Below are 57671 nucleotides of genomic sequence, written 5' to 3' on the forward strand. Positions count from 1 at the left end.
AGCATCTGCTTTTGGTGGCTTAGGTTTTGACCTAAGTCCTACTATAGCCAAAGCAAATCAGCTAAAGATAAACTGGGCTAAAGAGAGCACATCTATTTGTTGTTATTGTGCAGTTGGTTGTGGTCTTATTGTCCACACAGCCAGAGATGGTTCTGGAAGAATTATTAATGTAGAAGGTGATCCAGATCATCCTATTAATGAAGGAGCACTCTGTGCCAAAGGTGCAGCAATCTATCAACTTGCTGAAAACAAAAATCGCATTTTAAAGCCTCTTTATCGCGCTCCTGGGAGTGATAAGTGGGAGGAAAAATCCTGGGATTGGATGTTGGATAGAATTGCTAAAAAGATAAAGGAAGTTAGGGATAAAACTTTTTTAAGGCGTAATGCAAAAGGACAAGAAGTAAATCGTTGTGAAGGTTTAGCCTCTGTAGGTTCTGCAGCAATGGACAATGAAGAGTGCTGGATCTATCAAGCCATGCTTCGGAGCTTAGGCTTAGTTGCTATAGAACACCAGGCGCGCATCTGACACAGCGCTACAGTAGCGGCTCTGGCAGAGTCGTTTGGACGTGGCGCTATGACAAATCATTGGATAGATATTAAAAATAGTGATTGTATTTTAATTATGGGTTCTAATGCGGCAGAAAACCACCCCATTTCTTTTAAATGGGTAACCAAGGCTAAAGAAAAAGGAGCCAAACTTATTCATATTGATCCTCGTTTTACTAGAACCTCTGCCAAAGCAGACATCTATGCTCCTATCCGTTCTGGAACAGACATAGCCTTCTTAGGTGGTCTTATAAAATACATATTAGACCATAAACTTTACTTTAAAGAATATGTGGTCAACTACACTAATGCCTCTTTTATTGTAAATAAGAAATTTGGATTTAAAGACGGTGTTTTTACTGGCTTTGATCCCAAAACTCATAAATATGACAAGTCTTATTGGAAATTTGAACTAGATAAAAATGGTAATCCCAAAAAAGATCCTTCTCTATCCCATAAACGATGTGTATTCCAACTCCTAAAAAAATACTATCAACGTTATACGCTAGAAAAAGTAGCAGAAGCAACAGGAATGCCCAAAGATGCAATCCTAAAAATCTACAAAACCTATGCAGCAACAGGTAAACCAGATAAGTCTGGAACAATCATGTACGCTATGGGCTGGACTCAACATACTGTTGGAGTACAAAATATCAGGGCAATGGCTATCATTCAACTGCTATTGGGAAATATTGGAGTAGCAGGTGGTGGAGTCAACGCCCTACGAGGCGAATCTAATGTTCAAGGGTCTACAGACCACTGTTTACTTTATCATATTTTACCCGGCTATTTAAAAACCCCAAAAGCATCTCAACCCACTCTTAAGGACTACAACAAAAAATATACTCCTGTAGCGCATGACCCCAAAAGTGCCAATTGGTGGCAAAACTACCCTAAGTATTCTGCTAGTCTTATCAAATCTATGTATATGGAAGACGATCCCAACAAAGCCTATAAATGGCTTCCTAAGTTAGATGATGGACAAAATGAATCTTTTCTAGTCATCTTTGACGAAATGCTCAGAGGAAAGTACAAAGGATTTTTTGCTTGGGGACAAAATCCAGCTGTTGGCTTAGCCAACTCTAATAAAGCAAGGGAAGCCTTAAGTAAATTAGATTGGATGGTAGTAGTTAATATCTTTGATAATGAGACAGCCTCTTTTTGGAAAGGCCCAGGAGTTGATCCTTATCAGGTAAAAACAGAAGTATTTTTCTTACCTTGTGCAGTTTCTGTAGAAAAAGAAGGTAGCATCACGAATTCTGGTAGATGGATGCAATGGAGATATAGAGCGGCTAAACCATTGGGAGACTCTAGACCAGATGGCGATATTATCTGTGACTTGTTTAAACGAATAAAACAATTATATCAAAACGAAGGAGGAGTGTATCCAGATCCAGTAGTCAAGCTAAGTTCTGAAAAATGGGTAAATGAAAAAGGAGAGTATGATCCTCATAAAGTTGCCAAAATAATTAATGGTTACTTTCTCAAAGATGTTAAAGTAAAAGGAAAAACATTTAAAGCAGGTACTCTTGTACCTAGCTTTGCCTATTTACAAGCAGATGGCTCTACTTGTTCTGGAAACTGGCTCTATTGCGGATCTTATACAGAAAAAGGAAATATGGCCGCAAGACGCGATAAAACTCAAAGCAAAGAACAAGCTAAAATTGGCCTCTTTCCAAAGTGGTCTTGGTGTTGGCCAGTAAACAGAAGAATTCTGTATAATAGAGCGTCTGTGGATCTTAGAGGCAAGCCTTATGCCCCTCAAAAACCTGTCATTATTTGGAATGGTTCAAAATGGATAGGCGATGTTCCTGATGGTGGTTGGAAACCTGGCACAAAATACGCCTTTATTATGCGCAAATATGGTCATGGACAAATATTTGGGCCAGGTAGAGCAGATGGACCATTCCCTGAGTACTATGAGCCATTGGAAAGCCCTGTCAAACAGCATCCATTTTCAAAACAACTGCATAATCCGTTGGCCCTCACTTTTAAGTCAAAACTTGAAAAACTTTCCTTTAACAATCCAAAATACCCAATTGTATGTACAACCTATAGGGTTACTGAACACTGGCAAACAGGAGTTATGACTAGATGGCAACCCTGGCTTTTAGAAACAGAACCTCAACTATTTGTAGAAATGAATCCTGAACTGGCTAAAGAAAAAGGTATTAAAAATGGCGAATTAGTTATTGTAGAAAATGAGCGAGGTAGGCTCAAAGCAGTGGCCATAGTTACCTCCAGATTGAGACCATTTAAAATTATGGGCAAGATAGTTCATCAAGTAGGTCTACCTTGGCATTATGGTTGGGTACATCCTAAAAACGGAGGTGATGCTGCAAATTTACTCACCCCTTCTGTAGGTGACCCTAACACTGGTATACCTGAAACCAAGGCCTTTATGGTCAATGTTCGTAAAATTTAAGGAGGTAACTTATGGAAGGAAAAGCATTTTTCATAGATTTAACTAGATGTACGGCGTGTAGAGGATGCCAAATAGCATGTAAAGAATGGCATAAACTACCTGCAGAAGAAACTAAAAACTGGGGATCTCACCAAAACCCCAAAGATTTATCCTATATTACTTATAAACTGGTACGGATGAAAGAAGTAGTAGATAAAAAAGGTCATATTCAAAATTGGCTCTTCTTCCCTGAACAATGCAGGCATTGTTTAGAGCCACCATGCAAAATGGCAGCTGATGACTATGACCCAGAAGCAATTATTCATGATCCTCTAACAGGAGCAGTAATTTTTACTGAAAAGACCAAAAACTTGCCATTCAATGAAATAAGAGAGGCGTGTCCTTATAATATCCCAAGACAAGATCCTAAAACCAAGATTATTGCTAAATGTGATATGTGTATAGATAGAGTTCAAAATGGACTTTTACCTATTTGCGTTAAGACTTGTCCTACAGGAGCGATGAATTTTGGGGATAGAAAAGAAATGGTTGCCTTGGCTAAAAAAAGACTGGCTAAAGCAAAGAAAATCTATCCACATGCTTCGTTGGGAGACCTAGGAGATGTCCGTGTAATTTATTTATTCCAAGAAAAACCTAACAACTACTATGAATTTGCAGTGGCAAGTTTAGACAAAAACAAATACTTAAGCCGTAAAGAACTGCTGGCAAAAGCATTTGCCCCTCTCAAACATATTCAGACTGGTTAAGACCCTCCTCATCCAAGGCACTGGGAATATTCCCAGTGCCTTCTACTTTAAATAAAACATAATGCCCTTGCGAATAATCATAACTGAAATTGCAGCCAAAAGTAAGCTAGCCAACTTTGAAATAGTTCTTGCTCCATTCTTACCTAAAAATTTATAAACACTTCTTGCAAACCAAAAAACAATTCCTACTAATCCAATATTGATAGTAACTGCTATTGCAGTAGGCCAAAAACCATGTTCATTCATCAATAAAAGAGATGTCGTCATAACAGCAGGTCCTGCAATAATAGGGACCCCTAATGGGACCGGGCCAATATCAGAAGGATCAACTTTTCTCCTTTTCTTTTCCACAGAAACCAAATCTACCACTGACATAATTAAAAGCAAGATACCGCCTGAAACCATAAAATCAGCAACACTTAGTCCCAAAAGACGTAAAACATAAGTGCCTCCTAAAAGAAATAAAATTGCTACTACTAAAGCCGTTAAAACAGATTGAATGGCAACCTGCCTTAACTTCTCTAAAGAAAGCTCTTGAGTAAGGGCCATAAACAAAGGCAAAATACCTAAAGGATCCACAGCAATAAAAAGAGGAACAAAACTTAACCAAAAATTTTCCACTAATCCCTCCTTTAACTTACTTTAATGGTTAATAAAAAGTACTGAAAAATAAAATAAAAAAACTATTGACAGTTGATCAATAGAGCCTTATTTCGCTTCTCCATCAATTTTTTCTTTTAGGAGAAAACCATGAAAGAAGTAACAAAATTCTTAGCCCATCAAAAACTAAATTTTAAAGATAAATACTTTAGCATGCCCATTTCTTTTACCTTAAAAGAGGTAGGATGCATACTTTTCGATTTCTTTTTTGTCCAGGTAAAAAAAACCAGAATGATGTTCACCTATTATCCACCAATGCCCAAACGCTAAAGCATTAAGGACTGCCCTTGTCTGGTCATAAATATATGTAGTCCTTTGGATTTGCCCAAAAGTTGAAAAGAGCGCTCTAATTTTAAAAGCTCATCATCTTTTCTATTTTGAGAATGGTGAAAAAGACCCAAAGACTTTACTTTAGCGTTAAAAGCGAATTCTAAAACTGCTTCCATACGAGAGTGCCCCCACCCTTTTGTCCGTTTATATTCTTGTGAAAGATATTCTGCATCATGGATTAACAAATCAGCAGAAAAACAAAACTCTAAATACTCTTCATAGCTTTTTGAATTAACATGGTTAAACTCTAACTCATTATCTGTTAAATAAACAAAGGTCTTGCCATTATATTTAAATTTATACCCTAATCCAGAATCAGGATGTGAAATGGGTATGGCCTCTATTTCTAAATCTTCTTTTTTAAAAGGGAAATCCACAGGTCTAGATATAAATCTACTTTCCACTTCTTGTTTTTCCACAGGAAAATAAGGTTTTCTAAAAAGATCTAAAATATACTCTACAACATCTCCTTGAACCTGAAAATTATAAAAGATTTCTAAAGTAGCCCCTTCATATATAGGACGGAAAAAAGGTAATCCTAAAATATGATCCCAATGAACATGTGTAAATAAAAAATTAAAATTTTTCTTTTCTTGTATAGATGCCATATTCCCAAGTTCTCTAATTCCAGTTCCAGCATCTATGATAAACTCTGTCTGAGGAGTTTTAATCTGAATACAAGGAGTATTTCCACCAAATTCTACATATTCTCTTCCACTTACTGGAATCCCTCCTCTACATCCCCATAACACTATCTCCATCTATTCCCCCCACTACAATAAAATTATATCTAAATTTTAAAATTCGATATTTTAAATAAAGATGTACTTCAAAAGTAAAGTTTAGATATAACTTGCTTTGTCTAAAAGTTTTCATTAGTTTTAAATATAATTTAACGTCAAGCTAAAAGGATGATAGGTTTTATGAAAAAATCTAACACTATCTATTTTTTATTTATTTTCTTTTTAACTTATTCTCTAGGGGTGGTTTTGAGGTTATGGGAACTCCCCCTTTGGAATGCTCCTCATTTACATGTAAGTGGAGAACCTATCATGGCCACCCATGATGCCTATGCCTGGCTTGCTGGAGCAATAGGGACAGGAAACCATTATAATGCTCCCATGTCCACTATTTTATCCCTTTTGCACAATATAACAGGAATAAATGTAGCTACAATTAATTTTTGGCTTCCTGTTATTGTAGCTCCTTTAGTTTGTTTACCTATTATTTTTATTTGTCAATTGTTTGGAATAATAGAAGCAAGCCTAGTAGCTGGAACGATTGCTTCTTTAGGTACAGGATATTTTTTACGCACCAGAATGGGTTATGGAGATACAGACATTTTAACTATTTTCCTTCCACTCGCTTATTGTGCTGGCCTTATTTATTGGCTAAAACCATTTATAAATAATTGGAGAAGAAAAGATTATGAATTTACCCTTATTCTCAAACAACATCTTTTAAAAGGTTCTATCTTCACTGGTTTTATCCTTTTATTTTATAACTGGTTTTATCCTAATGCCTACCCTATAGTAATGTATACTTATATTTTTACTATATTTCTCAGCTTTCTGCTCACCCCTAAAAAAATTTTCATCAACCTTTTACCTGGCTTTATTATTATCCTAATCATTGGATTTGGGGAGTTAATAGGCCTACTTCTAGCATCTATTTTTGTTTACCTTACTTACACAGAAACCAATAACAATAAAAAAACTCTATTCAATCTTGTATTTTTAAGCTGTGCCTTGGGTTTACTATTTTATCATAAACACTGGGGAGCTATCTTAAGCCTTATTGATCCTATATTAAATTATGCTAAAATATTTCCTTTTCTTGAAGTAAAAAAATATTCTATTAAATTACCTCAAGTATTAGCTAGTATAAGAGAAGCTCAAAATGTTTCTCTTACAATGCTTATTCAGAGAGTAGGCCAAAATCCTTACATTTTTTTCCCAGGGCTTATCGGCTTTGTCTTAGCTTGTACCCGTTTTCCCCTCTTACTTATTTTCTTACCCCAATTAGGACTATCTATACTGTCTTTTAAACTAGGCAATCGATTTACCATGTATGGTCCGCCAATTATTGGCTTAGGGCTTAGTTTAGGGTTAACTTTTATATTAGAAAAAATAAAGATAAAACCTCTTATCTTATATCTTTTGCTTACATGCTTTGTTATTTATCCTACAATAAATCTTGTTAAAATTTTAAAACCAACTCCTGTTTTACCTCAAGTATACGCTAAATCATTCCTCGAGATAGATAAAATTGCTAACCCCAAGGCTCAACTTTGGCAGTGGTGGGACTATGGCTATGCTGCCCAATATTATGCTAAAAGAAAAAGTTTTGGAGATGGGGGAAGACATAACGGTCCGTATCTTTACCCTCTGGCTTTAGCCCACACTACTTCATCTCCTCTTCAAGCAGCCCAAATTATCAAATTCACAGCCCAAGACCAGCAGGAACAAATTACAGAAATGCAACAAAATGGGACTAATCCGTCAAACCCAGGAGCAAAAATTTTATACTGGCCAATAGACCCTGTACGCAAACTCAATCTAATGGGAGCCACCAAGGCACAAACTTTTATTGATAGTTTAAAAGAAAAGACGTTAAACTTTTCTGCTAACATTCCAGAACAATACTTTGTGCTCTCATGGGAAAACCTTAATTTAAGTTATTGGATAAGCTATTTTGGCAACTGGAACCTAATTACAGGCCAAGGAGTACATGGAGGATTTAAACGTTTAAAAGGAAAAATCGATTTAAACCTCTCTAAAGGACTTGTTTCTTTTTCTGGTAAAACTCTTCCTATGATCAAACTTTTAATAATAAAAAAAGATGGTACTAGCATAGAAAAATCATGGTTACATTCTAAAGGATTATATATTATATATAATGAATATTTACCTCAAGTAATTGCTATGGATAAAACTATTTATAATTCTATGATGGTACAAATGCTTTTAAACAATCCCAATAAATTTAAACCACATTTTACATTAGTATTAGATAAATTCCCGTGGGTAAGGGTGTACAAAGTTAACTAATATTAATTATATGAGGCATATTATGCAAGAATTCAAACTAAACTTGTCTCCTGAAGAAAAAAAATATCTTAAAGAAATTGCAAAGCTAAGCATTTTAGAAAAATTTAGCAACAAAAAAACAAATTATCCTAAACCATGCACTGACCAATTAGAAAAACACTTTGGAGCCTTTGTTACCTTGAAAAAAAATGGAAACTTACGAGGATGTATCGGGCAAATTATTGGACAAAAGCCCCTCTGGAAAACCATTATTGAAATGGCCAAAGCTGCTGCTTTTGAAGATCCAAGATTTCCACCTCTTCAACCTTCAGAAATAAACGACATCGAGATAGAAATTTCTATTCTAAGTCCTTTTAAAAAAATTAAAAATATCCAAGAAATCAATCCTGGCCAGCATGGCCTTTTTATTCAAAAAGGATACTATTCTGGCTTACTTTTACCCCAAGTAGCAACAGAATGGAATTGGGATAAAAAAACTTTCTTAGAACATACCTGCCTAAAGGCAGGCCTAAATCCTGACTGCTATAAAGACCCAGATACTGATATTTACGTGTTTGAAGCTGTAGTCTTTTAAACTTTTAAATTTAAAAATATTACCTAGTCAAAAGCCTTAAACAGTCTTATCTTAATATAAATCTTAAAAATGTGTAGAGATTTTAAATGATTAGAATTACAGAAATTTTAGATAAAGCAAAACAATATTTGCCTAACAAAGATATTGCCTTAATCCAAAAAGCATATGTATTCTCAGCTGCTGCGCATGCAGGCCAGATTAGATTAAGCGGCGAACCTTATCTTTCTCATCCATTAGAAGTAGCCAATATTTTAACAGATCTTTATTTAGATGGCGCAACAATTGCTGCAGGACTTCTTCATGATACTGTTGAAGATACTCAAACAACCATTGAAGAAATAAGAGAACAATTTGGAAAGCAAGTGGCCAAAATTGTAAATGGCGTCACTAAAATAAGTAAAATTAACTTTACTTCCAAAGAGGAGGCCCAAGCTGAAAACATTAGAAAAATGATTTTGGCCATGGCAGATGACATTAGAGTAGTCTTGGTAAAATTAGCTGATAGACTACACAACATGAGAACTTTAGAGCATCAAAAAGAAATCAAACAAAGATTAATTGCCCAAGAAACTTTAGAAATATATGCTCCATTAGCAAATAGATTAGGATTATATCGTATAAAAGTAGAATTAGAAGACCTAAGCTTGCGCTACAGTAAGCCTGATATTTATTTTCAAATTAAAGAAGGAATAAAAAACCTTCAAATAACAGGCACTCAATACATAGAAAAGGTATCAGACATATTACAAAATTTACTCAACCAAAATAAAATTCAAGGAAAAGTAAGTGGCAGGATTAAGCATATATACAGCATTTATCATAAAATGGAAACCCAAAATTTATCTTTAGAACAAGTCTATGATATTATTGCCTTTAGAATTATAGTTAAAAGTGTTAAAGAATGTTATTCTGTATTAGGTCTTGTACACTCTCTTTGGAAACCTGTTCCTGGTCGCTTTAAAGATTATATCTCTATGCCAAAGGCTAATATGTATCAAAGCTTACATACTACTGTAATTGGACCTGATGAGGAACGCATAGAGATACAAATAAGAACAGAGGAAATGCATAGGATTGCTGAATATGGTGTAGCTGCTCACTGGAAATACAAAGAAGATGGGACCAAATTAAATGAAAAGGATGTGGAAAAGTTCTCTTGGCTTCGTCAGATATTGGATTGGCAAAAAGAATTAAAAGATCCTAGAGAATTTATGGCTTCTCTACGTTTCGATCTTTTTCAAGACGAAGTTTATGTATTTACTCCAGCAGGGGAAATCAAAGAACTTCCAGAAGGAGCTACTCCAGTAGATTTTGCTTATCTTATTCATTCTCAGGTAGGGGATCACTGTGCAGGTGCAAAAGTAAATGGCAAGCTCGTTCCTTTGAATACAAAACTTAAAAATGGCGATGTCGTGGAAATTATAACCGATCCACACAGGCATCCTAGCCGAGATTGGCTAAAATTTGTTAAAACCGCAAAAGCTCGCACAAGGATAAAACACTGGATTAGAAATGAAGAAAGAGAAACCAGCATTGCCTTAGGGAAAGAGGTCTTAGAAAAAGAAGCGCGCAAGTTAGGATTAAACCTACAAACTCTTATTAAAGAAGAGAAATTACTTGAAGTAGCCCAAGAATTTTCTTTTAAAACTGAAGATGACCTATTTTCTGCCGTAGGTTATGCTAAAATAAGGCCTCGTCAAATTCTAAACCGTTTCTTACCTAAAAAAGATACTCTAGTAGAAAAGAAAGATAAAAAAGAAATCACCTCAGAACAAAAAAAACCTGGTGTACGGATAAAAGGAGTAGGAGATGTTTTAATCCGTTTTGCTAGATGCTGTAATCCTGTTCCTGGAGATCCGATTATTGGTTATATCAGCAGGGGCAAAGGCGTAACTATTCATACCTTAGACTGTCCTAATGTTAAAGATATGGAACCTGAACGAAAAATAGATGTTTTTTGGGATATTCCTGAAGCTCCTAGCACTTTTCCTGTAAAAATAAAAATAATTTGTGTTAATAAAAGAGGAATGTTAGCTAAAATTAGCCATACTCTTTTTAAAGAAAATATAGATATTGATTCTGGACAGTTTCGTTCCAATGTAGATGGAAAAACTGAACTTATCTTTACAATCTTGGTAGAAACAAGCTCCCATCTCTATAAAGCTATTGCAGCATTACAAAAGATCCCTGGCGTACAAGAAGTATTAAGAGTAACCATGGGTAAAAATTAGAAAAGAGGGACAAGGTTGTCCCTCTCTATCTACTTGCTATCTTTTAAAAATCTAAGCAGAAACCAACTCTATCTCAAAGACTAAATCTTCTCCAGCCAAAGGATGATTGGCATCAATGGTCAATGCATCTTCTTTTACCTCTACAATAAAAGCAGGAAACTCTTGTCCCTCTGGGCTGCGAAGCAAAATCTGTTGCCCTACTTCACGTGGTATATCTTCAGGTACTGTTTCTAAAGGAATATCTATAATCATATCCTCGCGTTTTGGCCCATAAGCTTGTTCACAAGGAATAGTTATTGTCTTTTTTTCTCCCACTTCCATCTCAGCAACAGCTTCTTCAAAACCAGGTATTACCTGTTTTTGACCAATAGTAAACGTAAGAGGTTCTCTCCCCTCAGAACTATCAAACACTGTGCCGTCTGCCAATTTGCCTGTGTAGTGTACACTTACTTGTGTACCTTCTGCGATCTTACTCATAAAAACTCCTAATTTTTTAGTTAATTTAATCTGAGCGCATTTATTTGCGTCTCTCTCCCTGCCTATTTTTGTTCACTTGAACTCTAGAAACAACCTTTTCAAAATAAATTTGATTATATTCTAAATACACAGGCCGCTTCCGAGCCAAGTTCATTTTCATTACCAGTAAGTTTAATTTTTGTAATTGTCGATATTTTTCTTCTCCTTCTTCTAACCCAGAAATTAACTCTAAAGTGTTTTGAACTTCTCTACCTTGTTCTATCTCAGGCGGCAAATAACCACTATTTTTCAAAATTTTATAGGCAATTTTTAAATCTTCTGGGACATTTGGCTCATCATCTAAATCAAGAGGTTGCCCTTTCCCTTGAATATCATCAAATACCCCCTTTTTCATTGCCTCTTTTATCTTTTCCTCTGCTATTTGAGCTAAAATGTCCATCTCTATTTTTGTTGTACTAACAAACTAAAAACAAAAAATCACCTTCAACTTTTCTCAATTTTACATTAAAATTTAATTAACCCAAGTTTATGACTTCGCTAACTTGTTAATATTACAACTTTTCTACAAAGCACGTTCTGAACCAGTTTATGCACAGCCCAAAAGCGAACTTTAGGCGTGTCCCACTCTTTGTACAGCAGGAAAGAAACCGTGCCTTCTAGAAACTCCAAAAGTTGAGCTCTTTAACCTTTTATCACAATCAAAGGCCGTAATCTAGCTACCTTTGTAGACAAACCTAAATTGTGAGTCACTTCCACTACCCTAGATACATCTTTATATGCAGAAGGAGCCTCTTCAGCAAGTCCCTTATAAGAATGTCCTCTTACTACAATTCCTGCTTTATTTAACTTAGAAATCAAATTTTTTCCTGAATAAGTCTTTTTGGCCTGATTTCTACTCATTACTCTTCCAGCGCCATGACAAGTAGAACCAAAGGAAAGCTTATCACTATTATCGCCCCCTGCTAAAATATAAGAAAACGTTCCCATACTTCCACCAATTAAAACTGGTTGACCTGCCTTTTGATATTTAAAAGGAATAAATTTATTTCTTGGCCCAAAAGATCGTGTAGCTCCTTTACGATGTACATAAAGTTCTTTTAATTTCCCTTTTACTTCATACACTTCTTTTCTACAAGTATTATGCGAGACATCATAAAGTAGCGCTAAAAAAATACCTTTAAAAAATTTATTAAAAGCACTTCTAACTAAATGAGTAATAATTTGTCTATTAGCTAAAGCACAATTAATTGCTGCCTGCATTGCGCTAAAATAACGCCTGCCTAATTCTGATTTGATGGGAGCATAAGCTAAATTTTTATCAGGTAATGATAGCTTTCTTTTTTGAGTATATTTTACCATCTCTTGCATATATTCTGTTGCTACTTGATGGCCTAACCCTCTAGATCCACAATGAATACTTACTACAATTTGATTTAAACTAAGCCCAAAAATCTTTGCCTTTTCTAAATCAAAAATCTCTTCTACTACTTGAACTTCTAAGTAATGATTCCCAGCCCCAAGAGTTCCCATTTCATATTTTTGACGTTCTTTAGCTTTTTTAGAGACAAAATCTGGATTTGCTTCTTTGGCCACTCCATCATCCTCAATAAATTGCAAGTCTATTTCTTCTCCAAAACCTTGCTCTATTGCCCATCTTGCCCCACCTACAAGCATTTTATCCACTTCTTTAAAAGATAACTTGATATCACCTTTAGAGCCTACCCCAGCAGGAACACGTTGAAACAACTCATCAGCCAAATCTTCTTGAATAGGTAATATATCTCTTAAACTTAAAGGCGTTAGAAGCGTTCTCACTCCACAAGCAATATCAAACCCTACACCCCCAGCGGAAATAACTCCTTCCTCAGCATCAAAAGCAGCCACGCCTCCTATAGGAAAACCATACCCCGAATGGGTATCAGGCATAGCACATACAGGCGAAATTACTCCTGGAAGTTCAGCAATATTAAGAAGTTGTTGGAATACGGTTGACTCTAAAGCATCCAACAGTTTTTTATCTAAAAAAAGCCTAATATTTACTTTGTTAGAAGATTTTAACTCAAAAATATTATTTTCTATTTCTTTTATCTGCATAAAAACTACTTATTATAAAAATTTCTTCATAGATAACTGATAGTGTTTATAAAATAAAATTAATTGTTAGAAGATCTTCTTCTTCGCTCCTCCTGGATGAAATTAAAGAAAAAAACTAAAAAAATAGCTAAAAATAAAGAACTGACAGCACTAACTAAAATAATCAATTTAGATTTTGGTTTAAAGGGTTTAATTGGCAACAGCGGAGCATCTATAACAAAAAATTGTCTTTCCAATGCATCTTGAGCTTTTAATTCTGCAATTTGTTTTTCTAAATTAAAATAAGTTAACATTCGTTCTGAAATAAAAGAATCGTTACTATTGATTTTTTTTATTTTACTAGTCCATTCATCTATGATCTTTTTAATATTTTTTGCTTCCTGTTCAAGTACCTCTATTTGTCTTTGACTCTCACTGATATAATCTTTGCTAAAATAATCCTTCATTACTGTAAGAACTCTTTTTAGCATCAATTGTGCATCTCTTGGATCCATAGAGTCAAACTCTACCCTAAGCAATCCTGTTTTTCTATCTTTACTCACTATAAAAGATAATTTATTTTCTGCAACAGCTTGTTCGACTGTAGGAGGAGTGTTTGTTTTCCAGCTTTTCTTTTGGGAATCCCATAATTCAGGATATAGGCTAGGAAGTAAATTATATTTAGATATTAAGCTTATTTTTAGCTTATTCGAACGTAAATACTGTTCTACAGCAGGAGACGCTCTAAGAGTAAACTCTGATTTATACTTTTTGGGCAAAATAAATAAAGAAATTATTGCTGCTAATAAAGTACAAAGCAAGGTAAAAACAATTATAAAGCGCTTATATTTTAATAAAACAGAGAATAAATCAAATAAGTCTATTTCATCTTCACTATCTACCACTCCAGTTGGATAAACTGGCACATAAACAATTTTTTTATCATCATATTCTTGAGAACACCCCATATATCCATCCTCCTATTTTTTAGGTAATGGGGCGCTGCCCATAATGTACTTTAAATCTTCGTCAGTAAAATATAAACCTGCTCCAGCAAAAAAAGACCTGTCATCTGATTTAGCAAAATCATCCATACCCGCGGTAAGATAAAAATTTCTTAATAGATATAAATTAGCACCTGCCTTTAAATGAGCCGGATCTTTATCATCAAAATCAAAAGCTTCAAAAAACAGTTTTACTCTATCATCCCACAAATAGTAATCCAAGCCAAGACCTCCAGTAGACTCAATAATCCCTCCTCGTAAAACTAGATCATGAAAACGCTTAGCAATCTGTAAAGAAAATTTAAGCCCATCTTCTTCAGTCTCAGTTTTATGTTCCTCATAAGTATGCCATGTCCCACCATCTGTACGATATTTACGATATGTAGAAGTCTCTTCAGTTCTACCCTTTGGATCATCTACAATAGACAATAAGTAATATTTATCTGGTGATGGCTGAAGCTTTAAACTAACATATGACTTTATATCTCGACTTCTAGTCAAATATTCTGAATGGACATCAATAGAAGTTTTAAATTTATCTTGTTTACTCAAATATTTATTTAACCCCTCTAAAGTTTTGTCTAAATTTTTTGCTGTAGTATCCTCATTTATAAGTTTACCTAAAGTCCCCTTGCCTTCTTCAATATTTTTAGCCACTGTTTTTAAAGAAGCTAAAGTTTGTTTTAAATCATCTCCCATTTCCTTATCTGTAAGAAGTTTTGCAACCACTCCTTCTCCTGTATTAGCTTTTGCTAGAAGCACATTCATTTTAGCCATAGCTTCTTTTAATTCTCTTGTTGCTACATCAAAATTATCTACTATTTTATCTAACTGTGATTTATTATTACCGCTTAACTCTTTTAAATCCCTAGAAAACTCTCTAAAATTCTTTACAATAGCATTAATATTTTCCATATTTGTTTTAACCATTTTATTTAAACTAACCGCCATTTCTCTTAAATTTACAATTAAAAGTTTTAAATCTCTTTCCCCTTCTGGCCCGCCCAACACATTAGAAACACTTCTTGCCACTCTGCCAATATCATCTGCAATTTGTCCCACTTTTTGCATAAGTTCTCCCAGATCAGCTCCAGAATTAGAACGCGCAATAACTCCTCCCCTATTTAAAGAAGGATAAGTCGGACTTCCACTCCTTAACTCTATAAATTTATCTCCTAAAACACCCCTTGTCTTAATAAATGCCTCTGCATCTGCATAAACTTTGACATCTGGACGAAGGGCTAAAATTACTTTAGCTCTATTATTATCTAAAACAATATCTTTTACTAAACCCACTTCTATTCCTGCAATCTCTACTGGGGCATTTTTTTTAAGCCCTGTAACATTGTCAAAATATACCTCTATGGTATACATATCAGAAGATACAAATTTACCTTTGCTTACTCTTGTAGTCATGTAGGCAAGAGCTATTAAAGAAATTAAAACAAAAATTCCTACCTTTATCTCCAATGAATAATTTTGCATTTTCTAATCTCTCCCAATAAAAATCAAAGCGACAAAATACATATAAAGTACAATAATAAACTAAACTACTCTAATAGGACCTTTTGCCCTTCCATGAATAAATTGCTGTACTACAGGATCATCCCAATGTTTTATTTCATCAGGGGTACCTGTGGCAATAATCTTTCCTTCATAAAGCATAAAAATAAAATCTGCTGTAGCCATAGTAGCAGGGATATCATGACTTATTACTACACAGGTGGCTCCAAATTCTTCTTTTGTCCGAACAATAAGCTCATTTATTGCTGCAGACATAACAGGATCTAATCCAGAGGTAGGTTCATCAAAAAGAACAATCTGCGGATCTAAAGCCAATGCTCTTGCTAAACCTACCCGTTTACGCATTCCTCCAGACAACTCTGAAGGCATTTTATATCCCATTCCTTTGAGCCCTACTTGAGCCAATTTCTCCTCAACTATTTCCATTATTTCTTTATGCTTCTTTTTTGTATGTTCTTTTAAAGGAAAAGCTACATTTTCTGCTACAGTAAGAGAATCAAATAAAGCAGCCTCTTGGAAAAGCATTCCAAATTTTTGTCTTACTGTAGCAAGCTCTCGTTCTGAAAGGGGAACAATATCTTGACCATCTATAATCACCTGCCCCTTATCTGGTTTTAGTAACCCTATAATATGTTTTAATAAAACACTTTTTCCACCACCGCTCTTGCCGATAATAACATTAACATTATCTTTATGTAAATTAAGATTCAGCCCTCTTAATACCTTTTGAGGCCCAAAACTCTTATGTACATCTTTTAAAACTATAATATCCATTTTCTTTGCACTTAAATTTTATATTTTTAAAATCAAAACATCAAAGCAGTTAATACATAATCAAACATTAAAATTAAAACAGAACCCAATACGACTGCTTGTGTAGTAGCTTTACCAACCCCTTCTGCACCACCTCTTGTATAAAATCCTTTATAACATCCCACCAAAGTAAAAATAAGTCCAAAACAAGCAGCCTTAATAAGGCCATTATACAAATCCTCAAAATCTACATATTCATAAATTTTATTTAAAAACAATCCACTATTAATACCCAACAATTTGACACCAACTAAATAGCCTCCAATGACTCCAACAAAATCACTTATCACAGTAAGCAAAGGAAGCATTATTATCCCAGCCACAATCCTAGGAACTACTAAATATTGCACAGGGCTTATAGCCATTACAGTAAGAGCATCTATCTGTTCTGTAACTCTCATGGTGCCTATCTCAGCTGCAATAGCTGAACCTGCTCTTCCTGTTACCATTAAAGCGGTAATAACAGGCCCTAATTCTCTAGTCATAGATAAAGCAACAGTAGCTCCAACTAAGCTTTCTGCTGAAAACATACGGAAAGCATAATATGTCTGTAAGGCCAAAACCATACCAGTAAAAAGGCCTGTTAATAAAACCACAAATAAAGAATTTACTCCAACAAATTCCATTTGTTTAATAAATAATCGAAATCTAAATGGTGGGCGAAACAACCAAATAAAACTCTGCAATAATAGCAAAAGCATTCTGCCCATCTCGCCAAGCATATTAAGTACGCTACGGCCCACCCAAGCAATCATTCTCAGCATAAATCTATTCCTAAAATTATATTTAGCTCTCTTTATTTAACTGTAAAAGTATATACCCCATCCCACTCTTTAGGAGGATTTGCCAACAAATAATTTAAACGGTTTATATACACATCAAGCAAATTATCTTCTGAAAAATTATTTTTTAATTTTTCTATAATTTCCTTAGCCTTGTTAAAATTTCCTTTATAATATAAGTCTAAAAATTTCAAATAGTCTTCCTTATAAGTACTAAAAAACATACTTTTTTCTTTAGTCAAAACTTCATAGATTCTAACTGGTTTAACTTTTCCTTTTACCCGTACCATATCTATTTCCCTTGTATTTATCTTATCTTTTACTAAATTATAAGTGGATTCTGAAATTAAAATATTCGTACCATAGTACTTATTTAATCCCTCTAATCTAGAGGCTAAATTCACATTATCTCCCATTACAGTATAATCAAATCTATCTAATGATCCCATATTCCCCGCTACCATCTCTCCTGTATTTATCCCTATACCTATATTTAAAGATATATCTTTTTCATCTTTCCACCGTTTATTTAATTCTTTTAAACGATTTAGCATCTTCAATGCCGCTTTACATGCAGCCAATGCATGGTCAGGATAATATAAGGGAGTTCCAAAAATTGCCATAATCGCATCGCCAATATATTTATCTAAAAGTCCTTTTTCTGTTAAAACTATAGCTGTCATTTCTGTTAAATATTCATTTAACAAAGATACAAGTTCTTCTGGAGAAAGCTTCTCTGAAAGGGAAGTAAATCCTCTAATATCAGAGAACAGAACACTAAGTTCTCTCTTTTCTCCACCTAAACGTAAACTATCTGGAGATTTAACTACCTGATCCACTACCTTTGGATCTAAATACTTACTAAATGCTTGTCTAAGTTGCCGCTTTTGCTTATCTGCAAACAAAATTCTATAAGTAATAAGTCCAAGATAAGTTATAAGCAAACTAAGCAAAGGATATACTAAATTTAAGACATATAATTTTTTAACTAAAAAATAATAATTTACTGTCCAATAACTAAAAAAAACTCCAGCAACTACTAGCAAACTATAAAAAGGATTTAAAAAAAGAATAGCTACAGTTGCCAATATCCATAAAATCAAAATACTAAATAAATCAAATAAAGAAGCAAAAGAAGGTCGTGTTAAATAATCTCCCTTAAGAAGATTGTCCAAAGCAGTAGCTTGAATCTCAACGCCTGGGTAAGCTACTCCAAAAGGAGTTACTCTAAGATCATACACGCCAGGAGCAGTAACCCCAACTATAACATATTTCTGGTTTAAATTTTTAAAACTGATTTTGTTTTCCAAAACTTTCCAAGCAGGTATATGGGAAATAGACTTTTCTCTTCCTCTAAAATTTAAATATAAAAAACACCTTTCATCTGTAGAAACAAACTTATCTTTTATCTTAACGCCCAATACTCCTGCCTTACCCACATAAATAAAACTTCCTCTTGCATCATCTGCCCTATACATTGCCACAGCTAATGGCTGAAAAAAATTTTTATTATATTTAATTGTTAATGGATAACGCCTAAAAGTACCATCATCATCTGGAATTACATTAAAATAAGCTTCTTTTCCTGCTCCTTTTAAAATCAAAGGGATATTATGACGCACCTTTAAGGCTTTTGGAATAAATAACTTTGCCTTACTATCTTGAAAATAACGAATTCCACTATACTTAAAAGCCTTATCTAAATTTTGAAATTTTTCATCTTTAGTAGAAAAATTAAAATAATATCCCAAAATATGTTTGGATTTACATTTAGCAAATGTAGTGGCTAAATGTAAATCGGGGAGATTAGCCAATATCCTTTGTTTCAAAAAAGCAAACAACTCTTTATCTAATTTTTTACTTTGCTTTAACTTTTTAGTTAAATAAATCAATTCTCCTTGAACTCTATTTTTTTCAGGTTCAAAAAAACTAATATCATAACCAACCACTTTAGGCTGAAAAGAATCTATTTTTTGCACTAACTTAGCCATAATATTTCTTGACCATGGCCATCTTCCAATCTTTTCCAAACTCTTTTCATCAATTGCCACAATTACTACTTTGCCAGATGATTCTATTTTCCCTCTTACTTGCATTTCTAAATCAAAAATCTTTAAATCCAAAAAATGTAAGAAAGAAGGATTTAAAAAATAAAGAAAAAATGAAAACAACAAGAATATAATGCTCAAAATTAAAAAAAACTTATTTTTTCTTAACATATTTCCTCGCAATTAAACCTGTTAGAAAGCTAAAGCTCTCTTAAAATTATTACCCTCCTCTTTCATATTTCACACCTTTTTATCAATTATTCTTCTACTTCTGGTTCGGCTTCAAATTGAGATTCAAACCATATAGAGTCTTTATTTTTTACAGGAAGCTGAATTGCTTGAATCTTCTGTAAAAAATTAAATAATTCAAATAAAAAGTCTTCCCCTCCCTCCCATTCTTTGGCAAAATAATTAACAATTTTTCCATTTCTCAATTCCATTCTGACTACTGCCCTGCCAGGTACATTAATATCTTCTCTCTCCCATAAACCATTTAAAATAGATTTAATTAAAGAAAGCAATGCTTGTAATTCTTTATCTTGTAAAGGTATCTTAGTGGTTTTTTCTATTCCTGGAGGTAATTTAGAAACTCCATCTAATCCTAAACCAAGATTTTGCTCTAACTGTTCTCTTAATATCTGCATCTTTAAACGATAATTATAAAGCTCTAGCTCCATAACTTTTTGTTTAGGGCGCACAATATCAATTATTTTTGCAAGTTCTTTAGAATTTGTAGTAAGTAAAATTAAATGAAAACATATAGATAGCAATATTGCTAATAAAAAATGCCAGTTAATCTTTTCGTCCATTTTTTTGCTCCCACCATGAGGAATCTTTAATCTGAAACCACCAATCTGTATGATCTGTTTTTATAATCTGTGTAGCTAATATCTTTGCTTCTTTGCTCCGAAGACGTTTTACTGCACAATCAATCCACTTTTTTGCATATTGATTTCCCAAATCCAACTCTTCTTTTAAATTTAAAATAAGGTCAAGCTGATCTGCATCGTGAGCAAGTATTGCTTCTACAGACAAAACATTTTCAAGATCATCAAAAAGCTCTAATATTTCTTGGGAGAAGTGAATACCTGACAAAGCATCTGCTAAAGCATCTCTAGATCTTGCCTGGTTATATATCTTATTAACATAATTAAAATCCCCACATCTTGCCTCTGAGAAGTCATGAAATAAGCACATTATTGCGGTTTTATAAGCATCTGCCCCTACGATTTTGGCCAAGGAAAAGCCTATAATTGCGGTCCTAAAAGAATGTTCGGCCACATTTTCTTTACCTGTACCTAAAAACTGATATCCACTACGTGGTGTTTTTTTTAACATGCCAGCTTCAAAGAAAAAATCAACTAACCTTTTCAATTCATCCATCCTATCCTCCATCTTAAATACATCTTAAAATACAAGATGTTGCATTTAACTCCTATAACTTCCATTCAATTTTACATAATCAAAAGTTAAATCAGAAAACAAAATAAAGTATTCTTCTTCTCCTGCTCCCAAATCAATAACCAAATCTAATTCTTTCTTTTGCATATATCCTTGCAACCAAACGTCTATATCTTCTAATTTTGCCACTCCACATCCAAATACTTCTATGTCTCCAAAAAATAATCTAATCTTTTGAGGATCAAACGAGGCATTACTTCTACCCAAAGCAGCCACAATCCTACCCCAATTAGGGTCTTCACCAAAAAAAGCTGTTTTAACAAGAGGTGAAGTAGCAATAGTTGTGGCAATATTTCTGGCATCTTGTCTAGTCTTAGCCTTTTTTATAGTAAGCTTTATGATTTTACTTGCCCCTTCTCCATCTTGAACAATTAAACGAGCCAATTCAAAACAAATTTCTTTTACGGCCTTTTTCAATCTATATAAATCATCTTCACAAAAACTTCCCTTTACTTTTCCACTAGACAAAGCCAAAACAGTGTCATTGGTTGAAGTATCTCCATCAACACAAATTCTATTAAAACTCGTTTCTACTGCTTCTACCAAACACGACTGCCACCAACTTCTATCCACCTCAGCATCACACAAAATAAAACCAAGCATAGTTGCCATATTAGGAGCAATCATGCCTGCTCCTTTTGCCAAACCAAGCAGATGCACCTCTTTATTATCTAATGTTAAACATTTTGAAACCAGTTTTGGATATTTGTCTGTGGTCATAATCGCCCTAGCTACTTTCCCAACATCTACTTTTCCTAAATTTTCTCTTAACTCTAAAATGGCCTTTTCCCATTTTTTTAAATCAAAAAACTCTCCAATTACTCCTGTAGAGGCAGGCAAAATAAATTCTGGGGATATTTCTAAAGTTTTACTCAATAAACGCAAAGTTTCTTCACAGTCCTGAATCCCCTTTTCCCCTGTGCAAGCATTTGCTTGCCCTGCATTTATTAAAATAGCATTTATTAGATTGCACTGAGAAATATGTTTTTTAGCTACTAGCACCGGGGCAGCTTGAAAAACATTTTGCGTAAACACTCCAGCAGGTACCGCCCCCTCAGGAGCATAAATTAAAGCCAAATCATCTCTATCTTGATATTTGAAACTACCTTGAGCAGTAGAAAATAAAAAACCTTTAGGCACCTTCATATCTCTCTCCTTTTAAAAATAAATTTGACTTTATGTCAGACTAAAAATAAACGCAAATGCAATAACCTCTGTTTAGTTGAATCCTTAAACGAAAAAATAAAGTTAAACATTAAACCCTGCAAAAGGGGAAAATAATGTTAATCCAATTTATTGGCGTTGGCGAAGCGTTTGATGAACAACAAAACAACACCTCTATTTTTATTCAAACAAATAACCTCTCTATTCTTTTAGACTGTGGTTTTACTGCTGCCTCTTCTTTCTGGGCTTTAAATCCAAAGCCTCTACTACTAGATGCACTTTTTATCTCTCATTTGCATGGAGACCATTGCTTTGGAGTTCCTCATTTACTCCTGCGTTTCTATGAACACAGACGAACTAAGGAACTGCATATTATTGGAAGCATTGGTCTAAAAAATCATATTTTACAATTAATGGACATGTCCTATCCTAATCTAAAAAATAAACTCACCTTTTCTCTTATTTTCCATGAGCTTAACCCGGACCAAACTTTTAATTTAAAAAACACAAATCTTATTACACTACAAACCAACCACTCTATACCTTGCCTAGGCTTGGGCATAGAAAATAAAGGTAAAAAATTTTATTATTCAGGGGATGGAGTTCCAAGTCAAACTGCCATAGAATTTTGTAATTATGCTGAGTTTATTGTCTTAGAAACATATAAGATAAATGAAAATATACCTGGACACAATTCTATTTTAAACGCCTTTAACATTGCTAAAAAAACAAAATGTCAACAGCTAGCACTTGTACACTTAAATAGAAATGAGAGACAAAATTTACCAAAAATATTGGAACTATTTCAAACTACTGCATTAAAAACAAAGATTGTCTTACCCTCTGCGGGGAGTATATTTTTTGTTTAAATCTATTTTGGCTTTACCTAACCCTTATCATAAATAGGCCTGGGCGATTAAAGATAAGTCATCATAAGAAAATCCTTTTTTTAGACCTACACATAATTCTGCAGACACTTTCATCTTGTTCCTAGTATGGAAAATAATTTCTTTTTTCTGAAGATTAAGCCTATATTTTACAAAATCATATTCAAAGCCATCTACAATTAAAGAAAGACCCTCAGCAAAATATAAAGACCTTACATATTCAAGACAATCACGCAACTTATCGTGTTCTACTCTTCTTTCCAAAAAATTATACACCATAAGATTTATCATTAATTTTTCTGGATCCATACGATGATCTATATTGAGAAAGCGTTCTTTTTTAAAGTTAGATAAATGTATATTAGCCACAACTTCTTTTGCTGCTTGAATTATCTTTTGCTCATAAATAAGAGATAAAGGATACTTAGAAATAAATCTAATAAGAACTTTTTGAGGATTCTCTCTAGTAGCCATGCCTAAAATAGAGATAGACATTAACGTTAATTTTTTTTCTAGATCCTCTAAAAAATTATTTCGCTTTACTTTAGCTAACTCTAAACATTGCTTAGCATCTAATTTAGACTTAAGTAATTTCAGCAAAAACTTAATATATGGTTCTGTAGTTAAATTAAGTTCATCTTCTAAAACATTTCTACGAGAAAAAATTTTAGCCAAAGAAAGCCAATAGACAACGACTCCTTCTAAAGGCATTTCAACTAAATCAAAGTCTTTTGCAGGACGCTGTTTAATAGAATATTCTTTTTTTAATAAAAAAAATTTTTTCATTTTAAATAAAACTTTTAGATGAATAGGAAGCTATCTCTTCCTCTTTAAATCCAAGCTCATAAAGAACAAAATTTGTCGGAGTAATTAAAATAGGATGTAATTCAAACGTTCTAACAAATAAATCTATAAACAATTCTCTTACCTTTTCTCTAGTAGAACAAAAATAAATCCTATTGGTTAACATATCCCATACAACATCAAATACTGCTGGTACAGGTAAAGTTTTAGTCAAAAGCTTCAACCGAATATTTTCCCGAAGTTCTTTTTTTTCTTCTTTACTTATAAATTTTTGTCCTTGTGCTTGTTTTTTTTGTAAAAGCTCTTTTAATCCTAATTCGTAATGTTTTTTTATTACCGCAGGAGAAATACGCCTTGTATCCAAACGAAGGCTAAAAACAACATAATTGCCTTTAATTGGAGAGGTTTGAAAAGAACTATCTAACCAGTCTTCTTGAGAAACCCAGCCAAAACTTTTTTCTAAAGATAAATTTTCTATCTCCTGAAATCCATACTCCTGCAACTTTTCAGAAATATTTTTAAAAATATCATCTGAAACCTTTTCAGTAAGTTTATATATACTAAAAGAAACACTGCCACTTAAAATACCCATAAAATCTCCCTTAAAAATTTTCTAGCCTGAGGACAAATTTTCTTGTAAAAAAAATAAAAAGAAATTGCAAAAAAATTTAAGACATAAATTTAATACAGTCTAAAAATAATTATGCACTATCTTGTGAGATAAATTGAACATAAAAAAATATTTTGCAACTACATATCATCACTCTATTTTGCCCTTATTAACTCCTTTTGAACAAGAAATAGAAATTACTTGGGGCATATATAAATTTATAAAACAAAATAAAACCAACCCTATAGGGATAATCTTTCCAGAATATGCCTTTAATCTCAACACTCTATCCATAGCTGCCAAAAAAAATATTAGTTTTAGCCTCATATCCCCCGGCCAAATAAAAAAGATACGTTATGTCAATGAATTAAAGTGGCATCCTGCAAATAAAACTAACTTATACAATATAAAATCTGCTTATGTTAAATTACCTGAAGAAGATATCATCAACTTACTAGTTGTTCCTAAATATATTTGGAACAATAAAAAATATCACTTAAACTATAAAGAAGATAATTTTAAAAATTCAAGTTATGAAATAAAAATATATGAAAATACTTCTATTGGATGTAAATATGGACTTAAATGTTGGAAAGAGGAGTGTACATGCAAGTCATCTAACCAAAATGATTTTCACCAACATTGGAAAAAACCTTTAAGACGAGCATTAAATTTGGTAAAATATTATATCGATGAATCTTTTTTTACTTTGGGTAAAAATTATTTTATAGATCCACGTCAAGCCTTACTAAATTATGGCAAATTGATTTTGGGCCTACAAAGCAAAGACTTGTTTGTAAAAAAATATATCTATAATCAAAATCTCAACACAGCTTTCCAGCTTTTAGAAATGGAAAGTCTATGCTTAAACATGTTCTCAAGTTATATTTGGCAAAGTAGGGATATAAGCTCATCTAGAGTTCAACAAAATTTAAAACTTGCATTAATGGCCATTTATACTTTAGAAAGAATAAGTGGAATTTATATCTTAAACAATTTTTTAGAAATATTAGAAGAAGCAATATCTAACAACCACCATATAGGAAACGGACGTTTTTTGGTAGAACATTATATTCTACCAAAATTAAAAAAGTCTAGTAGTATCTAAAAAATGATATTGACCGAATCAAAACAGAGATATAGGAATATTAAAGGATAAGGAGTTGTAAATGGGGATGATAGAAGTAAAAGACCTAACCCCTGGCATGATCTTGGCCGATGATATAAAAACAGTAAATGGTAGGCTAATTCTGCCAAAAGGTTTGAAATTAGAGGAAAAACATATAGAACACCTTAAATCATGGGGAATAAATAAGGTGAATATTACTGGAAGCACTAATCTTAATACAGGTAAAATAAAAATAAACCAAAAAGACTTAAATAAATTAGAAAATTATTTATCACCTCTTTTTGCTTATAATGACTTCAGTCATCCTTTTGTAAAAAGTGTTTATTATCTATCCTTAGCTAGGCTGGCACAAAGATATTTAAATGGCTGGAGACTACCGAACATAGAAAGTTATATCCCAGTCGACGATGGTTCTTATAAAGATCTCTTTCCAAAAGATGAAGTAAGTTTTACTGTTCTAGTCCAAAAGGAAGTAGAGCTGGTTTCTTTCCCTGACATATATTTTAAAATAGTAGAGGCGATCAATTCTCCTAAAAGCTCTGCTGAATATATTGCTAAAATTGTAAGTAAAGATCCTAGTCTTTCTGCTAAATTACTCCGTTTAGTAAATAGCCCATTTTATGGGCTAACTCAAAAAGTAGAAACTATTTCCAGAGCTATTGCAATTATAGGCGCTGATGAATTATCTACTCTTGCTCTAGGCATCACTGCTATAAATGTTTTTAAAGACATCCCAGAAAAACTTATTGATATGCGTTCTTTCTGGCTGCACTCTATTGGAGTTGGGGTATTTGCGAAACTATTAGCTCAAAGAAGTCATTTAGAACCAGAAAAATATTTTGTAGCTGGGCTTCTACACGATATAGGAAGACTTATACTCTTTAAACATATCCCCAGGTTAGCAACAGAGGCTTTAATCTTTTCTTATTCTAACTTAATCCCTTTAGTAGAAGCTGAACGGGAGGTCATAGGATTTGACCATGCTTTAGTTGGAAATTCTCTTATTCAAGCTTGGAACCTACCTTCTACATTAGGAAAAGCTATTAAACTACACCATTTTCCAGGCCAATTTACAGAAATAGAAGATGCTATAATCCATTTAGCAGACTTCTTAACCGTGGGCATGCATATCGTTGAAAAAGGTTCTATTATTGTACCTCAATTAAATAAGTCTGTCTGTAAAATTATTAACTTAAGTAAGGATGAACTAAAATCTTTAGTAAATAGGGCCTTGCAAGAAATCGAAGAGACTGTAAAAATTTTTCTTTAAGCCTAAAAGACCCCTCTTTCAAGAGGGGTCTTTTCTAAGCCATAGCTAACTTTCTTGTTTGTCTTTTTAGTCTATGAATTTTTTTGCGCAACTTCTCTCTCTCAGACCTAGAAGCAGCTTTTAATCTTAACTCTCTCAACTCCTGAATCTTTTGTTTCAACTCCTTAATCTGAGCTTTATACACCTTGTTGTTTTTACCATCTTCGTCGTTAATCTCTAAGACCTCTTTAATTTTGGCCAAAAGTTCTTCCTTTGTCATACTAGACGCACCAGTAATCATTGGAAGCTGATTAATGGCCAATTCTCTTAGCTCTTTAGCTGTCATTTTTTCTAAGGGTTTTTTAAATTCTACCTTAATTTCGATTACATCTCCCATTTCTCTCCTCCTTTCGTGCACTTACTGCATCCCAGTAGGCAACATAACTTTGATAGTATTCAAAAATTTTTGGATACTTTTTCAATTCTTGCCCAACACTGCCCAAATTTTTAGGTTTTTTTATTACATATCTCCTTAATTCAGGGGCTGAGACTTTTATCCTATTCAGTGGGGTTTTACCTCTTAACAACTTAACCCGCACTTTGTCAAAGACTTGCTCTCCTAAAAAATTATTTACTCTTAGTAGTATTTCCTGACTCACAAAATGAGCTTCTTGAAGCACGAGTGCATCCTCAGAACCCACTATAAGCACCCTTTCTTGATGTCCTAAAGGAAGCACATACTCAGCTAAAGGCAATCCCAATACTTCCTCCCATTTTTTCCAAAGAATCACCAATTTTAACTTTTCCTTATTTTTAATAGTTTTATTTAGAAACTTATAAAAATCTTCCACTAGTACACCTATAGCAAACTTTGGATTTTCCTTAATAAAATACTAGCACTGTTTTTTATATTGAAATTCTTTTCAATCTTTTTTCTAGCATTTGTACTCATTTTTTTCTGCAATGATACATCTTCTCTTAACATTTGAATATATTTTATCCACTCATGCTCTTTCTTTACCAAAAAACCATCTTGGCCATGGGAAATAATATCGCGATTAAAACCAACATCAGAAGCAATCGGGACAACTCCGCAAGACATATACTGAATAATCTTAAAGCCACATTTACCTCGGGTATATTCATCATCTAATAAAGGCATCAATCCTATATTAAAAGATCGTATTTGTTCTACCTCTCTGTTTGCATCCCAAATTTCAAAAATAACACCTCTTGGCAAATTAACATTTAAATTTTTATTAGATACTACTTTAATCTGTATTCCTTCTATCTTTTTAATAGACTCAAATATATTTTTCATAAAAAAAATATTTGAATTAGTTCCTATCCATCCCACCACAAAATTCTTTTTTTCTGTTTTTTCCTGGAGAGTTGGACAATATTTATCTATATCTATAGAAGTGGGTAATATCAAAGTATTTGGGGTAAAATCCCAAATATTAGAACATAAATATTGATTGCCACAAATAACTAAATCTGCATTCTTTACGATATTGAGTAATCTTGTTCTATTTTTAAAATTTTTCTTCTTTATCTTTAAAGTCAACTTAACCGACGGATGAGAAGTCCATACCGCATCATCAAAATCAAAACATATCTTTTTCGCCTTTGTTTTTATCAAGAATAGCTCACTTTTTGACACCAATTTTTTCTGTAAAATAATAACATCCGCCTTTGGTAGCTTAAAATAAAAAGGAATTTTTTTTATAAGCGTCTTGGGTAACTTAAAATAAGAAACATCTATTCCTTGATTTTTCCATATATGGATAAAAGGTAAAACCCTAAAACGTACACTGGGAAGGGTCTCTCCACCCTGAGTCAAAAAAAGTATTTTTAACTTCATTACCTAACTTAATTAATAAAATAAAAAAGGAGTCTAACATTATTTTTAGACCCCTATTGTCGCTTATGGTGCCGAAGGGGGGACTCGAACCCCCACGGGCTAAGCCCACTAGACCCTGAACCTAGCGTGTCTACCAATTCCACCACTTCGGCAAAATTACAAACATAAATTTTAGTTGAATACTCTTCTAATTATCCTACCACATATCAATTAACCTATTGTCTTCTACCTAGATAATAAAAATAAGCCAAAAAAAACACCTTGGCAAGAATTTTACAAAAAGCCAAAATTAAGCTTCCCCTACTGGTTTGCTATTTTATAAATTTATTATTTTCTGATTTTCCTAGATATAATCTCTAACTGAGTCTACCAATATTTAAACAAGGACCTTAAATACAGCTTAACTACATTTTTAGGTTAAATATTCTCGCTCTCCAAGAAAACATATATTGGATCCCTCTAAATTGAATAATTAATGGGTTGAAGGTCAAATCATTTTAAGCTAGCATTAATAATTTTGGAGGGTAAAATGGCCAAAATTATTTCTAGTCTAAATCAGATTAACAACAATATCCATTGTTCTTGCGCCACAATAGGCAATTTTGATGGAGTACATATTGGTCATCAAACCCTTATTAAAAAAGTTTGTGCTCGCGCTAAAGCCATTAATGCTACAAGCGTAGTGGTAACATTCGATCCACATCCTTTACGCGTTTTAGTTGATAGTAAAACTCCTCCTTTTATTACTCTAACAGAGCAAAAGCTACAGCTCATCTCTGATTTAGGAGTTGATTATATATTTTGCATCCCTTTTACCAAAAAACTAGCATCACTTGAACCCAAAGAATTTGTCAAAATATATCTTGTAAATGGTCTAAAGCTAAAAGAATTAATTATTGGTTATGATTATGCTTTTGGTAAGAATAGGAAAGGAAATTTTAATCTCCTAAAAAAATTGGGAGAAGAATTCGGTTTTCGTGTAGAACAACTTTCTCCTGTAATGTATAAAGGAGCTATTGTAAGCTCTACTAGAATAAGAGATCTTATTCAAGCAGGCAAAGTATGGGAAGCTCGCCCTCTTTTGGGACGCTTCTATCAAGTAAAAGGGACTGTTATTGAAGGTAAAAAAAGAGGCGCTAGATTACTTTTCCCCACTGCAAATATTGCTCTTAAAGACGAGCTATTCCCTAAATTAGGAGTTTATGCAGTATGGGTTGAGCTAGACACTAATATCCTTCCTGGTGTTGCAAATATTGGTTATAACCCAACATTTGGCAATGAATATCTCTCTGTAGAAGTCCATATCTTAAATTTTAATCAAAATATATATGGCAAAACCATAAATGTACACTTTGTACAAAGATTAAGGAATGAGAAAAAATTTTCTTCTATTCAAGAATTAAAAGAACAAATTCAAAAAGATATTTTATTGGGGAAAAAAATTTTAAGCCAACCAGAAGCAGTTATATAAAATTAGAGGGGAAATGTTTAATTTTATAAAACAAGTTTGGAAAGAAAGTTTAAATGTATATAAGATTGTAGCTAATGCTAGATGGCTCATCTTAGGAACAATCACAGGGGCCTTATCAGGAGTTGCCGCAATTTTATTTTTTGCTGGTGTAGAAGGTGTAAAATTTATACTTCTTCATAGTTTTGCAGGTATTGAAATGCCAGCCCCTGCAGGAGAAGAAATTTTTCATGGGATATTAGGACCTTACCGCCCGTGGCTTATCCCAATTTTTACAACATGTGCTGGTCTAATTACTGGCTGGCTAATTGTTAAATTTGCGCCCAAATGTATTGAAGGTGGAACAGATGGAACAGATAGCATGATAAAAGCATTTCATTATAATGATGGCCTAATAAAACCCATTGTAGCTTTTATTAGAGGAGCTACTTCCATTTTAACCATTGGAACAGGTGGAAGTGCAGGTAGAGAAGGCCCTATCTCTCTTATAGGAGCAGGTATTGGTTCATATCTTGCCCAAAAATTTAAACTTTCTCCTCAAGAAAGACGTCTCTTGCTTTTAACTGGAGCTGCTGGAGGACTTGGAGCTATCTTTAGAGCCCCATTAGGAGGAGCCTTAACCGCAGTAGAAGTAATTTACAGAGAAGATTTTGAGGCAGAGGCAATTTTACCTGCAGTAACATCTTCTGTGGTAGCTTACACTATTTTTACTTTAGCATTTGGAAGTGAACCTATATTTGGGATTCCAAGATTTATTTTCCATGATCCTAGAGAACTCCTTTTTTATGCTGCCCTGGCATTTTTCTGTGCCTTTACTGGACAATTTTATGTAAAAACTTTTTACTTTATAAAATATAAAATATTTTGGCCTCTTAAAAATAAACTTGGCATCCCCCTAACTTTAGGGCTAGGTGGTTTAACAATGGGCATTTTGGGAAGTATTTTCCCAAACTTACTAAGTGGAGGATACGGCTGGCTAGAAATGGCAATGCTCGGCAAGCTTTCCATATTAACTATGTGCCTAATACTAATTGGAAAAACAATTGCAACGTCTCTTACTTTAGGCTCTGGAATGAGTGGGGGTATGTTTGCTCCAGCGCTTTTTGTAGGAGGAATGTCTGGCGGCATAATTGGTTTTATGGGACAAAATCTATATCCAGAGATAATTACACAGCCAGGAGCCTTTGTATTAGTAGGCATGGCTGCTTTTTTTGCTGGCATTGCCAATGCTCCTATTGGACCTCTTATTATGGTATGTGAATTTTCTCAAGGATATGGCCTACTTGCACCATTAATGCTCAGCTCTGCAATCTGTCTAGTATTAAATAGAAATGTCTCTCTTTATGAAAATCAAGTTCACAATAAATTTGAGTCTCCTGCTCATATTGATGATGCAACTATAAATATTTTAGAAAATCTAAAAGTAAAAGATTACTATCAACCCAAAAAAGTTGGTACATTTGAAGAAGGTTCTTCTTTTAGGGCCATGTTAGACGTGGTAGCCCATAGTAATGACTTTTACTTTCCTGTGCGAGGAGAAGATGACACAATCACTGGCATCGTTTCTGTACAAGACTTAAGAAGGATCTTATTTGAAGATGTACTAGGCGACTTATTAGTAGCCAAAGACGTAGCCAGAAAAGCTGTTACAGTAACTACAGAAGATAATCTCTATACCACCTTAGTAAAATTTTTAGAAACTAATTTTGGACAATTGCCAGTATTAGATCCACAAGACAAAACCAAGGTACTGGGCCTAATATCCAGAGAAGATGTCTTTAAAGCCCTTCATAGGGCACCTAAAAAAATAGCGTAGAAAACTCCCAAAAATTGGACTTCCCTTACTTTTTTGAAAAAGGCAATACACGAGGCGTACGAAAAGTAACTACTCTAAAATAGAACCAAGTATAAAATACTATAAAAATAAATACACAACTCGCTAAAATAAGAGAATTGCGACAAAAAATAACAGAAAAAGTCAAACAAACTACTTCAATTGACCAAAAAAAAGGAGCAGTTAAAGCGTTTTTTGTTTTTTTATCTATATTATTGCCAATAATAAGTGTTAATAAACGTCTATACACAAGAGTATGAAAATGAATAGCATCTGGTTGTGAGGCTGCTGTTTCCATTAAAATTTTTCTCCTATAAATAGAAAATAGAGTTTCCCAAACAGGATATATTACTAAAAGCAGTGGAAGCCAAGGAGATACTTGAGAATGTTCTTTAGTTAAAAAAACCCCAATAGCTGCAGCAAAGAATCCCAACACATAAGCTCCACAATCTCCTAAAAAAATTAACCCAAAAGGATAGTTCCATATGAAAAAACCCAAAATAGAAAAAATTAAAATTAAACATAAATATAAAATAAATATATCATGAACCAAAAAAGCTATATATGCATATGCTCCAAAAACTAATATGCTAATTCCAGCACATAATCCATTAAAACCATCGATAATATTAAAGGCGTGACTAACTCCAGCAATTGCAAATATTGTAAACCCAAAGCTAAGATATTCATATTGCCAAATAAAATCCAAAAAAGGGATATCTAGTCTCGTTATTTTAATATCTAATAGCCAATAAACTAAGGCAGCAGACATAAGTGCAGCTAAAAGTCGCCACCTAGGAGCAACCTTTTTTGTTATATCTTCCACAAGTCCACTGATAAATAAAGGGAACACGCTGACAATAAGTAAAATATATTGCACTAAAAAATCTTTTTTACTTAACCAAAATGCTAGACTAACACTTAACAACGCTACATAAATAGCAACTCCTCCAATCCGTGGAATAAAACCAACATGAAACTTTTGCACCCCTTCACAGGTATCACAAACTACATGCGTATTTATAAAACGAATTATAAAAAGAGAAATAAAGCAGCTGATAAAAAACGCAACTAGCAAATATAACAAATTAAAATTCCTCCACTAACCTATAGCTCATATATAAGCTAATAAAAATCAAAATATAAAACCACAATATCATCACAAGAGGGCAAAAGGAGAAAATTTTTATTTACAATCATTTCCAGTACAAATATCATCTTTTATCTTTTCAAAAATCTTACCTCCAATACCTTTTACCTTTAAAATATCGCTTTTACTCTTAAATTCTCCATGTTCTTTTCTATATTTCAAAATATTATCAGCTTTGCTCTCTCCTATATAAGGTAAGCTAATTAATTCTTGTTTACTAGCTGTATTTATATTTACTTTTGCTAAACAAATTGTAGAAAATAAGAATATAAAACTTAAAATCAAAACCATTACTCTCATTTTCTACTTCCTCCTTACATATTTCCCCTTTTGCCCTCTTAAGAAAATAAATACTTTTACTTAACGTATTATAAAAAAGTAATAAAAATAGTGTTACATATAATTAAAACAATTTTTCGTTCTCACTTTTTAATTTTTAATTTTTTAAACCCAAAAAATAAATTTAATAAATACTACATCATCTAGCAATATAGATTAATCAATAAAAGTGTCTCTTTCAATCAGTATTATTGAAAATATTTCTATAATTTCATACAATTTCCTTATATATTTTAATGATATTGTTTATCATTTTATCTCTAGTAAATAATTCATTAAACCTTTTCTTTGAATTCTTACTAAATTCACAATATTTATCTCTGTTTTGTGATATCGTAACTATAGCGTCGGCCATTTTTTTAACAGATTTAGGTGGTACATTATATCCTGTAACCCCATTTTGATTAACCCAATCAACTCCACTGCCCTTAATTTTTGTAGCCACGACTGGTTTTCCGAAACTCATAGCTTCTATCTGAACTATGCCAAAGGCTTCTGATCTTTCAATAGAAGGTAAACAAAATAGATCGCAAGCTTTATAATAACTCCCCAATTTATCTGAAGGTATTTTACCTATTAAAAATACTTTTTTAAATAATCCGTTCTCAACAATTAACCTTTCTAGCTTTTTCCTTAATCCACCTTCTCCCCCTATCACAACAACATAACTATCATCTAAATATTTCGCTGACTTTATTAGATACTCAAACCCTTTATAATAAACTAACCTCCCAAGAGAAAAAATTATTTTTTTATTATTAAACTTCTTCTTTATCTTTAACACAAAATCCTTATCAACTCTTAATTTATTTGAATTAATCCCTATTGGCACTACTCTACATTTATTCTTATATTTACTTAAATATGGTGATTCCTCTACATACTTTGGAGTAGTTGCAATAATTACATCCGCTCTATTTAACATCCATTTCTGAAAAGGTAAATATAATTTTAAAAGATATCTTTGCTTTATAATATCACTATGCCAATGTAAAACTACCTTTTTATTTCTATGTCTAGCAAACATTAAAGCAAAATTAGCTAATGGATCAGGAAAATGTATATGAATAATATCATAGTTATTAATAATCTCTCTTAGCTTAAAAAACATCTGAGGAGCTATAGCAGTAGAAGCCACTTTACCATAACTCCTAACCCTAAAAACAGAATATCCATTTACAACTTCTTCTATATATTTATTTGTAGAATTGGAGCATAATATATCACATTTTATATTCTGTGCATTTAAGCCTTCTACTATATCAAATAGTACTGTCTCTATGCCTCCAATATCTGGAGGATAATGTTTACCTAATTGTAATATTTTCATTTAATAATTTTATGAAAAAGATTAATATATCTTGGTATATTTTTTCTATTACTAAAATATACTAACCTTTTTTTTCCTATTTTTAACAACCTATCTCTTTTTTCTCTATTTTTTAAAACATTGAGAATCTTATCTCTCATATCCTCTATAGAATACGGATTAAAGCAAGCAATCTCTATGCCCAAAATTTCTCTAAAAATAGGAATATTGGATGTTATCGCAGCAGTATTTAAAGCAATTGCCTCCAAAGGAGGATATCCAAATCCTTCATATAAACTTGGAAATACAAACAAATCTGCATAATAATAAAGATTCATCAGTACTTCATCAGAAGGATTATCTATTAACACAACAAGCTCATTTAAATTTAATTTTTGAATTAATCTATCTATAAAATTTTTTTTCTCTATCTCTGTTTTACCTGCAATTACAAGTATACACCTAATATTAGTCTGAAGATCCTTAAATGCATATATTAACCTTTCTAAATTCTTGTGTTTTTTTCTGCTTCCTATATATAAAATATATCTTTTTCTTATTAATCTATTTCTATTTAATAATTCTTTATTTATAAATTTGTCTTCAATTGAATTATAAATAACATGTATCTTTTTATCAATTCCATTAATCTCTGAAAAAATATTTAACATTTCATCTTTAGTAGAATGAGATATAGCAACAATATAGTTTGCTTTCTTAATCGCACTCTTATATAAATATTTAACTACTTCTGTTCTTAAAAAACCTCTATCCCAAAAAACACCAAAAGGCCTTAAATCATGGATAGTCAATATAATTTGGCCTTCAAAAAATATAGGTATATTTATATGGGGAAAACAAAATAAATCTACTTCTCTTTTTAGATTATTTAATATTTTATGTGCCCAAAATATACCTTTTAATGAAAACTTCTCATAATCTACAAAGATAGGCTTAATATTGCTCATTGCATTGAATTCGTTATCAAAATCACCTTTATATTTTAAAGGGACCAAAGTATAAATATAAAATTTTCTTCTCCCTAGTTCTCTCAACAAATTTTCATAATATCTGCCTATACCTGCCCCCTTATAAAAAATTCCATCCAGATAAATTTTCATCACATTACCCTATACCCTAATATCAATGCAATCCATAATAATATTTGAATCTTATTTTTTTTATAATTATCAATACAATATACAACATTTGCCACAATGTAGGATTTGTAAAATCTGGATAAGCAACTAACTGAGTTACGATTACGCTTGGAACTAAAAAAAAATAAGGGAAATAAGCACTTGTTTTTAAAGAGTAATAAGAATATCGTAAAAAATAATATAAAAATAACAAGAAAAAAAAAGTGCCCCAAACTCCCACTGTTGAAATCAAACAAGGCAGCAAAGAAGATGGCCTGGTAGAACCTATCCCCATTCCTAAACCAAAACTATCTGAAAAAATAAAAAAGCTATATATGTCTGCTTTTATTCTATTAATAAAAGAATAACTATACATCTTATTAAATAGAAAATCATTCAAAATTATCATCATATTATTTAAGCCTATAATATAACTAACAAATATAAAAATTGCTGTTAAGCAAAGCAATAAAATAATAAATGATCTTAACAATTTCTCTTTTTTCCTAAAGCAAGTAAACCAAGCAAACATTAAAACAACAAATATCATTATAAGTGAACACAAATATGTAGTAGAGCTTGCAGAAAGTAAAATAAGAATAGATACTAAAATCAATAACCATAATAATTTTTTATATAAAATAAAAGATGAAAAAGCGAAAGAAAAAATACTTACTAAAAAAGAAGATAAATACGAAGGTTCTGAATAAGTCGCTGCAACTCTTAAAAAATTTATTCCAGATAAATTTATACTAACTAAATGAAATTGATTCGATATAGTATTATTAATAATTTTAAATATATTAGGGAGATACACAATTGACTGCAATAACTGATAAAAAGAAAAAAATAAAATCATTATAATGGTAAAATAAAAGCATTTAATTACAAAATTAATACACTTTTCCTTCATTTCAAATAGTACAATAAACACAAATACTAGAACAAATATAAAAATATTAACTGGCAATATTAAATTGTATAAAGAAAACTTTAAAGGGAAGGGGCCATATACTGCATTATAATCTATACCATACTCAGGGACAAATACTAAACATCCCTCAAACATAATTGGCCCCCAAAAAGAAATAAGGAAGCCATAGACAATAAACAACGTTAACGCAATCAACATTTTTTTAACAGCAAATACAATATTATTTTTTTTTGATACAAAATAAAACAAACACACAAAATCTAATACAATAGCAATAAACCGATACAATCTCAGTCCATAATGGAAATTATCGATATTAATAATCGAAGTCATTTGCAAAGATAGTGATATAATAAATAAACCTAATAAATATCTAAAATTCAAAGTAGAAATTAATATAAGAGGAATAAATATATAGCCCCATATAGTAATAGTCATATACACATCTATAACTTTCTATTTAAAAAAATAAAATATTTAAATCAAAAAATATTTAGTAATCCCCTAATTCATTCCATTGCATGGATATCTCAAGTAATTTAACAAAAGCATTAATATTACGATTATTATATCTAAATTCGTAAATTCGAATTCTTTTAAGAAATAAAAAAATAGTTCTGGCGATAAACCATAAAATTTTAACGACTAAAAAAACGAAAAAAACAGTAACACCTAAATTTAAATTTATCTATATAAATAAAATTTCTTTTTTTATCTTTTTTTATGAGAACTTTAAGCAAACTTTCTGCTGATACATCCTTCACTATTTTTCAACTTTTACCCTTCCTCGCATCCCTTTTCTTTCTGTCCCAAAATAAATCTCATCTGCCTCTATTTTTTCTCTCCTTTTTAAAAAGAATCTCTCACGATATAATTATACATCAATTTCCTTAATTTTGTACAAAACTGTGCATTATATAAATAGTTATCTATAAAAATTTAAAACTCAAAATTTGGAATCAACATGAATATAAATTTATATATTCATTAATGATAGTATCTAAGCTAAATAAATTTGTATTAAATTCAAACTGTTTTTTCTTATACATCTCTATGGTAAGTCTTAATTTTTCCTCAAAATCATTTTCTTTGTCTAGATCAAAAAGATAACCATTCTTACCATTTTCTACTAATTCTGACAAACCTCCAGTATCGGATGCTAAAACAGGGATTCCGTAACTATTTGCTTCTGGAACAATTCTACCAAAAGGTTCATTCCATAAAGATGGAACTATTAAAATATCAATATTTTTATAAATATCTTGCGGTTTTTTAAAACCTTTAAAAATTAAGTCTTTATCTTGATATTTTTGCTTTAAATAATTCTCATATTCCTTTGTAAGGCCTTTTCCATAAATAAAGAGTTTTGTATTTTTTAAATCTAAATTTTTAAAATTTTCTAATAAAAATTCAATACCTTTACTTTTTGATAAAGTCCCAACATATCCAAATATTATTTCTTTTTTGTCCATATTTTTCTTTTTAAAATTAGTAGGCACCTCTACACTATTATAAATAACGCTTTTATTAACATTTTTAAAATATCCATATCTTAAATGCTTATTTAATATAAATTTACTTACCCCAACAACGACATCTACATATTTTGAATATTTTTTTCTTGGCATAGAATATAATTTACAAGCTAAACATTGTTTTTCACAATTTTTATTTAATTTTTCATTAAACATTGTAGACTTTGGACATAATAAATAGTAGTCTCTTAATGTATGCACTATTTTTATATCTTTATCTTTTGCTAGCTTCCACACACTTACAGAAAATCCTGCCAAATTATTAGTATGTACAACATCAGGATTTTCCACTTCAATAACATCATTTATTTTTTTATTAAATGGATTATAACTATCTATCAAATGCCAAATAGGTTTTTTATATTTTTTTTCTTTTTTTGCATTATATACCCAATAAAGATTAATAGTCTTTATATAATACACTTTTACTCCATTAATATAATTTATACAATCTTTATCTGAAGTAGTAACCACAATAGGTTCTTTACCATCTTTTAATAATCCTTCAGCCAACAACTGAACAGATTTTTCAGCTCCCCCTATTTGATTTGGATAATAAAGTGTATTGAAGATTAATATTTTCATATTAAACTTTCTATTTTTTTAATAATATATTCTTCATCGATTTCATTTATATAAAAATTTATTTTATTCACTATACCTTTATGTGGAATATAAAAAGGTTTAAAATTTTTAGGTGTTATTGCAAATGCATTTTCTGAATATGGTTTACTATAAACTGGATCTGTTGCTCCAAATAGTATAAGCTGTTTTTTGTTAAACATAGAAGCAATGTGAGCTAACCCACTATCATTACTTAAAAAAATATCTACTTTAGAAATTAAAGCAATTGTTTTTTCTAAAGCGATATCTTTAAAGATTTTAATATAATCATTTTCCTGAAAAAATGATAAGTCATCACTAGGACCACCAAATATAAAGAATTGATAATTACTATTTTTTTTATGTAACATTTCAATCATATTTAACCATTTGTTTATATCATATCTTTTATACTCCATATCATTGAACCCACCAGGATGTATTCCAACTATTACCTTTCCATTTGGAATATGCTCCATTGCAAACTTTTCATTCTCCTCACTTATATGATAATTAATTTTAAAATCTTCATTTAGATTTTTATAGGGGACTAAATTTAAATTCTGCTCTACAAAATTTGTATATTTAATTTCTGGTGCATAGCTAAGCAAAAAATTTCCATATTTATATCTATGCTGAATTCTCTGTCCAGCACTAAAATACATTAATAATGCGCTAAAAATTCCTTGATTTGGATAAGTTGTGATTGCTATATCATACTTAGGCAATTCTTGAGATTTTTTATATAAAAACAAAAATTTATCAAATTTATTCATATAGTCTATTTTTTCTAAAAAATAAATACTCTTTATTTGGGTAGCATTTTTAACAATAGTTTCTCCTCCTCTGTTTTGAGCTAAAAGAATATCTATAATTGAATTTTGATATACTCTTTGTATTTTATTTATTAATGGTAATATTGCAACAGTATTACCAATACCAGACAGATGAACGATTAAAATTTTTTTCATTTGAACTCAATCTTTTTAATTGGCTTTAAAGTATATCTATATACAAACCTTATAACTCTAAACAAAGGAATTGGTATGCTTGCTAATATATACATCTTCAAATATTGCACTTTAAATGGTTTTAAACATTCAAAAAGTTCAATAATATTTTTTCTATTGACATTAACAGATTTTAGTGATAATATGTATCCAAGCATTTTGTTAATAACTCTTATTTTAAGTATCTTTTTATATTCTTTACTATTTTCTCCAAAAATATCTTTTGCAATAGAACTGTAGCCAATAATATCAATTTTTATTCTTCCAAAGACTTTTAACTCTTCTAAAAAAGAGTCATTATCCGCTCTCCACTTAACCATAGGTTCTCTTATAAAATACATTGTGTTGCCATTATTTAAAGCATATAATATTTTATAAGTATGTATGTACATACTACCTATATACTTATCCTCTTGAGGCATAGGCTGTAAAAATATGTTCTTTTTAACTATTAATACCGAAATATATCCAATAAGATAAACAGCTTCTGTCAAAATTTCATCTAAACTCAATAGTTTATCACTTTTATAACTTAATAATGGGTGATGTTTGCATTGGAACCTATTTTCTAAATTTATATCATAACAGTTTTGAGTAAGCATATAAAAATCTCGTTTTGTGCTTTTTATTTTATTTAATAACATTTCAAGTATATTATCTTCTAAAGCATCATCGCTACCTAACCACCAACAATATTCACCATTTGCTATTTCAATTACTTTTAAATAATTCCTATCTGCCCCAATATTCTCTTCATTTTTATGATAAACTATTTTACAAATATTTTTTCCCTGATATTCTTTTACAATCTCTTCTGTATTATCTGTTGAGGCGTTATCGCTTATACAAATTTCTACCATATCTTTTATATCCGGCGTAATTTGATTTAAAATACTCTCAATTGCATCCGGCAAAAATTTGGCCCTATTATACGTTGGAATACATATTGATAGTAATGGCTTAGTCATACTGCTCCCTTAAATGTCTTTTTAAATATAATGGCAAGATTATTGATACAGTTAAAAGAAATGATAAAATCAAACCTATAAAAATACCATTGATGCCGAACTTTTTCCCTAAATAGAATTGTGAAAGTATCGATATAAATGCTTGATAAGGCACGACGCATATTAATATCTTAACTTTTTGAATGCTTGATAATATTGTAGCAAAAGTATCTGTCCATATTCTTATGATGACATATATCGTAGCAAGCAATAATGTAGTATATAAAATATGTAGCTCTTTCCCGGAGACCAAAAAGAATAATTGGTCTTTGAAGGTAAAAACAATTATAGAGACAATAATTGTCAGTAGTAATCCAATTATTATATTTTTTTTAATTAGTTCATAAATAGAGAAATATTCTTTTTTGTGATAAGCTTCCGATGATATCGACCAAGAGGTCGCCAGGAGTGTTGCATAAAGCACTATAATAAGATTATAAAATTTCATTATTAAGTTATATTGCGTAATATATAGTGAGTCTAATATTTTTGACATAATTATATAGTCTATCCCTAAAGTAAAAGAAGCCAAAATTGCAAATATAAAAAAATCTTTTGAGTATTTAAACAACTCTATGCTTAAAACTCTATCGAACTTAGGAAGTACAATACCAATTGACTGAAGATAAGAAACTATAAAGATAATAAAATATGATGAGAAAAACAGAACAATAACTAGTGCTTCATTGTGCATATTAAATACTTGGCATAAATATAATATCAAAAAATTGATTGCTGAAATTATTAGAGGATATAAATTTGGATAAATACCTTTATAATTAGCAAAAAGTATTTTATAGAAAATTTGTGATAGTCCAAACAATAACAACAAATACAAAACAGCAAACAACATGGTTGTGCTTATTAGATTTTGATAGCTTGATAATATAGTATGATATATGGCAAAACTTACAATATACAACAAAGGAACAGAAAGCATTAATATAATAACAATCAAAAAAAATAAACTTTTATATAAATTGTCTAAATTTTTATTTTTTACTCTATATTTTGCTATTAAATTTTGCACTCCGTTAGGTAAGCCGAAATTCAATAGCGCAATCCAACCTGCAAATGAGGCTAATATAGAATATAGTGCATAACCATCAATGTTAATAAGATTTAATAGCATTCTTGTATTTAGGAGAGAAAGCAAAATTGCAAATAATTTTGCAATCCATCCAATAAATGCAATATAATGATACTTTTCTATCTTTGTTTTAAGCACTTATTTCTCTTTCACCCATTCAATCATTTTGCTAATGCCATCTTCTTTAGAAACCTTTGGTTCCCAATCTATACTCTCTTTTACTTTAGTTATATCTGCAACAAATACTTTCTGATCACTCTCTCTAGGTGGTAGTTTTGTATACATCATATTTATATCAAGTGTTTGTTCTAAAAACGAAAAAAGTTCAAGCAAGGATGATGAGTTTACTATCCCACCGCCTACATTAAAAGCTTCTCCTTTTATATTTTCTATTTTTTCAGAAGCTTTGAGATAGAGAGCTACGGTGTCACTTGCATAAAGGAGATCTCTAACCTGTTTTCCATTTCCAGAAATAGTAAAAGGTTCTTTTAATTTGCCTTGCTTAATTTCTACAGCCTTTTGCACAAACCATCCTACCCATCCCTGATCATAAGTCGCAAACTGCCTTCCACCATACATGGAAGAATGCCTGAAAACCACAGTTCTAATTCCATAAATTCTGTAAAAATCAAGAAAGTATTGATCAGCAGCACCTTTTGAACAACCATATGGCGAATGAAAGTCCAGAGGGATACTCTCAGAAAATCCATTAGGAAAATTTTTAGCTACATATCTTGTTTCAGTTTCTTCGTATTCAACCCACTCCAGATCTCCATACACTTTATTTGTAGAAGAATAAATAACAATACTTTCAGGAGAATACTCCCTGACTGCATTAAGAAGGTTAAAACTGCCCAGAGCATTTACTTCAAAATCCATTCTTGGATTGGCTATTGATGTAGTCATTGCCACTTGACCAGCTAAATGATAAATCACCTCTGGCTTAATTTCTTTTATAGCTTTTTCTACATCTCCCTGGCTCCTGACATCTCCATGTATAAAGTAAAAATCACCTTGACACTTTAGCCATGACAGATTTTGCTCACTGCCAATTCTATAAAGATTATCAAATATATAAAGCTCTCCCCCTCTTTTTAAGACTTCGCTAGCAATATTTGAACCTAAAAAACCGCAACCTCCGGTTATTAAATACTTCATTTATCCCCCCATGATGCAATCGTTCTTGCAATCCCTGTTTCCAAACTTATTTCCGGCTGCCATCCTAATTTTTTCATAAATTCTATATTAGCCCTGGATTCCATTATTTCGTTCTCCCTATAAGGTAAAGCACCAAAAGCAAGTCTGGATTTTGTCTTCGTCAAACTCGCAATAAGACAAACCAAATCTTTTATAGTAGTTGCTAATCCACTTCCAATCTCTATATCTAGATATTCTTCCTTTATTTCTTTTCCATATTTTAAAAGAAACAAATACGCCCTGACTACATCATCTACAAAAATAAAATCTCTCTTTTGTTCACCCTTTGTTAATTTAATTTCTGGCACATTAGCTAAACATTGATTAATTATATAGGTTATAAATTTAGAATCATCATCTTTTGGGCCATAGATATGTTCTAATTTTATATTCACCACCTTAGTATTACCAGAATGCATCTTTAACCATTCACATAACTGTTTTTTAGAAAGAGCATAACTATTAAGATACTTATATAAAATAGTATCTGTGTTAAAAAAAGTATCTGTGTTAAAAAAAGTAGCAATTTCAAAAAGTTTCAAAGGAAACAACAAATTAGTCTCTACTACCTGACTACTCTTTTCACCTTTTCGTCCATAAATAGTCGCTGTATGAATTACATAATCAATTTTACCAAAATCCCAAAAAGGTTGTTCTAAGTTTTTAACATCATACCAATATATTTTATCTACAATATCTTTTACTCGCCATAAATTAGAATTTTTTCTCCTATATGCTGCTACTTCATATCCCTCATTAATCAATGAATGGGCCAAATGACTTCCTAAAAAACCAGTTGCGCCAGTTAGGAGAACTTTGTTAGCCACAGAACCCCCTTATAATATTAACCATATAATTCATCATCTCTTCCGTCATCCCCGGATACACCCCAACCCAGAAAGTTCTCTCCATAACCATATCTGTATTCTTTAACTCCCCAACGACTCTAAACCCTTCACCTTTTGCTCTCATCTCATCAAAACATGGATGCTTTAGAAGATTACCTGCAAATAACATCCGAGTCTGAACACCATTTTTTTCCAGATGCTCTACTATTTCATCTCGCGAAAATCCCGCATTTTCCCGCACTGTCAATAAAAAACCAAACCAACTCGGATCAGAATCTGGTGTTGGCTCTGGCAAAATAAATTTATCCTCCAAATCTGAAAGACCTTCTCTTAATCTTTGCCAATTGGCCTTCCTCGCCTCAATAAAATCCGGCAGTTTTTCCAGTTGCGCACATCCAATGGCTGCCTGCATGTCCGTGACTTTAAGATTGTATCCAAAATGAGAATACACATATTTATGGTCATAACCAAATGGTAACTCACCAAATTGCTGACTAAACCTCTTACCACATGTATTGTCCCGTCCAGACGCACACCAGCAATCTCGTCCCCAATCCCGAAAGGAATCAATGAGCCTTTTTAAACTCACATTATTAGTATAAACTGCCCCACCTTCACCCATTGTCATGTGATGAGGTGGATAAAAACTGGATGTCCCAATATCACCAATAGTACCTGTATATTTCCACTCCCCTTTATAAAAATACCTGGCACCTAAGGCATCGCAATTATCTTCTATAAGCCACAACCCATGCCTATCACAAAAATCTTTTACTCTGGCTAAATCAAATGGATTTCCCAGAGTATGAGCCAGCATAACTGCTTTTGTTTTCTCTGACAAAGCAGCCTCAAGTTGAGAACAATCAATATTGTAAAAGGGCAGTTCAATATCAACAAAAACAGGCACAGCACCATATTGAATAATAGGAGCAACAGTGGTGGGAAATCCTGCTGCCACGGTTATGACCTCATCTCCCTTTTTAATTCTTCTGTCTCCCAGTTTAGGTGAGGTCAAAGCCATGAATGCCAGAAGATTGGCTGATGAGCCAGAGTTTGTTAAAGAGCAGTACTTAACGCCCAGAAACTCAGCAAAACTTTTCTCAAATTTTTCAGCATAACGCCCGGTTGTCAGCCAGAAATCCAGGGCAGAGTCCACCAGATTGATCATCTCGTTTTCATCATATACACGGCCTGCGTAGTTGATGCGGGAGTTGCCAGGGGTGAAAGGTTCCTGTTGTTTTGGTTTGTGAAGGGCATTAAAATAATTAATAATGTGAAACTTAGCCCAAACCCTTAAGACTTCCTGTAACTTTTCTTCCCTTAAATAGGCAACCTTTTCCCTTAAAAATTGACTTCTATTAACAACTATAATTTTATCAACCCTTATTACACTATCATACTTAAGTGTCTGTGTTGACAAATCACAAGCCTTTAAGGAAACAGCAAATTCACTCCAAATATAATTATCAACTTCCGATGTAATATAAGCCACAATATAATCGTTTCGATCAATATCAGATTGACCTAAAATTACAGCAGGGCGTATTTTTGAATTTTTAAAATTTGTATAAGGGAAATCCAAGAAAACTATTTCTCCTACTCTATTTAAGGCCAAAGCATTCCTCCCAGTCTATATTATTATCATCTTCTTCATTAAAAAAATTATATAATCCTATCATTTTAAACTCTTCCTCACTGCTTGGAGGTGTAATTCTAAACTCATCAAACGGTATATATTTTTTCTCTTCATCTTCTGGCTCCAATACAATAATTAATCTAGCACGTTTAATATATTTTGGTATTTCACCAAAAATCTCAATTTTACCATTTTTGTAATATCCATGAAGTGCCCGCATAGCATTCTCCTTTTTATATAAAAATACATCTCTATCATTCAGCATTCCTACCAGCCCACTCAAGGCCCTTTTCCCTTGCATCCTCAATATAAGAATTCAAATCCTCTTCAGTTAAAATCTCATTCTTCTCATAATAACTTTTATACCAATTCACTGTCTTTTGAAATGTTGTATTACTGTCCCACACATCTCTCCACTTAAGCAGCATATACGCTTTAGAACAATCCAGTTTTAAAAGACCTGCTTCATGAGGCTGATCCGTATCCTGATTAATTTCATAATCAATCTTATCCCAATACCTTTTGATATTTTCCACCACCTCTCTTACAGTAATAGAGCCCTGTCCTCCTGACCCAAAATTCCATGCCTGTGCAAACTCTTTTTTACCCTCAAGCAACTTTTGGCCAAGCATCAAATAACCGCTTAAAGGCTCCAGCACATGCTGCCAGGGTCTGGTTGCCTGTGGATTTCTGATTACAACTTTCTTTCCCTGACTGACAGCCACCATTATATCAGTCATCAACCTATCCTTTGCCCAGTCACCACCACCTATGACATTGCCAGCCCTACAACTTGCCAGTAACACATTATGGCTCTTGCCATATTCATTCACATTAAAAAAAGACTTCCTGTATGAACTTGTTAGAAGTTCTGCACAACCTTTTGAAGCGCTATAGGGATCATATCCCCCCATTGGATCATTTTCTCTGTATCCCCAGACCCATTCCTTATTTTCATAACACTTATCACTTGTAATATTGACAATTGCTCTAACAGACTTTGTATTTTTACATGCTTCAAAAACCTTCAACGTCCCTATCACATTTGTCTCAAATGTCTCAATGGGTTCTTTGTATGATAACCTCACCAATGGTTGAGCTGCAAGATGAAAAACTATTTCTGGTTGATATTTTGAAAATACTGCATTTAACTTGTCACCATCTCGAATATCTCCGATAACAGAAACCATATCCAGATTAAGTAGCTCAAAATGATTTGGACTCGTTGGTGGCTTAAGAGAATACCCAATAACTTTTGCACCCATTTGTATTAACCAGAAGCAAAGCCAGGACCCCTTGAAGCCTGTATGACCGGTGACCAATACTACCTTATTATTGTAAATACTGTTGAATAATGTTAAATGTTGGATATTGAACGATGAATTATTATTCATTAATCTTCCCATATTTTCCACTTTGCTTTACCAGCATTCCACATTTCATTTAATTGAATTTTATCTCTTAGCGTATCCATACATTTCCAGAAACCAGTATGCTTATAGGTATATAGCTCTCCATCTTTAGCAAGATTTTCAAGAGGTGTTCTTTCAAAAATAGTTGCATCGCCTTCTGTTATATAATCCATCACTTTTGGTTCACATACAAAAAAACCACCATTTATCCATGCCCCATCACCTTTTGGCTTTTCTAAAAATTTTGTAACTTTATTCTCCTCTTCAATATTTAAAGCCCCAAACCTTCCTTCTGGCTGAACAGAAGTCATTGTAATGGCTTTCCCATGGGATTTGTGGAACTTTAAAAGCTCATTAATATCTATATCTGCGACACCATCACCATAAGTAAGCATAAAAGTCTCATTTTTAATAAATTTCTCAGCTCTTTTTATCCTTCCACCAGTCATAGTATCAATGCCTGTATCAAGAAGCGTAACTTTCCACGGCTCACTTGAACAGTTATGAACTTCCATTTTATTACTTTTTAAATCTATAGTTACGTCACTTTGATGCAAAAAATAATTGGCAAAATATTCTTTAATATAATATCCTTTATAACCAAGCAATATCACAAATTCATTAAACCCATAATGAGAGTATATTTTCATTATATGCCAAAGAATTGGCTTCCCCCCAATCTCTACCATTGGTTTCGGGCGTACATCTGTTTCTTCTGACAATCTAGTACCCAAACCTCCTGCGAGGATTAATACCTTCATGATGCCCTCCTAAAAAATTTTTTATACATCTAAATTATCTTGTAACTTATAACTTATTTCTAGCCTTTATATCAATATATCCCTTATGCCATACTATATTAGCCACTTTATCCATCCCTATTTAAAAGGATTTACTATCTCCAATTTCTTCTCAATTATCTGCCCATCCTGCATATCTTCTGTATATAAAATTGAACAATTATTTTCTAAAGCTGAAGCAACTATCAAGCTGTCCCAATAGGAAAATTTATATTTTTCTTTTATTTCCCAACTTTTTCTCACTATATCTAATGTTAAAGGAACAACCATAACTACATCTATAATCTGATAAAGTTTCTTCTGAATATTTTTATCATCAATCTCATACCTTAAAAAAGAATATTATAAAATTCATAATAATATTATTAATAAATTATGTGCCTGAATATGTTTTATTTCATCTAATTTATTTCTTGATTTAATTGCAGAATATACAAAAATATTAGTATCAATAAAAATTCTATCTCGCATTAATTTCTTCTCTTGAACTCTTTTTATATTCAGATACTTCTATTTTATCTTTTAAAAATTCACTAAAAATAGAACCTCTTTTCTTAATAGGCTTTATGGTAATTTCCAATTCATAAAGTTCCTGAGGCATAGGCAAACACCTATAAACATCTCTCCCATTTTCAATTATTTTATATATCTTCATCTATAATCCTCCTTTCTTTAAGAAAACCACTTATATTTATAATATCAACGTTCTACGTTCAATATTTACTAAAGTTTTATGAGTTTATGGATTTACATTCTGCCCCCCATAAATTTCTTTTTCCCACTTTTAAAACAAAAATCCACTTTTATTGAACAATAAAAATTTTACAGCAATTTTTTCTTACTTTCTCCGTTAATTTCTCTAAGGATATTTTATAAAAATTTATCAATCCCCTTTTTACTTCATCAGCTAAAACTTTTATAGATCTATATTTAGCTCTTAAAAAAGAGTATTTATCTTCATTATGGCAATTTGTTCTAAACTAGCGATATTAAAATTATCTATTTTGTCTGGTTTGAGAAAACTCCATTTAGCATTAAAAAAAGTAACCTTAACACCATTTATAATAACATCTATCTGCTCATCAGATATGTTTACAATCTCTTTGTTTGCAAACCTTTCAATTATATTAAAAATCTTTTGTTTATCAAAAGTATCTGCATAAGTAAAAAAATCTAAGTCCTCACTCAATCTATGACAAATATATGAAGTTAAAGCACTGCCACCAACCAACACAAAATTTCTCATATATTCATTTAAAACAAGTTGTTCTAAAACTTCTTTAGTGCTATTTAATAGAAACTCTAATTTCAAACCTTGCATCATTCAGCCTCTTAAAATAATCACTCTCTACATCCATATCAAAAAAAACTCTTGCTATCATTACATTAAGCTTTAAAAATCTACTATCTCCTGCCATATTTTTTAACCAAATATCTTTTATCTTTTTTTTATCAAATCTATTAAATAGCTCAACTATATCTTCAAAATCACCATACTTTAAAGTATGTTCTATAAAAGTAATGTCATCTATTCTTGCTTTGCTTTTTAAATTCCAAAAAATTTTATCTTGTTTCACCTAAAACCTCTTTGGTAGATCCATTAACACTATAAATGAATCTACTTTATTTCTTTGCAACTAAATTATACAACTTTATTTTCAAACCAAAATTTACTACTCCCCTTACTGACAATCACACACTAGAGCCAGATTCAACGACGACTTACCCATTACCTTTACATCCAGGATTCTTACTCTTCCCTTATATATCCAGAAATCCTTATAGTTGTCTATCGCATACCCCCTGCAATTCACCCAATTAACATAAAAAGTTGTGTCCATTTTCAACACATTCTCCTCCCCATACTTCATTATCAACACTCTCTTGCCTGATGATTTGGGAACGAGAATGAATAATAACCTCATTTTTGATGAAATCTATTAACAAAAACCGTCCTTCCTCTTTTCTATACACAAAATGGCATTTTCTATATTCTATAATTCACATTTTCCCTTTTTGTTGCTAAAATTATTACTTATCTCTTCACCTATTTTCCAAACTAGCAGCCTTATGCCTATTTTCCTTTTCGTCTCTCCTTACACAATTCCTTTTCCCTCCAAAAAAAACAACATCTCTTTTACCGCTTCTTCCACTTCGGTAACCTCCGTATCTATAATCAGATCAGGATTTTCTGGCTCCTCATAAGAAGCAGAAATTCCCGTATAATTCTTTATTATCCCTGCCCTGGCTTTCTTATACAAGCCCTTAGGATCACGGCGCTCACATTCTTCAACAGAACATTTGACATATATTTCTATATAGTCATTCTTTAGTCTACTCTTCACATACGCTCTATCTTCTCTATATGGAGAAATAAATGCCGTTAGAACTACAATCCCTGCATCAACCATAAGTTTACACACTTCAACAATACGCCTTAAATTTTCTCTCCTGTCATCTCTATTAAATCCCAAATCTGCATTTAACCCATGTCTAACATTATCTCCATCAAGAACATAAGTCCGTATCCCTTGTTCATAAAGCTCCTTTTCCACTAAATGAGCAATAGTAGACTTTCCAGAAGCAGAAAGGCCTGTAAACCATAACACAAAACTTTTGTGTTTATTTAACTTATTTCTAGCCTCCCTATCAATATAGCCCTTATGCCATACTATATTAGCCATTTATCTATTCTTACTCCTCTCCTACCAACAAGATACTTTCTTCTAAAGACAACTTATTTTTATATACTCTTAATTCATCTTCTTTTATCAAGAGCACTCTTATTTTGCGCTTAATTAAATTTTCTGCTTTCTCAACTAAATCCTGCAAATACCCCCAATTAACATTTCCAACTATAACTAAGTCAATTATACCAGAATCAATTCCTTTGGCATAATCACCTGTAATATAAGCCGCTTTAACATCTCCTAAACGATTTAATATATCTTCTACTATCTTATCTATACCAAAATACTTACGAACCAAAGATGCAAGCTCTAAAAACATTGGATGATTCTTATTCGCTGCATACTTTACTACTCTCCCCTCTGTTGTTTTTTTCAAAAGACCAGCATTTGACAGACGATCCAATTCTATTTTTACGCTATTTGTTGACTCTCCAAACTCAGAAGCCAGCTCCCGCAAATAACTACTAACCCCAGGATTTAAAAAAAATTTGGTGATTAACCGAATCCTTGTCTTAGAAGTTATTAAAGCATCTAACATAAATTTCGATTAGAAAAATTGAACAAAATTGTCAAGAATATACCCCTAAAACAACCAAAACTTTAATTTATAAATTCATCTTTTTATGGACTGTTCAAAAAAAGCTTTTTATTTTTTACTCAACTTTTTGACTTCGCTAACTTGTTAATATTACAACTTTTCTACAAAAGTTGAGTTTTTTAGAAATAAATCCTTAGTTAGTCGGAGATAACGTATATTTCCGCCTCCAATATTTGTTTACAAAACGCTACTCCAATCCTAGCTCTTTCGCTTTATTTTGTACTCCTTTAATAGCAAGGGCTAAAAATTCTCCCAATTCTAGGCCCAATTTGCTGCACTCTCTTATGGTATCCCTATTTACAGAAGCTGCAAAAGATTTGTCTTTCATCTTCTTTTTTAAGCTTTTGGCTTTCATCCCTTCTAATTTTGTGGGCCTCACATAGGCTGCAGCTAAAATAAGTCCTGTTATAGTTTCACCACAACGTAAGGCCCAATCTAATTCACTTTTCGGCTCTACTTTTGTCATTTCCCAGTTGTGGGCTTTAATAGCATAAATTGATTCTTCTGGAAGTTTACCCTCTAACATTTCACCAGCCTTTAACCCGTGAAGATCTGGAGTTTCCTTGGTAAACTCATAATCCACATCATGAAGCAAACCTGTAATCCCCCAAAGATTTTCGTCTTGGCCAAAATGCCTAGCTAAAATTTGCAACACTCCTTCTGTGGCCACACAATGTCTTATCAAGTTTGCATCCTTAATATTTTGATTCAAAAAATTAAACGCTTCTTCCCTTGAAAACATCTTTTACCTACCTTTAAATTTTAAAATTGCTTCTTAAAAAATTCCCATAATTTTTAAAAACGCTCCCAACACTCCTAAAATAGAAACAGCAATAGAAATAGAAAACATACGCAAAGTAAAATTACGTTGATCTCTATCTCTATATTCAAGCCTATCAGTTAATCTATCTATTGCTCCTATCATCTGTTCAAATCGTTTATCTACCTGCTCAAATCTCTTATCTACTTGTTCAAATCGTTTATCTACTTGAATAAATCGATCATTAATATCTTTTTTAAATTCGTCAAAACGTTTATCTACCTGTTCAAAACGCTTGTCTACTTGCTCAAAACGCATATTTACATCAGATTTAAACTCATCAAAACGCTTATCTACATTTTCAAATCCTTCTTTTACTTCTCTTTTAAACTCTTTTAATTCTTCCCGAAACAAATTCTGATTAAATTTCATCTCATCTATTTGGACTTGCAAAAGATCAAATCTGGCATCAAAATATCTTGTATTGGGAAATATTCCTGCAATTAATGTTTGAATTTCTGTAGGAGATATATTTTTTTCTTCTTTTTCCTTGCCCATATTAACCTCCCTTGCACCAGAAAAAGCTATACTTTCTATCTCTAACTTAAAACTAATGTTTTTTTTAGGCAAGTCTTAGTTTTAAGCAAGTCTACAAAAAATATTTTGCCTTATCAAAAACAAAGTTCTATCTATAACAAACATGGATAGACAAGAATGGGTTCCTCTTATACATTCCTCAAATTTTGAGCACGCTTTTGATAAAATATTAGTGCTAGAAGCCCTAGGAATAAACTGGAAATGGGAACAAAATATTATCTGGGTGGAAAAAGCAAAAGCAAAATTTGCATTAAAAGAAATTCTTGAATACGAACACGAGCTTTTAACCATCTCAACAAACAACTCTAATTTAACATCAAATTATAATGCATCATATTTTATCCAAAATTCTATTATATTTGCTCTACTAAGCCTTATTTTTGTACTTCAACAATACTTTCCTCATTTAACAAATCAACTGATATTAAATGCCTCAAAAATCAAAAACAAAGAATTTTTTCGCCTTTTTACTTCTCTATTTATTCATGCTGATCCAGCTCATTTATTAGGCAATATCTTCTTTAGTTTCTATTTTATTCAAAAGGTCTGCGAACAAATAGGATTTAAAATTACATGGACATTGGTTTTAGGACTTGGTACCATAGCAAATGGGATAAATTTGCTTTTCTTAGGACTACCACATAAAAGTCTTGGGTTTTCTACCGCTAGTTTTGTTGCTCTTGGCTTGTTTTTTACCTTAACTCCGACTAAGTCCAATTTAAGTGTTTGGCTAAAAATAGCGCTCGCTTTATGTTTTTTAGCTATTTTTTCTCAAGGAAAACATACAGATGTCGGTAGCCATTTCTGGGGACTTATCTTAGGATTTTGCACAGGCTTCTATTATAAAAAAAGGACTACAAATGAAAAATAAAAATTTTATGAGTTTTTTTCATATTTGGCGCCTTAGCTGGCCCCAAGTGCTTATGATGGTTTTTCACTTTGGTATTGGATTTGTAGATGTTTTAGTTGCAGGTAGGTTAGGAAAAGACGTTCAGGCCTGTATGGGACTAACTACTCAAGCCATGTTCTTTTTTCTTGTAGTTGCATCTGCTGTGGCTAATGGTTCTGTAGCAGCTATAAGTCAATCATTAGGAGCAGGTTTAGAAAAAAGAGCTAAAAGATTTATTGGGCTAGGTTTTCAAATAGGCATTATCGCAGGAGTTATTATTGTTGTATTTGGTAATATTTTTTTAGATAACTTATTAACTCTACTCCATCTGCCAACTAAAATATATCCTATTGGACGTTATCTATTAAAAGTTTATCTTTTAATTATACCAGCATACTATCTATTACTTATTACCAATGCTTTTTTTAGGGCCCAACAAAAAGTCATTATCCCTCTTTTTGCCACAATGTTAGTAACCCTAGTAAATACTATAGGAGATTTTGGCCTTGGACTAGGTTTATGGGGATTGCCATCTTTAGGTTACAAAGGACTTGCTTGGAGTACTTTTGCTTCTATTCTCACAGGATTTTTATTTAATTTTGTTATTCTAATGAAACAAAAATTACTGGTTAGAGAAAGCTTTGCGCCTTGGCGCTGGATAAAAAAAGCATTCTTTTATCTATATAAAGTTGCCTGGCCAGCAGGGCTGATGCAAATAGTATGGCATTCTGCCTATCTAGCTTTGTATGCTATTGTAGCTGCCTTACCCTTTAATAATGTTGTCGCTTTAGCTGGGATGAGTGCGGGCATAAGAATTGAATCTTTTCTATTTTTACCTGCTTTTGCTTTTAACTTTACTGCTTCTATTTTAGTAGGACATTTTTTAGGAGCTGGAGATATAATTAAAGCTAAAAGGGTTGGCTATCAGGTCCTTGGATTTGGTTTTATACTGGTTTCTATTTTAACTCTTATCTTATTTTTCTTTTTAAAACCTATTACTTACTTTATAGCCCCAGATCCAAGTGTAGCTATAGAGGCAATGAATTATCTAAAATTTAATATGTCTGCTATTATCTTTTTAGTGCCTGCCATGGTTTTAGGCGGAGCCCTTACTGGAGCAGGAGCAACCTTTTATCAACTAACTGTTATTTTTATCTCCACTTGGCTTACAAGAATTCCTTTAGCGTATTTTTTAGGTCATATAATTTTTAAAACCGCCACAGGAGTATGGTTAGCTATGTTTTTATCCATGGGTATTCAAGCGGGATTGACTTTTTATGTCTATCAATTCAAAAATTGGGATAAATTTGCTTTACGCAAAAAGAAAATAATTTGCACAGAAGAACTATAAATTAAGGATAGTTGTATGAAAAATTTACAACAAGTCATTTACGCGCTTGAGAAAAATAATGACCTTGTAAGGATAAAAACAGAAGTAGATCCTTATCTTCAAGTAGCTGCCATCCAAAGACGGATATTTCGAGCTAAAGGACCTGCAATTTTATTTGAAAAAGTAAAAAACTCCCCCTTTCCTATGTTAGGAAACCTTTTTGGCACTAGACAAAGATTAAACTTTATCTTTTCTAAAACCCTAAAAACCGTAGAAACTCTTTTTAAATTAAAACTCTCACCTTTTGAAGTCTTAAAAAGCCCTACAAAACTTAGCAAACTACCAAAAATATTTCTTACAACCATTCCTAAAACTGTTTCAACAGGACCTATTTTAGCCCAAAAAATTAAAATATCCCAATTACCAGCCTTAGTTTCTTGGCCTCTAGATGGTGGCCCTTATATCACCTTACCCCAAGTATATACTGAAAATCCCTTAAAACCTGGTTATTTTCATTCTAATCTAGGCATGTATAGAGTACAACTTAAAGGGAACAACTATATCTTAAATGAAGAAGTAGGACTTCATTATCAAATCCATAGAGGAATTGGAGTTCATCATAAAAATGCGCTTGATAAAGGAGAACCTCTTTGGGTAAATATCTTTATTGGCGGACCGCCTGCCATGACCTTAGCCGCGATCATGCCTCTGCCAGAAGGCATCTCTGAACTCTTGTTTGCAGGGGTCCTTGCTGGCCATCGTATAAAAATGATAAAACAAAAAGAAAATCTACCCATAAGTGCTGAAGCAGATTTCTGTCTATGTGGTTATATAGATGGACTCAAGCCAGAAGGTCCTTTTGGAGACCATTTAGGATATTATAGTTTAAAACATGACTTTCCTGTGCTAAAAATAACTCGTGTTTATGCTAAAAAAAATGCTATCTGGCCATTTACTACTGTGGGAAGACCTCCACAAGAAGATACTATCTTTGGAGAATTCATCCACGACTTGACTAAAGATCTAGTTCCGCAAGTATTTACAGGGGTAAAACAAATCCATGCCGTAGATGCTGCAGGAGTGCATCCCTTACTTTTAGCTGTAGGACGAGAAAGTTATGTGCCTTTTGCTGCAGAAAAAATTCCTCAGGAAATTCTAACTCAGGCTATGAGCCTGCTTGGGCAAACTCAAACAGCTCTTAGCAAATATCTCCTTATTGTAGGAGAAGAAAACATTGATGTAAAAAACATACCTCAATTCTTTGACTATTTCCTTAGCCGAATCGATTTAAAACGAGATTTGCATTTTATAACCCGAACCACAATGGACACCTTAGACTATACTGGTATTAGCTTAAATCAAGGGTCTAAACTAGTTGCTGCTGCATGTGGAAGTAAAAAAAGAAAACTTGGCCTTAAACAAGACTTCTTAGAAATTAAGTGGCCTGCTGGTATTTTTCAACCAATGTTTTTTGCTCCTGGCATAGGAATTTTAGGTTGGCAAAAACACACTTTACCCAAAGATACCCAAGATAAAACTTTAGTAACTTTAGGAAAAATCCTCTACAACATTCCCAAAATAGAAAAGTTTCCTCTTTTAGTTATTACAGACGACCCTTTATTTACTGCGGCTAATTGGGAAAATTTTCTCTGGATAACCTTTACAAGATCAGATCCAGCTACTGATATTTATGGCATAGATGAATATTATAAATGCAAACATTGGGGTGCTAAAAAAGCCATTTTAATTGATGCAAGACTTAAAAGCTACCATGCTCCCCCTCTAGAAGAAGATCCTGAAACTATAAACACTATAAAAGAAATAATGTTTAAAGAAAAATTAGGAAAATATTTTGAATAAAAATTTAAAAACATTATTTAATTTATGTAGATTTTTATTTAATTTAATTTTCTAACTTCGTTAAATAGAAACCAGGTTTTCTAATAAGCATTACAAATGATTTGGATGACACGTCTTAGCGAAAATTTAAAAAAAGCTGCACATACGGCACTTATACAATGTATTTTTGGCAAGACATCTAAAATATGTTAAAAAACAAAAATAACATTATCCAGGTAAACCATTTATGAGCAGTCTAAAAGAAAGCCTTAGACGTGTCTAAAGCTTTGGGCAGTAGAAAAAAATGTGCTTTCGAGCAACTCTGAAAGTTAAATTTTATCTAATAAAACTAAAATATGGAGGTAATGGTGGAAGAAAAACTATTTAACCTGCTTAAAAACATAAAACCTGTTGATTTATCATTAAAAGAAAAAGCTTATGAACACTTAGATAACCTTACAAAACCTCCTAGGAGCCTTGGCAAATTAGAAGAAATCGCTGCGAGGGTATTTGCAATTCAAGAAGGCAAAGTAGAGCCTTATCCTGCAAGAATTTATACTTGTGCAGGAGATCATGGAGTAGTGCAAGAAGGAGTTAGCCCTTATCCTCAAGAAGTTACTAGGCAGATGGTTTTAAATTTTTTAAATGAAGGAGCTGCTATAAATGTTTTATGTAAAACTTCTCAAGTAGATTTAAAAGTAGTAGATGTAGGAGTAAAGGGAGAACCATTTCCCCAACACAAAAACCTCATTCAACAAAAAATTAGATCAGGAACAGGAAATATCGCAATAGAAAAGGCTATGAGAAAAGAAGAATGTCTAAAGGCCATTTTTCTTGGAATTGAACTCGCATCTAATGCCCAAAAACAGGGGATTAAATCTTTAGGCACAGGAGAAATGGGTATAGGAAATACCACATCCTCTACTGCCCTTTATTGTGCATTTTTAAATCTTTCTCCAGAAGAAACCACTGGCGCTGGTGCTGGTTTAGATAATCAGGCAATCCAACACAAAATTCAAATAATAAAAAAGGCCCTAAATTTACATTCCAAAACAATAAAAACTCAAGACCCATTAGAAATCTTATCTTCCTTGGGAGGACTAGAAATAGCTTGCCTCACAGGACTAATTTTAGGAGCAGCTCTTTATAAAATGCCTATTGTCATAGATGGATTCATCTCTACTGCTGCCTTTGTCTGTGCATATA

The 57671-nt window shown here is 32.3% G+C and carries 57 protein-coding genes and 1 tRNA gene (2 of these 58 running past the window's edge); 15 read left to right on the forward strand and 43 right to left on the reverse strand.

The window, feature by feature from the left end; all coding sequences use genetic code 11:
- Positions 1-2971, forward strand: the 3' portion of a protein-coding gene (gene fdnG, locus BLP60_RS03910) for a formate dehydrogenase-N subunit alpha (protein ID WP_092063716.1). The gene continues 50 nt to the left of window position 1, outside the view; only the last 2971 of its 3021 coding nucleotides appear in the window; its start codon lies beyond the left edge, outside the window; its stop codon occupies positions 2969-2971.
- A gap of 11 nt (positions 2972-2982) precedes the next feature.
- A complete protein-coding gene (locus tag BLP60_RS03915) occupies positions 2983-3717 on the forward strand; it encodes a 4Fe-4S dicluster domain-containing protein (protein ID WP_092063719.1) in 735 nt (244 codons plus the stop codon).
- Between the two features lie 42 nt (positions 3718-3759).
- Here the strand turns inward: BLP60_RS03915 and BLP60_RS03920 are convergent, their stop codons facing one another.
- The gene (locus tag BLP60_RS03920) at positions 3760-4338 is read right to left on the reverse strand and encodes a MarC family protein (protein WP_092063722.1); all 579 of its coding nucleotides are present in this window, start codon (positions 4336-4338) and stop codon (positions 3760-3762) included.
- 129 nt (positions 4339-4467) lie between these two features.
- Between BLP60_RS03920 and BLP60_RS03925 the strand changes: the two genes are divergently transcribed.
- Positions 4468-4647, forward strand: coding sequence for a hypothetical protein (locus BLP60_RS03925; RefSeq protein WP_092063725.1), 180 nt, complete (start codon positions 4468-4470; stop codon positions 4645-4647).
- Here BLP60_RS03925 and BLP60_RS03930 read toward each other — a convergent pair.
- Positions 4644-5468: an MBL fold metallo-hydrolase gene (locus BLP60_RS03930; protein ID WP_092063728.1), complete on the reverse strand. Its 825-nt coding sequence runs from the start codon at positions 5466-5468 to the stop codon at positions 4644-4646. The genes BLP60_RS03925 and BLP60_RS03930 overlap by 4 nt on opposite strands.
- Before the next feature lie 162 nt (positions 5469-5630).
- Between BLP60_RS03930 and BLP60_RS03935 the strand changes: the two genes are divergently transcribed.
- The 3 genes from BLP60_RS03935 (at position 5631) to BLP60_RS03945 (ending at position 10562) form a co-directional block, all read left to right on the forward strand.
- Positions 5631-7757, forward strand: a complete 2127-nt coding sequence (locus BLP60_RS03935; protein ID WP_092063731.1) for a hypothetical protein — start codon at positions 5631-5633, stop codon at positions 7755-7757.
- Between the two features lie 22 nt (positions 7758-7779).
- A complete protein-coding gene (gene amrA, locus BLP60_RS03940) occupies positions 7780-8331 on the forward strand; it encodes an AmmeMemoRadiSam system protein A (protein ID WP_092063734.1) in 552 nt (183 codons plus the stop codon).
- Positions 8332-8417: 86 nt separating this feature from the next.
- Positions 8418-10562 (forward strand): RelA/SpoT family protein, encoded by a 2145-nt coding sequence (locus tag BLP60_RS03945; protein ID WP_092063737.1) that lies wholly within the window; start codon positions 8418-8420, stop codon positions 10560-10562.
- Positions 10563-10613: 51 nt separating this feature from the next.
- Here BLP60_RS03945 and BLP60_RS03950 read toward each other — a convergent pair whose 3' ends face one another.
- From BLP60_RS03950 to argJ, 11 genes are all read right to left on the reverse strand, one after another.
- Positions 10614-11039, reverse strand: a complete 426-nt coding sequence (locus tag BLP60_RS03950) for an FKBP-type peptidyl-prolyl cis-trans isomerase (protein ID WP_092063740.1) — start codon at positions 11037-11039, stop codon at positions 10614-10616.
- 40 nt (positions 11040-11079) lie between these two features.
- Positions 11080-11478, reverse strand: a complete 399-nt coding sequence (locus BLP60_RS03955; RefSeq protein ID WP_092063742.1) for a DnaJ family domain-containing protein — start codon at positions 11476-11478, stop codon at positions 11080-11082.
- A 242-nt stretch (positions 11479-11720) separates the two neighbouring features.
- Positions 11721-13133 (reverse strand): RtcB family protein, encoded by a 1413-nt coding sequence (locus BLP60_RS03960; protein ID WP_092063745.1) that lies wholly within the window; start codon positions 13131-13133, stop codon positions 11721-11723.
- 59 nt (positions 13134-13192) lie between these two features.
- Positions 13193-14080: a Wzz/FepE/Etk N-terminal domain-containing protein gene (locus BLP60_RS03965; RefSeq protein ID WP_092063748.1), complete on the reverse strand. Its 888-nt coding sequence runs from the start codon at positions 14078-14080 to the stop codon at positions 13193-13195.
- Between the two features lie 12 nt (positions 14081-14092).
- A complete protein-coding gene (locus BLP60_RS03970) occupies positions 14093-15601 on the reverse strand; it encodes an MlaD family protein (protein WP_092063751.1) in 1509 nt (502 codons plus the stop codon).
- Positions 15602-15661: 60 nt separating this feature from the next.
- Positions 15662-16414 (reverse strand): ABC transporter ATP-binding protein, encoded by a 753-nt coding sequence (locus BLP60_RS03975; RefSeq protein WP_092063754.1) that lies wholly within the window; start codon positions 16412-16414, stop codon positions 15662-15664.
- Between the two features lie 32 nt (positions 16415-16446).
- Positions 16447-17217: an MlaE family ABC transporter permease gene (locus BLP60_RS03980; RefSeq protein WP_092063757.1), complete on the reverse strand. Its 771-nt coding sequence runs from the start codon at positions 17215-17217 to the stop codon at positions 16447-16449.
- 32 nt (positions 17218-17249) lie between these two features.
- The gene (locus BLP60_RS03985; RefSeq protein ID WP_092063760.1) at positions 17250-19454 is read right to left on the reverse strand and encodes a CHASE2 domain-containing protein; all 2205 of its coding nucleotides are present in this window, start codon (positions 19452-19454) and stop codon (positions 17250-17252) included.
- Positions 19455-19540: 86 nt separating this feature from the next.
- Positions 19541-20092 (reverse strand): hypothetical protein, encoded by a 552-nt coding sequence (locus BLP60_RS03990; RefSeq protein ID WP_092063763.1) that lies wholly within the window; start codon positions 20090-20092, stop codon positions 19541-19543.
- On the reverse strand, positions 20076-20666 hold the full coding sequence (locus tag BLP60_RS03995; protein ID WP_234970946.1) for an HD domain-containing protein: 591 nt from the start codon (positions 20664-20666) through the stop codon (positions 20076-20078). Before BLP60_RS03995 ends, BLP60_RS03990 begins: the two co-directional genes overlap by 17 nt.
- Before the next feature lie 45 nt (positions 20667-20711).
- The gene (gene argJ, locus BLP60_RS04000; RefSeq protein ID WP_092063769.1) at positions 20712-21890 is read right to left on the reverse strand and encodes a bifunctional glutamate N-acetyltransferase/amino-acid acetyltransferase ArgJ; all 1179 of its coding nucleotides are present in this window, start codon (positions 21888-21890) and stop codon (positions 20712-20714) included.
- Between the two features lie 134 nt (positions 21891-22024).
- On the opposite strand from argJ, the gene BLP60_RS04005 reads away from it, so the two are divergent.
- Positions 22025-22777 (forward strand): MBL fold metallo-hydrolase, encoded by a 753-nt coding sequence (locus BLP60_RS04005; RefSeq protein ID WP_092063772.1) that lies wholly within the window; start codon positions 22025-22027, stop codon positions 22775-22777.
- A 27-nt stretch (positions 22778-22804) separates the two neighbouring features.
- Here the strand turns inward: BLP60_RS04005 and BLP60_RS04010 are convergent, their stop codons facing one another.
- Both BLP60_RS04010 and rdgC read right to left on the reverse strand, forming a co-directional pair.
- Positions 22805-23581: a hypothetical protein gene (locus BLP60_RS04010; protein ID WP_092063776.1), complete on the reverse strand. Its 777-nt coding sequence runs from the start codon at positions 23579-23581 to the stop codon at positions 22805-22807.
- 1 nt (position 23582) lies between these two features.
- A complete protein-coding gene (gene rdgC, locus BLP60_RS04015; protein ID WP_092063779.1) occupies positions 23583-24191 on the reverse strand; it encodes a recombination-associated protein RdgC in 609 nt (202 codons plus the stop codon).
- Positions 24192-24324: 133 nt separating this feature from the next.
- Here rdgC and BLP60_RS04020 point away from each other — a divergent pair, with 133 nt between their 5' ends.
- Together BLP60_RS04020 and BLP60_RS04025 are read left to right on the forward strand one after the other, a co-directional pair.
- Positions 24325-25317, forward strand: a complete 993-nt coding sequence (locus BLP60_RS04020; RefSeq protein ID WP_092063782.1) for a DUF3536 domain-containing protein — start codon at positions 24325-24327, stop codon at positions 25315-25317.
- Positions 25318-25378: 61 nt separating this feature from the next.
- On the forward strand, positions 25379-26608 hold the full coding sequence (locus BLP60_RS04025; RefSeq protein WP_092063785.1) for an HDOD domain-containing protein: 1230 nt from the start codon (positions 25379-25381) through the stop codon (positions 26606-26608).
- 34 nt (positions 26609-26642) lie between these two features.
- On the opposite strand, the gene BLP60_RS04030 is transcribed toward BLP60_RS04025, so the two are convergent.
- From BLP60_RS04030 to BLP60_RS04045, 4 genes are all read right to left on the reverse strand, one after another.
- Positions 26643-26984: a hypothetical protein gene (locus BLP60_RS04030; protein WP_092063788.1), complete on the reverse strand. Its 342-nt coding sequence runs from the start codon at positions 26982-26984 to the stop codon at positions 26643-26645.
- Positions 26962-27438 (reverse strand): DciA family protein, encoded by a 477-nt coding sequence (locus BLP60_RS04035; protein WP_159427681.1) that lies wholly within the window; start codon positions 27436-27438, stop codon positions 26962-26964. The genes BLP60_RS04030 and BLP60_RS04035 overlap by 23 nt, the downstream gene beginning before the upstream one ends.
- An 8-nt stretch (positions 27439-27446) precedes the next feature.
- Positions 27447-28451: a glycosyltransferase gene (locus tag BLP60_RS04040; RefSeq protein ID WP_092063794.1), complete on the reverse strand. Its 1005-nt coding sequence runs from the start codon at positions 28449-28451 to the stop codon at positions 27447-27449.
- Between the two features lie 66 nt (positions 28452-28517).
- Positions 28518-28603 (reverse strand) — tRNA-Leu (locus BLP60_RS04045).
- 377 nt (positions 28604-28980) lie between these two features.
- On the opposite strand from BLP60_RS04045, the gene BLP60_RS04050 reads away from it, so the two are divergent.
- Together BLP60_RS04050 and BLP60_RS04055 are read left to right on the forward strand one after the other, a co-directional pair.
- Entirely contained in the window at positions 28981-29922 is a 942-nt protein-coding gene (locus BLP60_RS04050; RefSeq protein WP_092063797.1) for a bifunctional riboflavin kinase/FAD synthetase, read from the forward strand.
- 13 nt (positions 29923-29935) lie between these two features.
- A complete protein-coding gene (locus BLP60_RS04055) occupies positions 29936-31735 on the forward strand; it encodes a chloride channel protein (RefSeq protein ID WP_092063801.1) in 1800 nt (599 codons plus the stop codon).
- Between the two features lie 25 nt (positions 31736-31760).
- Here BLP60_RS04055 and BLP60_RS04060 read toward each other — a convergent pair whose 3' ends face one another.
- The 24 genes from BLP60_RS04060 to BLP60_RS04175 all read right to left on the reverse strand — a co-directional run bounded on the left by BLP60_RS04060 (position 31761) and on the right by BLP60_RS04175 (position 52368).
- Entirely contained in the window at positions 31761-32741 is a 981-nt protein-coding gene (locus tag BLP60_RS04060) for an MraY family glycosyltransferase (protein ID WP_200779102.1), read from the reverse strand.
- Between the two features lie 198 nt (positions 32742-32939).
- Positions 32940-33203: a ComEA family DNA-binding protein gene (locus tag BLP60_RS04065; protein WP_200779103.1), complete on the reverse strand. Its 264-nt coding sequence runs from the start codon at positions 33201-33203 to the stop codon at positions 32940-32942.
- Between the two features lie 250 nt (positions 33204-33453).
- Complete coding sequence (locus tag BLP60_RS04070) at positions 33454-34572, reverse strand: glycosyltransferase (RefSeq protein WP_092063807.1); 1119 nt, start codon at positions 34570-34572, stop codon at positions 33454-33456.
- The gene (locus BLP60_RS04075) at positions 34569-35672 is read right to left on the reverse strand and encodes a glycosyltransferase family 4 protein (RefSeq protein WP_092063810.1); all 1104 of its coding nucleotides are present in this window, start codon (positions 35670-35672) and stop codon (positions 34569-34571) included. The genes BLP60_RS04070 and BLP60_RS04075 overlap by 4 nt, the downstream gene beginning before the upstream one ends.
- A gap of 22 nt (positions 35673-35694) precedes the next feature.
- Complete coding sequence (locus tag BLP60_RS04080; protein WP_092063813.1) at positions 35695-37062, reverse strand: hypothetical protein; 1368 nt, start codon at positions 37060-37062, stop codon at positions 35695-35697.
- 521 nt (positions 37063-37583) lie between these two features.
- Positions 37584-38744, reverse strand: a complete 1161-nt coding sequence (locus BLP60_RS04085) for a glycosyltransferase family 4 protein (protein WP_092063816.1) — start codon at positions 38742-38744, stop codon at positions 37584-37586.
- Positions 38741-39733, reverse strand: a complete 993-nt coding sequence (locus tag BLP60_RS04090; RefSeq protein WP_092063819.1) for a glycosyltransferase family 9 protein — start codon at positions 39731-39733, stop codon at positions 38741-38743. Before BLP60_RS04090 ends, BLP60_RS04085 begins: the two co-directional genes overlap by 4 nt.
- Complete coding sequence (locus tag BLP60_RS04095; RefSeq protein WP_092063822.1) at positions 39730-40740, reverse strand: glycosyltransferase family 2 protein; 1011 nt, start codon at positions 40738-40740, stop codon at positions 39730-39732. Before BLP60_RS04095 ends, BLP60_RS04090 begins: the two co-directional genes overlap by 4 nt.
- Positions 40733-42007 carry an MATE family efflux transporter gene (locus tag BLP60_RS04100; protein ID WP_092063825.1) on the reverse strand — a complete coding sequence of 425 codons (1275 nt, stop codon included), beginning with the start codon at positions 42005-42007 and terminating at the stop codon, positions 40733-40735. Before BLP60_RS04100 ends, BLP60_RS04095 begins: the two co-directional genes overlap by 8 nt.
- Positions 42008-43027 carry a GDP-mannose 4,6-dehydratase gene (locus tag BLP60_RS04105; RefSeq protein ID WP_092063828.1) on the reverse strand — a complete coding sequence of 340 codons (1020 nt, stop codon included), beginning with the start codon at positions 43025-43027 and terminating at the stop codon, positions 42008-42010.
- Complete coding sequence (locus BLP60_RS04110) at positions 43024-43893, reverse strand: NAD-dependent epimerase/dehydratase family protein (protein ID WP_092063831.1); 870 nt, start codon at positions 43891-43893, stop codon at positions 43024-43026. Before BLP60_RS04110 ends, BLP60_RS04105 begins: the two co-directional genes overlap by 4 nt.
- Positions 43886-45529, reverse strand: coding sequence for a lipopolysaccharide biosynthesis protein RfbH (gene rfbH, locus BLP60_RS04115; protein ID WP_159427682.1), 1644 nt, complete (start codon positions 45527-45529; stop codon positions 43886-43888). The genes BLP60_RS04110 and rfbH overlap by 8 nt, the downstream gene beginning before the upstream one ends.
- The gene (locus BLP60_RS04120) at positions 45516-45770 is read right to left on the reverse strand and encodes a hypothetical protein (protein WP_143338911.1); all 255 of its coding nucleotides are present in this window, start codon (positions 45768-45770) and stop codon (positions 45516-45518) included. Before BLP60_RS04120 ends, rfbH begins: the two co-directional genes overlap by 14 nt.
- 34 nt (positions 45771-45804) lie before the next feature.
- On the reverse strand, positions 45805-46956 hold the full coding sequence (gene rfbG / locus BLP60_RS04125) for a CDP-glucose 4,6-dehydratase (protein ID WP_200779104.1): 1152 nt from the start codon (positions 46954-46956) through the stop codon (positions 45805-45807).
- Positions 46944-47723 carry a glucose-1-phosphate cytidylyltransferase gene (gene rfbF / locus BLP60_RS04130; protein WP_092063840.1) on the reverse strand — a complete coding sequence of 260 codons (780 nt, stop codon included), beginning with the start codon at positions 47721-47723 and terminating at the stop codon, positions 46944-46946. Before rfbF ends, rfbG begins: the two co-directional genes overlap by 13 nt.
- Before the next feature lie 117 nt (positions 47724-47840).
- Positions 47841-48083: a PIN domain-containing protein gene (locus tag BLP60_RS04135; RefSeq protein WP_353640740.1), complete on the reverse strand. Its 243-nt coding sequence runs from the start codon at positions 48081-48083 to the stop codon at positions 47841-47843.
- A 139-nt stretch (positions 48084-48222) separates the two neighbouring features.
- Positions 48223-48417, reverse strand: coding sequence for a hypothetical protein (locus BLP60_RS04140; RefSeq protein WP_092063846.1), 195 nt, complete (start codon positions 48415-48417; stop codon positions 48223-48225).
- A 282-nt stretch (positions 48418-48699) separates the two neighbouring features.
- Positions 48700-49086, reverse strand: a complete 387-nt coding sequence (locus BLP60_RS04145) for a nucleotidyl transferase AbiEii/AbiGii toxin family protein (protein ID WP_092063849.1) — start codon at positions 49084-49086, stop codon at positions 48700-48702.
- Entirely contained in the window at positions 49049-49339 is a 291-nt protein-coding gene (locus tag BLP60_RS04150; RefSeq protein ID WP_092063852.1) for a hypothetical protein, read from the reverse strand. The genes BLP60_RS04145 and BLP60_RS04150 overlap by 38 nt, the downstream gene beginning before the upstream one ends.
- A gap of 241 nt (positions 49340-49580) precedes the next feature.
- Positions 49581-49709 carry a hypothetical protein gene (locus BLP60_RS10730; RefSeq protein ID WP_289626253.1) on the reverse strand — a complete coding sequence of 43 codons (129 nt, stop codon included), beginning with the start codon at positions 49707-49709 and terminating at the stop codon, positions 49581-49583.
- A 149-nt stretch (positions 49710-49858) separates the two neighbouring features.
- Positions 49859-50446 (reverse strand): adenylyl-sulfate kinase, encoded by a 588-nt coding sequence (cysC, locus tag BLP60_RS04160; RefSeq protein ID WP_092063858.1) that lies wholly within the window; start codon positions 50444-50446, stop codon positions 49859-49861.
- A gap of 10 nt (positions 50447-50456) precedes the next feature.
- Positions 50457-50990 carry a transcriptional regulator gene (locus BLP60_RS04165; protein WP_092063861.1) on the reverse strand — a complete coding sequence of 178 codons (534 nt, stop codon included), beginning with the start codon at positions 50988-50990 and terminating at the stop codon, positions 50457-50459.
- A gap of 247 nt (positions 50991-51237) precedes the next feature.
- Positions 51238-51792, reverse strand: coding sequence for an HDIG domain-containing metalloprotein (locus BLP60_RS04170; protein ID WP_092063864.1), 555 nt, complete (start codon positions 51790-51792; stop codon positions 51238-51240).
- A gap of 33 nt (positions 51793-51825) precedes the next feature.
- Positions 51826-52368: a hypothetical protein gene (locus BLP60_RS04175; RefSeq protein ID WP_092063867.1), complete on the reverse strand. Its 543-nt coding sequence runs from the start codon at positions 52366-52368 to the stop codon at positions 51826-51828.
- 142 nt (positions 52369-52510) lie between these two features.
- Between BLP60_RS04175 and BLP60_RS04180 the strand changes: the two genes are divergently transcribed.
- From BLP60_RS04180 to cobT, 4 genes are all read left to right on the forward strand, one after another.
- Complete coding sequence (locus BLP60_RS04180; protein WP_092063870.1) at positions 52511-53278, forward strand: rhomboid family intramembrane serine protease; 768 nt, start codon at positions 52511-52513, stop codon at positions 53276-53278.
- Positions 53268-54647, forward strand: coding sequence for an MATE family efflux transporter (locus BLP60_RS04185; RefSeq protein ID WP_092063872.1), 1380 nt, complete (start codon positions 53268-53270; stop codon positions 54645-54647). The genes BLP60_RS04180 and BLP60_RS04185 overlap by 11 nt, the downstream gene beginning before the upstream one ends.
- A gap of 15 nt (positions 54648-54662) precedes the next feature.
- Positions 54663-56486 (forward strand): UbiD family decarboxylase, encoded by a 1824-nt coding sequence (locus BLP60_RS04190; RefSeq protein WP_092063875.1) that lies wholly within the window; start codon positions 54663-54665, stop codon positions 56484-56486.
- Positions 56487-56833: 347 nt separating this feature from the next.
- Positions 56834-57671 carry the 5' portion of a nicotinate-nucleotide--dimethylbenzimidazole phosphoribosyltransferase gene (gene cobT / locus BLP60_RS04195; RefSeq protein ID WP_234970948.1) on the forward strand. The gene runs 227 nt beyond the window's last position, so the window shows 838 of its 1065 coding nt (coding positions 1-838); the start codon lies at positions 56834-56836; its stop codon lies off the right edge, out of view.

The sequence above is a fragment of the Desulfonauticus submarinus genome (genome assembly GCF_900104045.1).
GTDB classification, from domain to species: Bacteria; Desulfobacterota; Desulfovibrionia; order Desulfovibrionales; family Desulfonatronovibrionaceae; genus Desulfonauticus; species Desulfonauticus submarinus.

Excerpts from the sequence above, each read along its gene's own strand:
- BLP60_RS03935 (WP_092063731.1), top strand. The coding sequence starts at position 5,631 with ATGAAAAAATCTAACACTATCTATTTTTTATTTATTTTCTTTTTAACT.
- BLP60_RS04005 (WP_092063772.1), top strand. The coding sequence starts at position 22,025 with ATGTTAATCCAATTTATTGGCGTTGGCGAAGCGTTTGATGAACAACAA.
- BLP60_RS04105 (WP_092063828.1), bottom strand. The coding sequence starts at position 43,027 with ATGAAGTATTTAATAACCGGAGGTTGCGGTTTTTTAGGTTCAAATATT.
- BLP60_RS04170 (WP_092063864.1), bottom strand. The coding sequence starts at position 51,792 with ATGTTTTCAAGGGAAGAAGCGTTTAATTTTTTGAATCAAAATATTAAG.
- BLP60_RS03965 (WP_092063748.1), bottom strand. The coding sequence starts at position 14,080 with ATGGGGTGTTCTCAAGAATATGATGATAAAAAAATTGTTTATGTGCCA.
- BLP60_RS03955 (WP_092063742.1), bottom strand. The coding sequence starts at position 11,478 with ATGGACATTTTAGCTCAAATAGCAGAGGAAAAGATAAAAGAGGCAATG.
- BLP60_RS03995 (WP_234970946.1), bottom strand. The coding sequence starts at position 20,666 with ATGGATGAATTGAAAAGGTTAGTTGATTTTTTCTTTGAAGCTGGCATG.
- BLP60_RS04085 (WP_092063816.1), bottom strand. The coding sequence starts at position 38,744 with ATGAAAATATTAATCTTCAATACACTTTATTATCCAAATCAAATAGGG.
- BLP60_RS04190 (WP_092063875.1), top strand. The coding sequence starts at position 54,663 with ATGAAAAATTTACAACAAGTCATTTACGCGCTTGAGAAAAATAATGAC.
- BLP60_RS03960 (WP_092063745.1), bottom strand. The coding sequence starts at position 13,133 with ATGCAGATAAAAGAAATAGAAAATAATATTTTTGAGTTAAAATCTTCT.
- BLP60_RS04010 (WP_092063776.1), bottom strand. The coding sequence starts at position 23,581 with ATGAAAAAATTTTTTTTATTAAAAAAAGAATATTCTATTAAACAGCGT.
- BLP60_RS03980 (WP_092063757.1), bottom strand. The coding sequence starts at position 17,217 with ATGCTGAGAATGATTGCTTGGGTGGGCCGTAGCGTACTTAATATGCTT.
- amrA (WP_092063734.1), top strand. The coding sequence starts at position 7,780 with ATGCAAGAATTCAAACTAAACTTGTCTCCTGAAGAAAAAAAATATCTT.
- BLP60_RS03930 (WP_092063728.1), bottom strand. The coding sequence starts at position 5,468 with ATGGAGATAGTGTTATGGGGATGTAGAGGAGGGATTCCAGTAAGTGGA.
- BLP60_RS03975 (WP_092063754.1), bottom strand. The coding sequence starts at position 16,414 with ATGGATATTATAGTTTTAAAAGATGTACATAAGAGTTTTGGGCCTCAA.
- cysC (WP_092063858.1), bottom strand. The coding sequence starts at position 50,446 with ATGGCTAATATAGTATGGCATAAGGGCTATATTGATAGGGAGGCTAGA.
- BLP60_RS04165 (WP_092063861.1), bottom strand. The coding sequence starts at position 50,990 with ATGTTAGATGCTTTAATAACTTCTAAGACAAGGATTCGGTTAATCACC.
- BLP60_RS04120 (WP_143338911.1), bottom strand. The coding sequence starts at position 45,770 with ATGCGGGCACTTCATGGATATTACAAAAATGGTAAAATTGAGATTTTT.
- BLP60_RS04080 (WP_092063813.1), bottom strand. The coding sequence starts at position 37,062 with ATGACTATTACTATATGGGGCTATATATTTATTCCTCTTATATTAATT.
- BLP60_RS04025 (WP_092063785.1), top strand. The coding sequence starts at position 25,379 with ATGGGGATGATAGAAGTAAAAGACCTAACCCCTGGCATGATCTTGGCC.
- BLP60_RS04065 (WP_200779103.1), bottom strand. The coding sequence starts at position 33,203 with ATGAGAGTAATGGTTTTGATTTTAAGTTTTATATTCTTATTTTCTACA.
- BLP60_RS04175 (WP_092063867.1), bottom strand. The coding sequence starts at position 52,368 with ATGGGCAAGGAAAAAGAAGAAAAAAATATATCTCCTACAGAAATTCAA.
- BLP60_RS04050 (WP_092063797.1), top strand. The coding sequence starts at position 28,981 with ATGGCCAAAATTATTTCTAGTCTAAATCAGATTAACAACAATATCCAT.
- BLP60_RS04070 (WP_092063807.1), bottom strand. The coding sequence starts at position 34,572 with ATGAAAATATTACAATTAGGTAAACATTATCCTCCAGATATTGGAGGC.
- BLP60_RS04075 (WP_092063810.1), bottom strand. The coding sequence starts at position 35,672 with ATGAAAATTTATCTGGATGGAATTTTTTATAAGGGGGCAGGTATAGGC.
- BLP60_RS03915 (WP_092063719.1), top strand. The coding sequence starts at position 2,983 with ATGGAAGGAAAAGCATTTTTCATAGATTTAACTAGATGTACGGCGTGT.
- BLP60_RS03945 (WP_092063737.1), top strand. The coding sequence starts at position 8,418 with ATGATTAGAATTACAGAAATTTTAGATAAAGCAAAACAATATTTGCCT.
- rfbG (WP_200779104.1), bottom strand. The coding sequence starts at position 46,956 with ATGGGAAGATTAATGAATAATAATTCATCGTTCAATATCCAACATTTA.
- BLP60_RS04055 (WP_092063801.1), top strand. The coding sequence starts at position 29,936 with ATGTTTAATTTTATAAAACAAGTTTGGAAAGAAAGTTTAAATGTATAT.
- BLP60_RS03970 (WP_092063751.1), bottom strand. The coding sequence starts at position 15,601 with ATGCAAAATTATTCATTGGAGATAAAGGTAGGAATTTTTGTTTTAATT.
- rdgC (WP_092063779.1), bottom strand. The coding sequence starts at position 24,191 with ATGGGTATTTTAAGTGGCAGTGTTTCTTTTAGTATATATAAACTTACT.
- BLP60_RS04095 (WP_092063822.1), bottom strand. The coding sequence starts at position 40,740 with ATGACTAAGCCATTACTATCAATATGTATTCCAACGTATAATAGGGCC.
- BLP60_RS04090 (WP_092063819.1), bottom strand. The coding sequence starts at position 39,733 with ATGAAAAAAATTTTAATCGTTCATCTGTCTGGTATTGGTAATACTGTT.
- argJ (WP_092063769.1), bottom strand. The coding sequence starts at position 21,890 with ATGAAGGTGCCTAAAGGTTTTTTATTTTCTACTGCTCAAGGTAGTTTC.
- BLP60_RS04185 (WP_092063872.1), top strand. The coding sequence starts at position 53,268 with ATGAAAAATAAAAATTTTATGAGTTTTTTTCATATTTGGCGCCTTAGC.
- BLP60_RS04040 (WP_092063794.1), bottom strand. The coding sequence starts at position 28,451 with ATGAAGTTAAAAATACTTTTTTTGACTCAGGGTGGAGAGACCCTTCCC.
- BLP60_RS03985 (WP_092063760.1), bottom strand. The coding sequence starts at position 19,454 with ATGTTAAGAAAAAATAAGTTTTTTTTAATTTTGAGCATTATATTCTTG.
- BLP60_RS03925 (WP_092063725.1), top strand. The coding sequence starts at position 4,468 with ATGAAAGAAGTAACAAAATTCTTAGCCCATCAAAAACTAAATTTTAAA.
- BLP60_RS04145 (WP_092063849.1), bottom strand. The coding sequence starts at position 49,086 with ATGATGCAAGGTTTGAAATTAGAGTTTCTATTAAATAGCACTAAAGAA.
- BLP60_RS04030 (WP_092063788.1), bottom strand. The coding sequence starts at position 26,984 with ATGGGAGATGTAATCGAAATTAAGGTAGAATTTAAAAAACCCTTAGAA.
- BLP60_RS03990 (WP_092063763.1), bottom strand. The coding sequence starts at position 20,092 with ATGGACGAAAAGATTAACTGGCATTTTTTATTAGCAATATTGCTATCT.
- BLP60_RS03950 (WP_092063740.1), bottom strand. The coding sequence starts at position 11,039 with ATGAGTAAGATCGCAGAAGGTACACAAGTAAGTGTACACTACACAGGC.
- rfbF (WP_092063840.1), bottom strand. The coding sequence starts at position 47,723 with ATGAAGGTATTAATCCTCGCAGGAGGTTTGGGTACTAGATTGTCAGAA.
- BLP60_RS04140 (WP_092063846.1), bottom strand. The coding sequence starts at position 48,417 with ATGAAGATATATAAAATAATTGAAAATGGGAGAGATGTTTATAGGTGT.
- BLP60_RS04180 (WP_092063870.1), top strand. The coding sequence starts at position 52,511 with ATGGATAGACAAGAATGGGTTCCTCTTATACATTCCTCAAATTTTGAG.